This window comes from Flavobacteriales bacterium (assembly GCA_020635795.1).
Classification (GTDB): Bacteria; Bacteroidota; Bacteroidia; order Flavobacteriales_E; family Vicingaceae; genus Vicingus.
The window spans coordinates 115,344-173,014 of sequence record JACJZD010000001.1; the positions used below are offsets into that span (position 1 = coordinate 115,344).

45 protein-coding genes and 1 pseudogene (2 of these 46 cut by a window edge) are annotated in these 57,671 nt (G+C 33.8%); 31 read left to right on the plus strand and 15 right to left on the minus strand.

The window, feature by feature from the left end; all coding sequences use genetic code 11:
* Both H6589_00500 and H6589_00505 read left to right on the plus strand, forming a co-directional pair.
* Positions 1 to 786, plus strand: partial view of a gliding motility-associated C-terminal domain-containing protein gene (locus tag H6589_00500; GenBank protein ID MCB9173071.1) — the 3' end only. Its footprint begins 9,564 nt before the window's first position; 786 of the gene's 10,350 nt are visible here — the last part of the coding sequence; its start codon lies off the left edge, out of view; it ends in the stop codon at positions 784 to 786.
* 19 nt (positions 787 to 805) lie between these two features.
* Positions 806 to 1,726, plus strand: coding sequence for a type IX secretion system membrane protein PorP/SprF (locus H6589_00505; GenBank protein ID MCB9173072.1), 921 nt, complete (start codon positions 806 to 808; stop codon positions 1,724 to 1,726).
* Here H6589_00505 and H6589_00510 read toward each other — a convergent pair.
* Positions 1,723 to 5,133: a hypothetical protein gene (locus tag H6589_00510; GenBank protein ID MCB9173073.1), complete on the minus strand. Its 3,411-nt coding sequence runs from the start codon at positions 5,131 to 5,133 to the stop codon at positions 1,723 to 1,725. The two genes, H6589_00505 and H6589_00510, sit on opposite strands and share 4 nt — an antisense overlap.
* A 262-nt stretch (positions 5,134 to 5,395) precedes the next feature.
* On the opposite strand from H6589_00510, the gene H6589_00515 reads away from it, so the two are divergent.
* Positions 5,396 to 7,126, plus strand: coding sequence for an ABC transporter substrate-binding protein (locus H6589_00515; GenBank protein ID MCB9173074.1), 1,731 nt, complete (start codon positions 5,396 to 5,398; stop codon positions 7,124 to 7,126).
* Positions 7,127 to 7,215: 89 nt separating this feature from the next.
* On the plus strand, positions 7,216 to 8,154 hold the full coding sequence (locus H6589_00520; GenBank protein ID MCB9173075.1) for a hypothetical protein: 939 nt from the start codon (positions 7,216 to 7,218) through the stop codon (positions 8,152 to 8,154).
* Here H6589_00520 and H6589_00525 read toward each other — a convergent pair.
* Together H6589_00525 and cyoE are read right to left on the minus strand one after the other, a co-directional pair.
* The gene (locus tag H6589_00525) at positions 8,151 to 8,666 is read right to left on the minus strand and encodes a DUF420 domain-containing protein (GenBank protein ID MCB9173076.1); all 516 of its coding nucleotides are present in this window, start codon (positions 8,664 to 8,666) and stop codon (positions 8,151 to 8,153) included. The genes H6589_00520 and H6589_00525 overlap by 4 nt on opposite strands.
* On the minus strand, positions 8,666 to 9,556 hold the full coding sequence (gene cyoE, locus H6589_00530; protein MCB9173077.1) for a protoheme IX farnesyltransferase: 891 nt from the start codon (positions 9,554 to 9,556) through the stop codon (positions 8,666 to 8,668). The genes H6589_00525 and cyoE overlap by 1 nt, the downstream gene beginning before the upstream one ends.
* A gap of 203 nt (positions 9,557 to 9,759) precedes the next feature.
* On the opposite strand from cyoE, the gene secA reads away from it, so the two are divergent.
* Both secA and H6589_00540 read left to right on the plus strand, forming a co-directional pair.
* Positions 9,760 to 13,098, plus strand: coding sequence for a preprotein translocase subunit SecA (gene secA / locus H6589_00535; protein ID MCB9173078.1), 3,339 nt, complete (start codon positions 9,760 to 9,762; stop codon positions 13,096 to 13,098).
* A 260-nt stretch (positions 13,099 to 13,358) separates the two neighbouring features.
* Positions 13,359 to 16,682, plus strand: a complete 3,324-nt coding sequence (locus H6589_00540; protein MCB9173079.1) for a S8 family serine peptidase — start codon at positions 13,359 to 13,361, stop codon at positions 16,680 to 16,682.
* 58 nt (positions 16,683 to 16,740) lie between these two features.
* Here the strand turns inward: H6589_00540 and gcvP are convergent, their stop codons facing one another.
* The 3 genes from gcvP to H6589_00555 all read right to left on the minus strand — a co-directional run bounded on the left by gcvP (position 16,741) and on the right by H6589_00555 (position 21,308).
* Positions 16,741 to 19,605, minus strand: a complete 2,865-nt coding sequence (gene gcvP / locus H6589_00545; GenBank protein MCB9173080.1) for an aminomethyl-transferring glycine dehydrogenase — start codon at positions 19,603 to 19,605, stop codon at positions 16,741 to 16,743.
* A gap of 110 nt (positions 19,606 to 19,715) precedes the next feature.
* The gene (gene nadE / locus H6589_00550; protein MCB9173081.1) at positions 19,716 to 20,510 is read right to left on the minus strand and encodes an NAD(+) synthase; all 795 of its coding nucleotides are present in this window, start codon (positions 20,508 to 20,510) and stop codon (positions 19,716 to 19,718) included.
* A 12-nt stretch (positions 20,511 to 20,522) separates the two neighbouring features.
* Positions 20,523 to 21,308, minus strand: coding sequence for a PorT family protein (locus tag H6589_00555; GenBank protein MCB9173082.1), 786 nt, complete (start codon positions 21,306 to 21,308; stop codon positions 20,523 to 20,525).
* A gap of 48 nt (positions 21,309 to 21,356) precedes the next feature.
* Here H6589_00555 and H6589_00560 point away from each other — a divergent pair, with 48 nt between their 5' ends.
* The 3 genes and pseudogenes from H6589_00560 to hemN all read left to right on the plus strand — a co-directional run bounded on the left by H6589_00560 (position 21,357) and on the right by hemN (position 24,210).
* Complete coding sequence (locus H6589_00560; GenBank protein MCB9173083.1) at positions 21,357 to 22,373, plus strand: hypothetical protein; 1,017 nt, start codon at positions 21,357 to 21,359, stop codon at positions 22,371 to 22,373.
* 61 nt (positions 22,374 to 22,434) lie between these two features.
* Positions 22,435 to 22,770, plus strand: coding sequence for a gliding motility protein GldC (gene gldC, locus H6589_00565; protein ID MCB9173084.1), 336 nt, complete (start codon positions 22,435 to 22,437; stop codon positions 22,768 to 22,770).
* A 78-nt stretch (positions 22,771 to 22,848) separates the two neighbouring features.
* A pseudogene (gene hemN / locus H6589_00570) lies at positions 22,849 to 24,210 on the plus strand (oxygen-independent coproporphyrinogen III oxidase).
* Between the two features lie 88 nt (positions 24,211 to 24,298).
* On the opposite strand, the gene H6589_00575 reads toward hemN, so the two are convergent.
* The 6 genes from H6589_00575 to H6589_00600 all read right to left on the minus strand — a co-directional run bounded on the left by H6589_00575 (position 24,299) and on the right by H6589_00600 (position 28,389).
* The gene (locus H6589_00575; GenBank protein ID MCB9173085.1) at positions 24,299 to 24,847 is read right to left on the minus strand and encodes a transposase; all 549 of its coding nucleotides are present in this window, start codon (positions 24,845 to 24,847) and stop codon (positions 24,299 to 24,301) included.
* A 101-nt stretch (positions 24,848 to 24,948) separates the two neighbouring features.
* Complete coding sequence (locus tag H6589_00580) at positions 24,949 to 25,515, minus strand: T9SS type A sorting domain-containing protein (GenBank protein ID MCB9173086.1); 567 nt, start codon at positions 25,513 to 25,515, stop codon at positions 24,949 to 24,951.
* A gap of 132 nt (positions 25,516 to 25,647) precedes the next feature.
* Entirely contained in the window at positions 25,648 to 26,601 is a 954-nt protein-coding gene (locus H6589_00585) for a hypothetical protein (protein MCB9173087.1), read from the minus strand.
* Positions 26,602 to 26,662: 61 nt separating this feature from the next.
* Positions 26,663 to 26,980 carry a Bro-N domain-containing protein gene (locus H6589_00590; protein ID MCB9173088.1) on the minus strand — a complete coding sequence of 106 codons (318 nt, stop codon included), beginning with the start codon at positions 26,978 to 26,980 and terminating at the stop codon, positions 26,663 to 26,665.
* A 29-nt stretch (positions 26,981 to 27,009) separates the two neighbouring features.
* Positions 27,010 to 27,615, minus strand: coding sequence for a YihA family ribosome biogenesis GTP-binding protein (locus H6589_00595; protein ID MCB9173089.1), 606 nt, complete (start codon positions 27,613 to 27,615; stop codon positions 27,010 to 27,012).
* A gap of 3 nt (positions 27,616 to 27,618) precedes the next feature.
* Positions 27,619 to 28,389, minus strand: a complete 771-nt coding sequence (locus H6589_00600) for an alpha/beta hydrolase (protein MCB9173090.1) — start codon at positions 28,387 to 28,389, stop codon at positions 27,619 to 27,621.
* A gap of 286 nt (positions 28,390 to 28,675) precedes the next feature.
* Here H6589_00600 and mraZ point away from each other — a divergent pair, with 286 nt between their 5' ends.
* From mraZ to H6589_00675, 15 genes are all read left to right on the plus strand, one after another.
* Positions 28,676 to 29,149, plus strand: coding sequence for a division/cell wall cluster transcriptional repressor MraZ (gene mraZ, locus H6589_00605; protein ID MCB9173091.1), 474 nt, complete (start codon positions 28,676 to 28,678; stop codon positions 29,147 to 29,149).
* Positions 29,136 to 30,035 (plus strand): 16S rRNA (cytosine(1402)-N(4))-methyltransferase RsmH, encoded by a 900-nt coding sequence (gene rsmH, locus H6589_00610; GenBank protein MCB9173092.1) that lies wholly within the window; start codon positions 29,136 to 29,138, stop codon positions 30,033 to 30,035. Before mraZ ends, rsmH begins: the two co-directional genes overlap by 14 nt.
* Before the next feature lie 83 nt (positions 30,036 to 30,118).
* Positions 30,119 to 30,520, plus strand: a complete 402-nt coding sequence (locus tag H6589_00615) for a hypothetical protein (GenBank protein MCB9173093.1) — start codon at positions 30,119 to 30,121, stop codon at positions 30,518 to 30,520.
* On the plus strand, positions 30,520 to 32,634 hold the full coding sequence (locus tag H6589_00620; protein ID MCB9173094.1) for a transpeptidase family protein: 2,115 nt from the start codon (positions 30,520 to 30,522) through the stop codon (positions 32,632 to 32,634). Before H6589_00615 ends, H6589_00620 begins: the two co-directional genes overlap by 1 nt.
* Positions 32,634 to 34,100 carry a UDP-N-acetylmuramoyl-L-alanyl-D-glutamate--2,6-diaminopimelate ligase gene (locus tag H6589_00625; protein ID MCB9173095.1) on the plus strand — a complete coding sequence of 489 codons (1,467 nt, stop codon included), beginning with the start codon at positions 32,634 to 32,636 and terminating at the stop codon, positions 34,098 to 34,100. The genes H6589_00620 and H6589_00625 overlap by 1 nt, the downstream gene beginning before the upstream one ends.
* A gap of 14 nt (positions 34,101 to 34,114) precedes the next feature.
* Positions 34,115 to 35,368, plus strand: a complete 1,254-nt coding sequence (locus H6589_00630) for a phospho-N-acetylmuramoyl-pentapeptide-transferase (GenBank protein ID MCB9173096.1) — start codon at positions 34,115 to 34,117, stop codon at positions 35,366 to 35,368.
* Between the two features lie 78 nt (positions 35,369 to 35,446).
* A complete protein-coding gene (murD, locus tag H6589_00635) occupies positions 35,447 to 36,817 on the plus strand; it encodes a UDP-N-acetylmuramoyl-L-alanine--D-glutamate ligase (GenBank protein ID MCB9173097.1) in 1,371 nt (456 codons plus the stop codon).
* A 9-nt stretch (positions 36,818 to 36,826) separates the two neighbouring features.
* Positions 36,827 to 37,198, plus strand: coding sequence for a hypothetical protein (locus H6589_00640; protein ID MCB9173098.1), 372 nt, complete (start codon positions 36,827 to 36,829; stop codon positions 37,196 to 37,198).
* Between the two features lie 8 nt (positions 37,199 to 37,206).
* Positions 37,207 to 38,379 (plus strand): FtsW/RodA/SpoVE family cell cycle protein, encoded by a 1,173-nt coding sequence (locus H6589_00645; GenBank protein MCB9173099.1) that lies wholly within the window; start codon positions 37,207 to 37,209, stop codon positions 38,377 to 38,379.
* On the plus strand, positions 38,366 to 39,475 hold the full coding sequence (gene murG, locus H6589_00650; GenBank protein ID MCB9173100.1) for an undecaprenyldiphospho-muramoylpentapeptide beta-N-acetylglucosaminyltransferase: 1,110 nt from the start codon (positions 38,366 to 38,368) through the stop codon (positions 39,473 to 39,475). The genes H6589_00645 and murG overlap by 14 nt, the downstream gene beginning before the upstream one ends.
* Before the next feature lies 1 nt (position 39,476).
* Entirely contained in the window at positions 39,477 to 40,841 is a 1,365-nt protein-coding gene (locus H6589_00655) for a UDP-N-acetylmuramate--L-alanine ligase (GenBank protein MCB9173101.1), read from the plus strand.
* Positions 40,834 to 41,628, plus strand: coding sequence for a hypothetical protein (locus tag H6589_00660; GenBank protein ID MCB9173102.1), 795 nt, complete (start codon positions 40,834 to 40,836; stop codon positions 41,626 to 41,628). Before H6589_00655 ends, H6589_00660 begins: the two co-directional genes overlap by 8 nt.
* A gap of 1 nt (position 41,629) precedes the next feature.
* Complete coding sequence (gene ftsA, locus H6589_00665; protein MCB9173103.1) at positions 41,630 to 42,913, plus strand: cell division protein FtsA; 1,284 nt, start codon at positions 41,630 to 41,632, stop codon at positions 42,911 to 42,913.
* A gap of 44 nt (positions 42,914 to 42,957) precedes the next feature.
* The gene (ftsZ, locus tag H6589_00670) at positions 42,958 to 44,760 is read left to right on the plus strand and encodes a cell division protein FtsZ (protein ID MCB9173104.1); all 1,803 of its coding nucleotides are present in this window, start codon (positions 42,958 to 42,960) and stop codon (positions 44,758 to 44,760) included.
* 75 nt (positions 44,761 to 44,835) lie between these two features.
* Positions 44,836 to 45,285 (plus strand): GatB/YqeY domain-containing protein, encoded by a 450-nt coding sequence (locus H6589_00675; GenBank protein MCB9173105.1) that lies wholly within the window; start codon positions 44,836 to 44,838, stop codon positions 45,283 to 45,285.
* Positions 45,286 to 45,350: 65 nt separating this feature from the next.
* Here H6589_00675 and H6589_00680 read toward each other — a convergent pair whose 3' ends face one another.
* Positions 45,351 to 45,542, minus strand: a complete 192-nt coding sequence (locus H6589_00680) for a cold shock domain-containing protein (GenBank protein MCB9173106.1) — start codon at positions 45,540 to 45,542, stop codon at positions 45,351 to 45,353.
* An 87-nt stretch (positions 45,543 to 45,629) separates the two neighbouring features.
* Positions 45,630 to 46,040 carry a BrxA/BrxB family bacilliredoxin gene (locus tag H6589_00685; GenBank protein MCB9173107.1) on the minus strand — a complete coding sequence of 137 codons (411 nt, stop codon included), beginning with the start codon at positions 46,038 to 46,040 and terminating at the stop codon, positions 45,630 to 45,632.
* A gap of 153 nt (positions 46,041 to 46,193) precedes the next feature.
* On the opposite strand from H6589_00685, the gene H6589_00690 reads away from it, so the two are divergent.
* Positions 46,194 to 51,113, plus strand: a complete 4,920-nt coding sequence (locus H6589_00690) for a gliding motility-associated C-terminal domain-containing protein (GenBank protein ID MCB9173108.1) — start codon at positions 46,194 to 46,196, stop codon at positions 51,111 to 51,113.
* 25 nt (positions 51,114 to 51,138) lie between these two features.
* On the opposite strand, the gene aroQ is transcribed toward H6589_00690, so the two are convergent.
* Complete coding sequence (aroQ, locus tag H6589_00695) at positions 51,139 to 51,573, minus strand: type II 3-dehydroquinate dehydratase (protein ID MCB9173109.1); 435 nt, start codon at positions 51,571 to 51,573, stop codon at positions 51,139 to 51,141.
* Positions 51,574 to 51,613: 40 nt separating this feature from the next.
* On the opposite strand from aroQ, the gene xerD reads away from it, so the two are divergent.
* The 6 genes in view from xerD to H6589_00725 are tightly spaced (at most 38 nt apart) and all read left to right on the plus strand, a layout consistent with a single transcriptional unit that may run on beyond the window.
* Positions 51,614 to 52,519 carry a site-specific tyrosine recombinase XerD gene (xerD, locus tag H6589_00700; GenBank protein MCB9173110.1) on the plus strand — a complete coding sequence of 302 codons (906 nt, stop codon included), beginning with the start codon at positions 51,614 to 51,616 and terminating at the stop codon, positions 52,517 to 52,519.
* Positions 52,520 to 52,557: 38 nt separating this feature from the next.
* Complete coding sequence (locus H6589_00705) at positions 52,558 to 53,964, plus strand: SpoIIE family protein phosphatase (GenBank protein ID MCB9173111.1); 1,407 nt, start codon at positions 52,558 to 52,560, stop codon at positions 53,962 to 53,964.
* Between the two features lie 34 nt (positions 53,965 to 53,998).
* On the plus strand, positions 53,999 to 55,576 hold the full coding sequence (locus H6589_00710) for a hypothetical protein (GenBank protein ID MCB9173112.1): 1,578 nt from the start codon (positions 53,999 to 54,001) through the stop codon (positions 55,574 to 55,576).
* A 12-nt stretch (positions 55,577 to 55,588) separates the two neighbouring features.
* A complete protein-coding gene (locus H6589_00715; protein MCB9173113.1) occupies positions 55,589 to 56,842 on the plus strand; it encodes a hypothetical protein in 1,254 nt (417 codons plus the stop codon).
* Positions 56,843 to 56,857: 15 nt separating this feature from the next.
* Positions 56,858 to 57,667, plus strand: a complete 810-nt coding sequence (gene kdsA, locus H6589_00720; GenBank protein ID MCB9173114.1) for a 3-deoxy-8-phosphooctulonate synthase — start codon at positions 56,858 to 56,860, stop codon at positions 57,665 to 57,667.
* Positions 57,660 to 57,671 carry the start of a T9SS type A sorting domain-containing protein gene (locus H6589_00725; protein ID MCB9173115.1) on the plus strand. The gene runs 1,458 nt beyond the window's last position, so only the first 12 of its 1,470 coding nucleotides appear in the window; it begins with the start codon at positions 57,660 to 57,662; its stop codon lies off the right edge, out of view. The genes kdsA and H6589_00725 overlap by 8 nt, the downstream gene beginning before the upstream one ends.

Below are 57,671 nucleotides of genomic sequence, written 5' to 3' on the forward strand. Positions count from 1 at the left end.
GATCAAAATAATTGTAGTGTTCCAGTAACAGTTAATGTTGGTTCTTTAGATACAGTAGTTGCTATTGCTGGTAATGATACAAGTGTTTGTATGGGTAACTCATTAAACTTATCAGGTATTTCTCAAGGAGGGGTGGTGAGTGTTCAGTGGTTAGAATTACCAAGTATGAATGTTATTTCTAATACCAATAATGTAACGGTAAATTCTGCTTCGAGTGGAACTGTTTGTTATGTGTTTGCTGCTTATGGAGTATGTAATGATTTTGATACGATTTGTGTTACGTACAATCCACAACCAATTGCTAATGCAGGAATTGATGTGACAATTGTTGAAGGAAATAGTACACAATTAAATGCCACTGGAGGAGGAACTTATGTATGGACTCCATCAACGGGATTAAGTGATACAACAATATCTAATCCAATTGCTAACCCAATGGTTACAACAACATACACGGTAACAGTAACTTCACCAGATGGTTGTACTTCTCAAGATAGTGTAAAAGTTACAGTAATTCCAACAATACGTTTCCCTGATGGTATTACACCAAATGGAGATGGTAAAAATGATACATGGGTTATTGATTATATTGACCAATATCCTGATGCAATTGTTGAAATTTATAACCGTTGGGGAGAAATGTTGTTTAGATCTGATAATTACCAAAACGATTGGAATGGAACGTATAATGGACAAAATTTACCTGTAGGAACATATTACTTTGTGATAGAATTAAATGATGGAAAAACCAAACCTTTTACTGGACCATTAACTGTTCTTAGATAAGATTAATAGAGAAAACTATATGAAAAAAATAGTAATAATATCATTTATGCTCATGGCTGTTGGAGTTGCTGTAGCTCAGCAATTACCTCATTTTAGTCAGTATTATTTAAATGATTATTTAATAAATCCAGCAGTTGGTGGTTCACGACCTTACTTTGAAGGTAAATCGGCTCATCGTTACCAATGGGAAGGAATAACTGACGCACCTAGAACTTATACGCTGAGTGTAAACGGGCCAACAAAAAACCAAAAAATGGGTTTTGGGGGATATATATTTACTGATAATGTTGGACCAACAAGAAGAACAGGATTTAATGCTTCTTATGCCTATCACATTAAAGTAAATGATAAAGTGAAATTATCTATGGGGCTTTCTGCTGGTGTAATTCAATTTATGATAGATGGCTCTAAAATAACACTACGTGAGAGTGATGATGATATTATTACAAATGGAGTGCAATCTGTTCTTTTACCTGATGCTGGGTTTGGTTTGTATTTATACCATGAAAAATATTATGTTGGATTCTCTGCACCTCAATTATTAAACAGTAGAGTGAACTTTTTTAAAGATGGACGAAACCCTGAAGGAACTTTGCCAAGTCACTTTTTCTTTAACGCAGGTTATAAATTTAAAGTTGCAGAAGATTTTGTTATCGAACCTTCTGTTTTTGTAAAATATGTTAAACCTGTTCCAGTTCAATTTGAAGGAACCGCTCGAATAATATATCAAGACAAAATATGGATAGCAGGTACTTATCGTGATAAAGATGCTATCACCGCTTCTATGGGTTATTTAATTAACAACTATTTTACTATTGCGTATGGGTTTGATTTTACTACAACAAACCTTAGAAACTATAGCAATGGAACTCATGAGTTAATGGTTGGAGTTCGTTTTTATCAATTTGCAAACAAAAAATCAACACCTTCAATTAATTAAAAGAACGCTCTAACTTGAACTCCACCAACATGAATAATTGGTGTGTCGTTTGATTTTCTTCCGTTGTAGTTCAAGTTTAGCTGCATGTGTTTCGATAAGTTTTGTTGGTAGATAACCTCCCAAGTCGTATTTTTTCCAGCCAACAAGCCCTCTAGGATTTCATAAGAAACAACTGTATTGTTAGTTGTGTTGTTGTATATGTTTTCAATATAGTTGATATTGAACATTACACTTCCTTTAGAGGCAATGTTATACCGTAATTCTGTTCCAATTTTATGCGCTTTTAAAAGTTCTCCTCCATGTATTGGATTGTTCTGTTTTTGCTTAAAGTTGTAGAACAAACTGATTCGTAATTTAACATCAGGTTGGTAGGTTAACTTAGGCTCTGCTTCATAATTAGTCAAGTAATAATTTTGATTGGTAAAAAATTGCGATTTATTTGATTTTATTCCGTTTGAAAGTATGTTTTGAATGGTAAAAACTCTTGAAATGTTCCATCTTATTTTACCTGTTCGGATAATTGTTTTTCGGGACTCAACACCGTTGGTAAGTAATGATTTTTCTTGATTTTCTTGATAAGTAAAATCCATGCTCCATTTGGTATTGGTCTTGTTAAAGAATATAGTATTTAAAAAACCTTGATTAGTGGTTACTAAATTACTGTCTGCAACATTGTAAACAAAAGGGTTGAAATATTCTTTTTTGTTCAAGGTTTTTCGGTTTACTCTGTAATTTGTTCTGTTAGCAAATCGTGATATAAATTTTTTAAAACCATCTTTTGCTCCCCATTGTGTTTCTGGGTTTAAGAACACTCCTTGATTAAATTCATTGGTATAAGTTCTAACAAACTCATTGGTAGGGGTAAATATTTTAATAAAGTTAGCTTGGTCTTTAAAAACGGCAACTTCAAATTCATTTAAATCGCTTGCTCCATTGTTATTTAAATCACCCAAATAAGTATGTGTTCCTTGTCCAGGTTGAACTTCTACAAACGAAAACTCTTTTTTTACTTCTAAACCAGAACCAATTTGATAAAACGTATTTGAGGTAATAGCACTTTTTAGAAATCGAGCAGAATATTCAACTCTAGATAATATATTTTCATCAGGTTTATTGGTCGTTAAAGTTGGTTCAGTGATATAGAGTTTTCTGTAAATAACACTACTTCTTAAAATGTGATTTTGATTTTTTAATAAAGCGTAAGATGCTTCGATATCTTCAGCTTTTGTAGTTTGTTTAAATAATGTAATGTTTGCAGCATCATCAGTTCGTTGTTTGTAGCTAATTAAAAATTTATTAATGGTGGTGTCAGTGTTGTGAACAAAACCCTTCCAAATATTAAACCTGAAACTGTTACCTAATAAAGTATCTGAATTTTGCGCAAAAAATTTATTCTGTTCTATTTCTTGTTCCACACCAAGAACAAACCAACTAATATCTTTTGTTAAGGTAGCTTTGTTTCTAATAAACTCGGTATTGTTTATTCCTTCTGTTTTTAAATAGCTCGAATTGCTTAAAAGTTTAAATCCTTTATGACTTACTGATGTAGAAATCCCATTTTTAATACCACGATATTCATTGATGTTATCTAAGTAATTTACAAAATACTTCACATCTAATAATTTAGATTTCTCAATTCCTACATATGAACTAATGGCATGTTGGTCGGAACTAAATTTAATTGCCGAAATATTCCAATCTCTTTGAAATTCAATATTTCTAAACGGGCCAATTCCTTTAAAATATTGGTCAATAAATTCATATCCAGCACCAACATTAAGTCTCCAGCTCTCTTTTTCTGATGATAAGGGAATAATGTTGTCACTTTTCATTTTCATGGCATAGCCAATATTGTCTTTGCTGTCTTTCGATGAAAAAGTATTAATATCATTATTAGATACAGCGCCCTCCCAACTAATTTTAGAAAACTCAGAAAAAATGTATTCACCACCAAAAACAGTCATTTCTATTTTTTTAGGAGTAATTAACAAAACAACAGGCTCATAATTTCCTTGAGGAATACCACCAATTGGTTCTACCCATTGATACACTCTGCCGTTTGCCGAGCTTTGAATTAATACATAATTACCATTGTTTTGACCAACCAACGAAAAACCTAATTGGTAAATAGCACTATCGGGGTCAGTTGAATAAACAAATACAGAGTCATAACCTAAAGTATCTATCATTTTATAAAGCACTAAGTTTTCTTTAAATCCAGTTAAGGTGATGTTTGGCACAACAGCTAAATCTAAACTATCGCCAATATCTGATAATAATTTTTTTTGAGGGTCACTTAAATCCTGGAGAAGTGGTTGATCTTTTAAGTCTTGTTCAGAAAAATAGTTAAAGGTTAACTTCAGCTTTTTACTATCATATTCTGTTCCAAAATTCAACATGGTACGGGAATAATTTCGTTCTGAATAATCAAATTCGGCAATAATTCTAGAGTCTTTTGTAATCAAAAAATTAGAGGTAAAAGTTAATTCGGCAGTGTTGTAATCAATTACATAGTCGTTTTCAGTACCTCGTTTCAACAGTTTACCATCTACATAAATTTTCTCAGTACCAGAAAGTACTATAATATAGGTTTCATTTTCGTTTCCTTTTAATCTGTATGGACCCTGATTACCCTCGACTCCATTAATAGATTGTCGAGCATATTTACCTTTTGATACCGCTGCACTAACAAATGGTGTAATGGTTCTGAATTCATTTTTTTTACTTGGATTCAATGTTATTTCGAAACTACCCCCTTGAGCTTTTTTATTTACATTTAAGAAATAACTTTTTGGTTGACGAACAAAAAAATCACCAGCAGTTAACTTCCAATTATCATCATAAAGTTGAATAAAAACTTTGTCAAAATCTTGAAGTTGCTGGGTATTTCCTTCCGCTTGGATGGGAATGTTGTCGTCAGAAATGGAAGCTAGTATATTTACATTTTCACTTATTTTACCAGAAAGTTGCAAGTTTAAACTTGAATTTACAGCCAAATCTTGATTATTTCCAAAAGTTGCTCCTCTCGATATACTCCCTGATTTATTTAATCCATTCAAATAAAAAATATCATCTTTAACTGGTGTGTATTCAAATAGGAAAGGATTCATAATAATAGAATCCTTATTTTCAATTACGTTGATTTTTTTGTGTTCAAATGATTCACTAAACGAAATAGGTAAAACCTTATAAATTATTTTAAGTTGATTGCCGAGTAAGCTTTTATCCTTTATTATAAATAATGAAGAGGTGTAGTCTATTTCGTAAAGTTTAGCGTCTAACAATATATTGTTTTTGTAAACAATTTCTGAAAATGGAACGATGGATTGTTGGTCGATTTTTAAAGTATCATTTGTTACTAAAAACAGTTGTACTCGGTGGTTGCTTATTTTTTGGGTAAATCCCAATTGATAAGAGAAAAGTAAAACAAATATTATGAGTAAAAAGCGCAATATTTTTAAGTTCAAAAACGCAAAAAAGGTAAAGATATTAAAATACTTGTTGAAATATTTTTGACAATACACGAATACTCATCTGTTAATTATTAAAAATTATCAAATAAGATAACGAAATTCATCTAAAAAAATGAATACTTTAGCTAATTATTTAGGATATTATAATGTAATATTTATATTTGTAATATCGTTTTTTAAAGTTTAAACAATTACTATGAAAAAATTAATCTATTTAATGATTGCTACATCGCTAATCTTTGTTGGTTGTGGTGGTAATGACAATAAAGATAAAAATAGCACTAAGGTTGCTCAAGGTGGTGTTAAATATGGTGGTGTTTTTAAAATTAACGAAACAGAAGATTTTAGAAGTTTATATCCTTTAAACGTTACTGAAGTTGTAGCTCATAGAATTACTAATCAAGTTTATCAGGGTTTAGTAAAATTGAATCAGGAAGATTTGAGTGTTATGCCTTCATTAGCTGAAAAATGGGAAATTAATGAAGACGCTACTTCATTTACCTTTTACTTAAGAAAAGGAGTGATGTTTCATGATAATCAGTGTTTTAAAGATGGAAAAGGTAGAGAGTTAAAAGCTAGCGATGTAAAGTATTGTTTAGATAAAGTTTGTGAAAGTACTCCTGAAAATCAAATGTATTGGTTGTTTAAGGATAAAGTTAAAGGCGCTCCAGAATATTTTCAATCAACTATTGATAAAAAACCTCTAGCAGGTGGAGTTGAGGGTGTTAAAGTAATTGATGATTACACAATTCAAATAAACTTGAGCTATCCTTTTGCAGGATTTTTAAAAATAGTTAGTCACTCAGCTTGTTGGGTTTATCCTAAAGAAGCCTATGATATGTATGGTATTGATATGAGAATTAATTGTGTTGGTACAGGTCCATTCAAGGTAAAAACTATTAAAGAATCTGAAACTGTTATTCTTGAAAACAATCCAAACTATTGGGGTGTAGATCAATATGGTAATAAATTGCCTTATTTAGATGGTATTAAATTTTCATTTGTAAAAGAGAAAAAAGCTGAGCTTTTAGAGTTTAAAAAAGGAAACCTTGATATGGTTTATCGTTTGCCTTTAGAAATGATAAAAGATGTAGTGGGAGAATTAGAAGATGCTAAAAAAGGTGGAAACAAACCATACATTATGCAAGTTGTTCCAGCTATGAGTGTTGTGTATTTAGGTATGCAAACTAAACTACCTCCTTTTGACAATATTGATGTTCGTAAAGCATTTAACTATGCTGTGAACAAAAATGATATCGTTACTTATACGTTGCAAGGTGAAGGTAGAGCAGGGGTAAACGGTATTGTTCCTCCGTTTAAAGGATATGATTATGAAAACGTAAAAGGATACGTTTGTGATCCAGAAAAAGCAAGAGAACATTTGAAGAAAGCAGGTTACCCAGGAGGTAAAGGTTTCCCAGAAATAACACTTCAAATAAATTCAGGTGGAGGTGATAGAAATGTTCAAATTGCTGAAGTTGTACAAAAAATGCTTGCTGAAAATTTAGGTGTTAAAATCAAAATTGAACAATTACAATTTCCTCAGCATTTAGAAAATTTAGAAACAGGAAAGGCATTGTTTTGGCGTTCTGCTTGGATTGCAGATTATCCAGATCCTGAGAATTTCTTAAATTTATTGTATGGCGGACATGTTCCTGCTGATATTTCTACAAAATCTTTTATTAACTCTGTTAGATACCAAAGTGCTGCTTTTGACACTAAATTTAATGAGGCTCTAAGAGAGATTGATGAAGCAAAAAGATATGAATTGTTTAGACAAGCAGATCAGATTGCTGTTGATGATGCAGCTACTTTACCAATTTTTTACGATGAGAATACTCGTTTAATTCAAGTTTATGTTAAAAACTTCCCGTCTAATGCTATGGAATATAGAGATATGACAGAAGTTTATTTTGATAAGGATTAATATAAACGTTTGTACGTTAATAAAAAAGCATCAGTCAATTGATTGATGCTTTTTTATTTGTATTTCTTTGTAAAACATAATATAAGTTAGTGATTCGATTTGTAAATATAGTTTTCCTCCTGTGTTTAACAGCAAATATTGCTGATGCTCAAATATTAGAAATCAATAGACCATTATTTACTGACGAGCCATTTTTTAATGCTAAGTTTATAAGTAATAACAAGGTTAAATCCATTACAGGTTCTCGGTCAAGTAAAAAGGTGCGAGACATTATTAGAACTAAGGGACTCGATTTTTATTACGAGTTTAATAAAGAGGGGTTATTAATAAAGCAAATTGCTACGTTTCTAGCTCAAGGAAACAAAAAAGACACCAATATTATAACCTATCATTATAGCAACAATAATAGGTTAGATTATGTTAGGAAAAGTGATAGTTATGGTTATTTCTCTTATCATTATAGGTATGATGAGATTAATAATGTTGTTAATCAAACCTATTGTAGAGATGAAAATATGTGTGATTACAAAGGGGATTTCTACATTCGAAATCAATATGTAATAAATACAGACAGCTTTTCTTACGAAAGATTAAGTGATACTCAACTAAAAAAGATGTATTACAACAGTTATAATAAAGTGTATAAAGAAGAATTTTATTATTACAATGAGTTAGGTAATTTGATTGAAGAATATTCCAAGTACATTATAGGGAATAAAAAATCAAAAATAACTTATGAGTATGATGAAAAAGGAAGGATAAGTAATGTGGTTAGCATACAGAACTTAAACCTAAACGAAAAAATAAAAGAAGTTTATATTTATGATGATTTAGATAATATATTAGAAATAAAAGTCTATCTCAACGATAAATATAAAACCTCTAAACAGTATTTGTATGACAAAAAAACAATGTTGTTAACAGCTCAGCTAATTCAGGAAGTAGAAACTGAATTTGTTCAAATTATTCAGTACCAATATACATTTTATAATGGAGAGACTACTTCCTTAACATTAGAAAACCATTAGTAGTAAGGAGATATTAAGATATAAACCAATACTCCAGTTAAGGTTACATAAAGCCAAATAGGCAAGGTTATTCTAGCAATTTTTTTATGCTTGTCAAATTTCTCTGCCAATGCTCTCGAAAAAGTAATTAAGACTAATGGCACCACAACAGCAGAGAGTGAGATGTGGGTCAGTAGAATAAACAAGTAAATTGTTTTTAAAACTCCTTCTCCACCAAAAGAGGTTGATGGTGTTGTTGCATGATATAACACGTATGACAACAAGAATAAGGTTGACAAAACCAATGCCGACCACATCAATTTTTTGTGTAACACAATATTTTTCTTTTTTATGGCTATTAATGCAAAACACAACACAAAAAAAGTTGTGCCATTAATACAGGCGTTTAATAGCGGAAGGAACGAAAATAGTGTGGTTTCTGTTTTAGGTAAAACATACAATATAGCAACAGCAATGGGTATTACAATTGAAAGAAAGACAATGAGTGATTTGTAAGGATTGCTAGACTTCATTAAGCTTTATCAATCAAAATAAAAAACAATGAGAAAATCAGGTAAAGGTAAGATAGTAGCATTATTCTTAAAGCATATTTGTCATCTAAAGTTTGTGCTAGTTTAATACTAGGTATTACCATTAAAAATGACAAAACAAATAACCCAATTGTAGCAATTCTACCAGCTATTCCAAAAAATTCAGGAAGAAAACTGCTTGTAAATAAGGCAATAGAACTTAGAAGTATAATTACAGCACTTGTTCGGTTTTTAGCATTAAAAGGTAACATTTTAAAGCCTGCCTGATTGTAATCTTTATGTAGTCGCCAAGCAATAGCCCAAAAATGAGGGAATTGCCATACAAATTGGATGAAAAATAAAATTCCAGCCTCTAAACTAAAACTTCCTGTTGCAGCAACCCAGCCCAACATTGGAGGAAAAGCTCCTGGAAAAGCTCCCACAAAAACACCAAAGGTAGAAACTCTTTTTAATGGAGTGTAAACAGCTACATACATAAAAATTGCTAGTAAACCTAAAATTCCACTTAAAGGGTTTAAGAGCAATCCAAGAATTAAAACACCCGAAATACCAAGCAAAAAAGAAACAATTAAGGTTTCGTTTACAGATAGTTTTTGTTGAGGTAATGGTCTGTTTTTGGTTCGTTCCATCAACAAGTCGTGGTTGCGTTCAATAATTTGATTAAAAGCATTGGCTGAAGAAGTGATAAACAATCCACCTACAGTAAGTAATAAAACAGAAACAAAAGAAAATTCGGTAGCTCCTATAAAGTAACCAAAAATGGCTGAAATTACTACGAATACAGTAATCTTTAACTTAAATAAAGCAGCATAGCTTTTTAGTTTTTCTAAAAAACCAATTGTAGTAATATTTTCTGCTTTAGTTATTGACATGATTAATTTATGTTTTTTAACATAGCTACAAAGAAAAGGAATACATTTAAAAATACGAATAATATGAATAGTTTTTTTTCTTAAAATATGTACATCTTTTTTAAATAACTACATTTGTCGGTTATATAGGTCATTATGGCATAAACGATTGTTTTGGTTGCATAATTGACAAGTTAGAATTTTGAAAATATTAAAAATATAAAATGGCAGGAGCTGGATTATTAAATAAAGTACTAAAAGCTTTTTTAGGAAGTAAAACAGATAGAGATTTAAAAGAATTATCTCCTATAGTTGAAAAAACAGCACAAGTATATCAAACGTTACAATCAATATCAAACGATGAGTTGCGTTCTAAAACAAGTGCGTTTAAAGCTAAAATAGCTGATAAAACAAAAGCATCTGAAGAAAAAATAGCAGAATTAAAAAATGCTATTGAAAACGATTTAAAACTCTCTATTCAAGAAAAAGAGGAAATATACAATCAAATTGATGCGATAGAAAAAGAGATATTAGCTCAAATTGAGGAAGTTCTTTTAGAAATTCAGCATGAAGCATTTGCCGTTATTAAAGAAACTTCAAGGCGATTTGCTGAAAATAAAACCATAGAAGTAACTGCTTCAGACATGGATAGAGATATTGCTGCAAAGCATGACCATGTTGAAATTAACGGGGATAAGGCAACTTATCATAATTCGTGGTTGGCTGCTGGAGCTGAGGTTACTTGGGCAATGGTTCATTATGATGTTCAGTTAATTGGGGGTAGTGTTTTACATCAAGGTAAGGTTGCTGAGATGCAAACGGGTGAAGGTAAAACATTGGTAGCAACTCTGCCTGTTTATTTGAATGCACTTGCAGGTAAAGGAGTTCATTTGGTTACAGTTAATGATTATCTTGCAAAAAGAGACTCGGAGTGGATGGCTCCAATTTTTGAATTTCATGGGTTAACTGTTGATTGTATTGATAAACATCAACCAAACTCACCAGAAAGACGAAAAGCATATTTAGCAGACATTACCTACGGAACAAATAACGAGTTTGGTTTCGATTATTTAAGAGACAATATGGCACGTACGCCAGAAGATTTGGTTCAACGTAAACATCATTATGCAATTGTCGATGAGGTTGATTCTGTATTGATTGATGATGCTAGAACACCGTTGATTATTTCTGGACCAACTCCAAAAGGTGATAAACATGAATTTCATGAATTAAAACCAAGAGTTGAAAAATTAGTAGCCGCTCAACGAAAATTTGTAACCGAAGCATTGAGTGAGGCAAAAAAATTGCTTACACCATTAATTAATGGTGAAAAAATAAGTAAGGAGGATCAAGAAAAAGGAGGGTTAGCATTGTTGAGAGCGCACAGAGGGTTGCCTAAAAATAGTGCATTAATTAAGTTTTTGAGTGAGCAAGGTATTAAAGCTGTTTTACAAAAAACAGAAAATTATCACATGCAAGACCAAAATAAAGAAATGCCAAAAGCAGATGCTGCTTTGTTTTTTGTGGTTGATGAAAAATCAAATTCGGTTGAGTTAACTGAGCAAGGTGTTGATTTAATTACTGGTTCTGGAGATGATGCAAAGTTTTTTGTGATGCCAGATATCGGTTCTGAAGTTGCTGAAATTGAAAAATCAACTGCTTCTGAACAAGATAAGCTTATCATGAAAGAAAGAATGATTCAAGATTATTCTGTAAAAGCTGAGCGTATTCATACCATTAATCAATTACTGAAGGCTTATGCTATGTTTGAAAAAGATGTGGAATATGTAGTAATGGATAACAAAGTAAAAATTGTTGATGAGCAGACTGGGCGTATCATGGAGGGTAGAAGATATTCTGACGGATTACATCAAGCCATTGAAGCAAAAGAAAATGTAAAAGTAGAAGCTGCAACTCAAACTTATGCAACAGTTACGTTGCAAAATTACTTTAGAATGTACCACAAGTTAGCGGGTATGACGGGTACAGCTGAGACCGAATCGCAAGAGCTTTGGGATATTTATAAATTGGATGTGGTTATTATTCCTACCAACAAACCTATTTTAAGAGATGATAGAGAAGACTTGGTTTATAAAACAAAACGTGAAAAATATACGGCAGTTATTGATGAAATCGTTTCGTTAGTAAATCAAAAAAGACCAGTTTTAGTTGGTACAACATCGGTAGAAATTTCTGAACTTTTAGGGAGAATGCTTAAAATGAAAGGAATAAGTCATAATGTATTAAATGCAAAATTGCATCAACGAGAAGCTGAAATAGTTGCTGGAGCTGGTAAAGCTGGAGCGGTTACCATTGCAACCAACATGGCGGGTCGTGGTACAGATATTAAATTAGGAGAAGGAGTTAAAGAAGCTGGAGGTTTAGCTATTATTGGTACCGAACGTCATGATTCTCGTCGTGTTGACCGTCAGTTGAGAGGTCGTGCTGGTCGTCAGGGTGACCCAGGCTCTTCTCAGTTTTTCGTGTCATTAGAAGATGATTTAATGCGTTTATTTAATTCGGAACGTATTATCAAGTTAATGGATAGAATGGGGTTAGAGGATGGTGAAGTTATTCAACATTCAATGGTTACCAAATCTATTGAAAGAGCTCAGAAAAAGGTTGAAGAAAATAATTTTGGAATTCGAAAAAGATTGTTGGAGTACGATGATATTATGAATTCGCAACGTGAAGTTGTTTACACAAAACGTAGAAATGCGTTGTATGGTGAGCGTATGGGTGTTGAAATTTCTAACATGATTTACGATGTGTGTGAGGATTTGATAAATGAAAGTCAAGAGGTTGAGGATTTTGAAACATTTAAGTTAGAATTGATAAGGTTGCTGGCTCTTCAAACACCTTTCTCAGAAGAAGATTTTATTAATAGCAAGTCTGGAGAGTTAATCGAAGATTTACATGAATTAGCGATTAATCATTATTACAAAAAATCGGAATTGATTGCTCAAATGGCATATCCTGTAATTAAGGATGTTTATGAAAATCAAGGAGCACAATATGAAAATATTTTAGTTCCGATTACTGATGGAATGAAGGTGTTAAATGTTTCTACCCCATTAGAAAAAACATATAATACCGAATGTAGAGAGTTGATTAAAGCAATAGAGAAAAATGTTATTCTTGCCATGATTGATGAGGATTGGAAGGAGCATTTAAGGGAAATGGACGAGTTGAAACAATCGGTACAAGGAGCTGTTTACGAACAAAAAGATCCGTTATTGATTTACAAATTTGAAGCATTTAAGCTGTTTAACAGTATGTTGCTTAAAATAAACAAAGAAGTTGTTCGGTTTTTAATGAAGAGCGGTTTGCCTCAACCAAAAGAAGGACAAGCAGAAGTTGAAGCAAAAGAAGCTCCTGCATCTGTAAAAAATGATTTGGCTAATTTAAAAATGAGCAGACCAGATTATACTTCTTCAAATACTGGTAATCCAGAACAAGAGCAACCAAAAGCTCAGCCAGTAAGGGTTGAGAAAAAAGTGGGTAGAAATGATGCTTGTCCGTGTGGAAGTGGAAAAAAATACAAGCAATGTCATGGAAAATAATTGATTAGGATTCCACGATTTTTTATAACTAAAGAATTAAAAGTATGAGGTAAAACTTTAAAGTTTTACCTCATACTTTTATAAACGCCCTCTAATTATAGCTGTTTCAAACCAAGTAATATTGATTTTTATAGGTTAAAAATTCGTTTAATAGAGATAATTAACAATTTTAACAATCCTATTAAAAAAATAACATTGAGTGGTTTCTATACATAAAAATCGTAAATTGCGTTGATTTCTAACTAAACTAATAATCAATTATGAAAAATAAATTATCATTAATCGTCGGACTGCTTTTTAGTAGTTTGGCATTTTCACAAACCTATAGCCCCGATTTTTTGGATGGTTCAGTTCTTGTGAAGCTTAAGAAAAATGTAAAAACAATTGAAGTTCTTAAAGAAAACGCTGAATCAATTGTAAAGCGCGAAAGTTTCAAGGATTTTCCGGAAATACAAAAGGCATTAGCTTCTTATAACCTAACAGAAATAAATAGACCAGTATATTACACTGGAAAAGAAGAATTACAAAAAATTTGTAGAATTAAATTTAGTGATTTCTCAAAAATTGATGAAGTTGTAGAGAAGTTAAGCGCACTAGATGTTTTAGAATATGCAGAGAAGGAACCTATTTATAAAATTGATTTAGTTCCTAATGATCCACAGTATTCAAGTTCAACTAGTATCTGGTATCATAATTTAGTTGGTTCAACAACTGCTTGGGATATTAGTTTAGGAAGTAATCAAATAAAAGTTGCTGTTGTTGATAATGCTGTTTATTCTAACCATTCAGATTTAACAACATTTAAGCAATATGATGTTGCAGATAATGATAATGATGCAACACCACCGTTACAATACGGTTCAGATCAAGGTTGGTCGCATGGTACACATTGTGCTGGTTTAGCTACTGCTGATGTTAATAATGGTATCGGTATGGCTTCATTAGGTGCACAAGTTGAATTGATTGGAGTTAAATGTACTCCAAATTCTGCTGCATCATCAAATAGTGTTTATTATAGTTTTGATGGTGTTTCTTGGGCATGTGCGAATGGTGCTAATGTTGTTAGTATGTCTTTTGGCGGACCAACTTCAAGTGCTTCTTTCCAAAATTTAATTAATGCATATCCTGAAATTGTTTTCGTTGCTGCAGCTGGTAATGATGGGGTTTCTACTCTTTCATATCCAGGAGCTTATAATAATGTAATTTGTGTTGGTTCAGTTAACGGAAATAATTCTCCTTCTAGTTTTACAAACTATAATGGAGGTACTCAATGGGTAGATATTGCATCACCAGGTGGGGGTGCTGGTTCAAGTAGTTTTGGAGGGTTGTTAAGTACAGTATACACTACTGGGGGTAATAGCTATGGAAATATGTCAGGAACTTCAATGGCATGTCCTTTTGCTGCTGGTTTAGTTGGATCAATGTTAAGTTTGAATCCAACATTAACACCTGCTCAAATTGAAAATTGTTTAAAAACTACTGGTGTTACTACTGGTGGAACTAGAGATATAGGAAAAAGAATAAATGCTACTGCTGCTTTAAATTGTGTAGCTGCTACTGTTACGGGCGACCCTTTGGTTCAGTTTAGTGGTTCTCCAGTTTCTATTTTTGAAGGTCAGTCTGTTACATTTTTTGACCAATCTGTGGATGGCGGAAATACAATAACTAACTGGACATGGTCTTTCCCTGGAGGTTCACCAAACTCATTTGTTGGACAAACCCCACCTCCTATTACTTATGCTTCTGCTGGACAGTATAGTGTAACGTTAACAGTTACTAACTCTCAAAGTACTCAAGCTAAAACTAGAACGAATTATGTTAATGTGAGTCTAGAACCATATGGTGAGTGGATTATTCAAAATACTGGGTTCACAGCTACATCAACAGGTGTTGGACATATCGATATCGTTGATATTAATACTGCTTGGGCTGTCGCTTATGATGGTACAGGTGGTGGTGCTAATATTCAAGCGTTTACTAAAACTACTAATGGAGGTACTACATGGACTCCTCAAACTATAAATGTAGGAAATACTGGATTAGGTATTTCAATGATTTCTGCTATTGATGCAACTACAGCTTGGTTAGCAGCGTATCCAAATGCTGCAGGTCAAATAGGAGGTATATGGAAAACTACTAACGGTGGAACATCTTGGACAAGACAAGCAACTGCTACGTACAATAATTCAGCTTCATTTACAAATGTTGTTCATTTCTGGGATGCTAATAACGGTTTTTGTCAAGGTGACCCAATAGGAGCTGGTAATGGTGAATTTGAGTTGTATACTACAACAAACGGAGGAACTACTTGGACACTTGTTCCTGGAGCTAATATTCCCAATCCATTAGCTGGAGAATATGGTTATGTAAGAGATATAGAAGTAATAGGTGATACGGTATGGTTTGGAACGAATATGGGTAGATTATATCATTCTGTAAATAGAGGTTTAAACTGGAATGTTTACCAAACCCCTGAAACAGATATGGGAAATGCAAATTACTCATTTAGAGACGGATCTACAGGATTATTAACGACTGGAGGCGTAGTTCATAAGACAACTGATGGTGGCGCTAACTGGACTCAATTGACTACAACAGGTTCAGTATTTACAAATGGATTATGTTTTATTGAAGGCACTGATGTTGCTTTTACAACTGGAACAGGATCTTCTTATTCTGAAGATGGTGGTTTAAATTGGAATATTATTGATACTGATCAACATACTTATGTAGAATTTATTAATCCTTCTGTGGGTTGGTCAGGTGCATTTACTGTAAGTCCAAGTGAACATGGTATATGGAAATGGAATAATTTAAATTCTAATTTAGATTGTGACTTTACTGCTACTCCGCTTAATGTTTGTGTGGGTGATACGGTACAATTTACTGATTTAACTACGGGAGGTAATGTTACTAACTGGGCATGGTCATTTTATGGAGGAACTGCCTCTAGTGTGAATGCTCAAAACCCAACAGTTACTTATTCAACAGCTGGAACATATAGTGTTCAATTAACAGTAACAGATAGCCTTGGTCAAACAACGAAGTCTAAAGGTGCTTATATTACTGTTGTTAGTCCTCCAGTTGCTCCAGTTGGAGTAGGTGGTCCAGCAACAGTTTGTCAAGATTCTATTGTAACCTATACTGCTGTTGGTGGTTCTGCTCAATATTTTTATGTTTGGACATTACCAAGTGATTGGTTTGGATCTAGTATTGCAACAACAATAAATGCTACTGTTGGAACAATGTCTGGTACTGTAACTGTTGCTTCATCAAATGCATGTGGTTTAAGTACAGTTAGAAGTAAAACTGTAACTGTTAATAATTGTGCAGTAGGTATTGATGATATTACATCTTCAGTATTAAATGTTTACCCTAACCCAGCAGCTGAATCATTAATGATTGCTACTGATGGAAAATTGGTAAATAATAACATTAGAGTAGTTGATATGCTTGGTAAAACAGTATTGAATGATAAAATATTAAGCAATACTCATAGAATTGATATCAATTCATTATCAAGAGGAATGTACTTCTTAGTGATTGATGGAGTTGACAATCCATATAAATTTGTTAAAGAGTAAAAGAAATTCTATAACAAAAAGAAAAGCCCCGATATTTATCGGGGCTTTTCTTTTTTAATTAAGCTTCTGTCGCCATGTAGTCTTCAATTGGATTACAGCTACAAACTAAGTTTCTATCACCATAAGCATTGTCAACTCTACCAACTGTTGGCCAGTATTTTGAAGCTTGCAACCAGTTTAATGGGTAAGCAGCTTTACTTCTCGGATAAGCATGTTTCCATTCGTCAGCAGTAATTTCTTTAGCTGTATGAGGTGCGTTTTTCAAAACATTATCGTTCATGTCAGCTTTTCCAGAAATAATTTCATTTACTTCGTTTCTGATTTCAATCATTACTTCAATAAAACGATCTAATTCTTCTTTGCTTTCACTTTCAGTAGGTTCAACCATTAATGTGCCAGCTACAGGAAAAGAAACTGTAGGGGCGTGAAACCCATAATCCATTAATCTTTTTGCAATATCAGTAACCTCAATATGTGATGCTGCTTTAAAATCTCTACATTCTAAAATCATTTCGTGAGCTACTCTACCATTTTCATTGGTATAAAGTATGCCGTAATGTTTTTCTAATTTCGATTTAATATAGTTTGCATTTAAAATGGCGGTTTGTGTTGATTTTTTTAAACCTTCAGTACCTAACATTTTAATATATGCGTAAGAAATTAAACAAACATAGGCACTACCCCAAGGAGCAGCTGAAACAGCTGTAATAGCTTTATCTCCACCAGTTTTAACTACTGGATTTGAGGGTAAAAATGGAGTCAAATGTTTGGCAACACCTATTGGTCCAACTCCTGGTCCACCACCACCGTGAGGGATAGCAAATGTCTTGTGTAGATTTAAGTGACAAACATCAGCACCAATATTAGCTGGATTTGTCAATCCAACCTGTGCATTCATATTAGCACCATCCATATAAACTTGACCACCAAAACTGTGAATGATTTGAGTAATTTCCATAATGCTTTCTTCAAATACACCATGTGTAGATGGGTAAGTAACCATTAAACAAGATAGCGTGTCTTTATATTGTTCGGCTTTTGCTCTTAAATCTTTAACGTCAATATTACCTTTTTCATCACATTTAGTAACAACTACTTCCATTCCTGCCATTACTGCACTTGCAGGGTTTGTTCCGTGAGCAGATGATGGTATTAATGAAATGTTTCTATGAAAATCACCTCTGCTTTCATGATATGCTCTGATAACCATTAAGCCAGCATATTCTCCTTGTGCTCCCGAATTTGGTTGTAATGATACTGCATCAAATCCAGTAATCTCGCTCAAATCTCTTTCTAAACCTTTTAACATAGATTGGTATCCTTCTGCTTGATTAAAAGGAACAAATGGATGAATGTTTGCCCATTCCGCCCAACCCAATGGAATCAATTCAGAAGCTGCATTTAATTTCATAGTACAAGAACCCAACGAAATCATAGAATGCGTTAACGATAAATCTTTATTCTCAAGTCGTTTAATGTATCGCATCATATCAGACTCAGAATGATATTTATTAAATACTTCGTGAGTTAAAAATTCAGTCTTTCTTGATAGACTTGAAGGCAAACCATTTATTTCATTAGTCGAAGAACTATTTTTACCTAAAGCATCAGCAAATATTTTAGTAATTTGCAAAATCGAAGCTTCATTTTCAGTTTCACCAATACTAATTGAGATTGTGTTATTGGTATAATAGAAATTTGTTTCTCTTTCCAGCGCAATTTTACGAATGTCTTCTTTTTGCTTTTCAGTAACTTGATAAGTTAAAGTGTCAAAAAACGAATTGTTTACTCTTGTCAAACCTAAAGCATCAATGCTTGAGGCAAGTTTTCCTGTTAATCGTTGAATGGTTGAAGAAATATTTTTTAATCCTTCAGGACCATGATAAACGGCATACATTCCCGCAATTACAGCTAATAATACTTGTGCTGTACAAATGTTTGATGTTGCTTTGTCACGTTTAATGTGTTGCTCTCTCGTTTGCAGGGCCATTCTCAAAGCTCTATTGCCTTGTTCGTCAATCGAAACACCAATAATTCTGCCTGGCATCGAACGTTTGTATTCATCTTTAGTAGCAAAATATGCTGCATGTGGCCCACCGTAACCCATAGGTACACCAAATCGTTGAGTAGTTCCAACAACTACATCAGCACCCCATTCGGCAGGAGCAGTTAGTAATGTTAAGCTTAACAAATCAGCTGCAGCAACAACAATACTGCCATTGGCATGGGCTTTAGCAGTAAAATCAGCATATGAGTTAATTTGACCAGTAACATCTGGGTATTGTACAATTGCGCCGAACACTTTTTCTGTAAATTTAAAAGTATTGTAGTCGCCAATAATTAATTCAATGCTTAAAGGTGTTGCTCTTGTTTTTAAAACATCAATGGTTTGAGGCAAACATTTGTCAGAAACAAAAAACACATTGGCATCTACTTTTTTAGCTTCTTTAGTTCTACTGTTGTAAGCTAAAATCATTGCTTCTCCAGCGGCAGTTCCTTCATCTAATAAAGAAGCATTAGCTATTTCCATGCCTGTTAAATCCAACACCATAGTTTGAAAATTTAACAAAGCTTCTAATCTACCTTGAGATATTTCTGCTTGGTAAGGCGTGTATGCGGTGTACCATCCTGGATTTTCAAAAATATTTCGTTTGATTACCGATGGTAAAATGGTATTGTAATATCCTAACCCAATATACGATTTGAATAATTTGTTTTTGTGTGATAATTCCTTAATATGATTCAGGTACTCATATTCGGTCATTGGCTCATCCAATTTCAACTCATTTTTAAGTCTAATTTTAGAAGGAATGGTTTGATTAATTAACTCGTCAATTGAACTTGCTCCAATTGCAGATAACATGCTGTTTACATCGGTATCTCTTGGACCAATGTGACGTTCAGAAAATTGTTTTGTAGCCATAGTGTTTTAAAGAAATAATTATACCCAAAATAAGGAAGTACAAAAGTAATAAAAAGTACATTTTAAATGGTACGATTTTACCTTGTGTTTACAATAATTTTAAGGATGAATTATTGTGTTAAATTTTTAGGAATTAAACAGACCGGAATAGGGTTCATTTTGTGTTGATTGATAAAATTTAATCGAGTATAAATTTCAAATACTTTTGCTTGTCTTTCTGTAAAATGATTTTTGTCAAAATTGTTCTCTTCAATCAATTTCATTGCCCATTCTAATTCGGGATAAGAAGCTCCAATTTGTTCTTCATCCGTTCTTCCGTCACCAAACAAACCATCAGTAGGTGGAGCTATCAATATTTCATAAATAATGTTGAGGTGTTTGCCAAGTTCGTAAACTTCGGTTTTGTATAAATCAGCAATAGGGCTTAAATCTACGGCACCATCGCCGTATTTAGTATAAAAACCAACTCCAAAATCTTCTACTTTGTTTCCTGTTCCAACAACCAACGAATTGTTAATTTGTGCAATATAGTAAAGTGATGTCATTCGTAAACGTGAACGTGTGTTGGCTAATGCTAAGTTTTGCAAATCGGTATTAGCTGAGTTTGGTGTGGCTGATTGAAAATTATCGAAAACCGAAGTTAAATCAACTCTAATTGAAGATACGTTTGAATAATTTTTCTCTAAAAATTTGATGTGATTTAACCCTCGTTGTTCTTGTGTTTTATCCTGATGAATGGGCATCTCAACACAAATAACAGGCAATCCTGTAAGAGCAGCCAAAGTTGAGGTGACAGCCGAATCAATACCTCCCGAAATTCCAACCACAAATCCTTTGGAATTTGCTTGTTTGGCATAATCGCTAAGCCATTTTACAATATGTAGAGTAACTTTTTCGGTATTCAAAATGGTGATAAATTAAAAATAGATACCCAAATCTAAAGAAAAATAGTTTAACGTAGCATTCACTTCTTTATCAGTGTAAACGGCTTTTCCATTGCTATCAATGGTTGCTTTTCCTAATGGATTTAATTGGTGCGTTTTATCTTTCATCACATTTACAAAGCCATTGTGGTAAGAAACTCCAAACATTATATTAGTATTTCCACTTAAGTTGTATTCGGCGCCACCACCAACAACCAAATTCATGTTAAAAAAAGAAATGTTACTGGTATTGTTTACATCAGTTTTTTTAATGCTGTTTAAGTCAACATATTCATAATCAGTTTTAGAGCTGTATTTAATTCCTGCAACAAAACCAAAATTTCCATAGTAGGTCATGTAACCAATTTCGTTGGTACGTAATTTTAATGTTAATGGAATATCAATGTAATTAATTTTTATGTTTTGTTTAACTGCACTTGCTGAAACTGCACCTGCATTATCATAAACGCCTTCGTATTTTAAATTTCCGCCAATGTTGTTAATGTTAAAACCTGTTGAAAAAAGGTAGTTTTTGGCAAGAAAAAACTCGGTAGAAATCCCATAAGCAAAACCAAGTCTAACTCCATTTTTTTCGTAGCCTGTAGTATTTAGTCCGAGCCACGAAATGTTTGGAGAAAAATGTAATCCTAAACGAAACGATGGAACATCTTTTTGAAATTTTACTTCAGGGTCGTTGTTAAAATTACCATCTTGTGCAGAAAGGTGGGAAATTAATAAGACAAATAATATTAAAGTGAGTATTTTTGCGTTTAGTTTCATGATAATTTTTATACAAACTTACGCTTAATAAAGAGCTAAATGCGATTAATGAATTCTAATTTTTCAACAGTACATTTTTCAATATTCTTTGTGTTGGTATCGCTTTTTTTTGGATGTGGAACAGATAAACCGTCGGTAGATACCTTAAACATAAAAATAGAGTTAAAGTTGAACCGATTTGAACAAGATTTGTTCGCCTATCCAACTATTACCGATACGGAAGTTTTGGAATTAAGAAAAAAGTACGACCCATTTTTTACTCATTTTATTGAAAGCATTGTAAATATTTCTGCTGTCGACGATCCTTCAGTTTATTATTATTTGAACGGGTTTAAATCTGATTCTTACGTTAAGGAAGTATATAAAAAAGTGGATTCAACGTTTAGCGATTTTTCTCATTATCAACAAGAATTAACCGAATCGTTTAAATTGTATAATCACTATTTTCCAGAAAAAAATATTCCAACTATTATTACGTATGTTTCGGGGTTTAACTATGCTATTGTAACCGATTCGAGCTATTTAGGAATTGGATTAGATATGTTTTTAGGGAACGATTATCAAGCATATGTACAATTAGGTCTTCCGCAATATAAAATTGCTAACATGACCAAAAATCACATGGTTTCGAGTTCAATTTTAGGGTGGGTTTCTACCGAATTTGAGTTGAACGAATCGAATGCTGATTTGTTAACCGAAATGGTGCATCAAGGAAAATTATTGTACATTTTGGATTTGTTAACTCCCTACGAAGAAGATTATGTTAAAATGGGTTACACCAAAGAACAATTAGAATGGTGCGAAGACAATGAAAAACAAGTATGGTTTTATTTTGTTGACAATGAATTGTTTTACACCAAAGAAACCAAAGAAATAATTAAATACATGGGTGAAGCACCTTTTGTTCAAGGCTTTCCTGAGGGCTCACCAGGTAAAGTTGGGCAATGGGTTGGATTGCAAATTGTAAAAGCGTTTATGGAAAATAATCCTAAAGCAAAAGTGCAAGATTTAGTTAACGAAAAAGATGCTCAAAAAATATTAAACTTATCGAAATACAAACCTTAATATTCCCCTCTTGAGAGGGGTTAGGGGTGTGTTTTGATTCGATTACAAAAAATTATAGAAAATGAAAAAATCGGAAATCAACTTTAAAATTACCTTAGACGAAAACCATGTGCCCGAAAAAATTGAATGGCAAGCCGACGATGCTGGAGAGGATGGATTAAAAGAGTGTAAGTCTATTATGTTAAGTTTATGGGACAAAAAAGAACGCAATACTTTGCGAATTGATTTGTGGACGAAAGAAATGATGATTGACGAAATGAAGCATTTTTATTACCAATCGGTAATTACGATGGGCGATGCTTACGAACGAGCTACCAACGATAAGGAGTTGGCTAACGAGATACGTGATTTAGGAAAAAGAATGGGAGAGAAAATTAGAAACGAAAAGTTTAACTAGTTTTTAGTTTACAGTAATCAGTTCACTGTCTTTAAATAAAAACTCATCACCCACCACTCAAAACTTACAACCCATATAATGACAAACTTAGTTCAAAAATACAACATTGCTGGCCCGCGATATACCAGTTACCCTACCGTTCCGTTTTGGGATAACGATGGTATTGCTTACAACGATTGGGTAAAAACTGCAGTAAAATCGTTTAACGAAAGCAATAAAATTGAAGGTATTAGCATTTACATTCATTTACCGTTTTGCGAAAACTTGTGTACGTTTTGTGGCTGCCACAAACGTATTACCAAACAACATGGTGTTGAAGAACCTTATGTAGATACGGTGTTGAAAGAATGGGCGTTGTATTGTGCTATTTTTCCTGATAAACCACGAATTAAAGAAATACATTTAGGAGGCGGAACACCAACGTTTTTTAGTGCCGAAAACCTTCAAAAACTGATTAACGGTATTTTGGTTACAGCCGAAAAATGCGAAGAATTTGAATTTAGTTTTGAAGCTCACCCGAATAACACGACTGAAAAGCATTTAAAAACCTTATTTGATTTAGGTTTTACTCGTAACAGTTTTGGGGTGCAAGATTACAATTTGAAAGTACAACAAACCATTAACAGAATTCAGCCATTTGAAAAAGTAAAAGAGGTTACTGAGCTTTCTCGAAAAATAGGGTATAATTCGATTAGCCATGATTTGGTGTTTGGGTTGCCGCACCAAACCAAAGAAAGTATGGTGGATACCATTACCAAAACCAAAAGCTTAAAGCCTGATAGAATTGCTTTTTACAGCTATGCACATGTGCCGTGGATAAAAGGTGTGGGGCAACGTGGTTACGATGAAAAAGATTTGCCTTCGGCTGAGTTAAAAAGAGAATTGTACGAAACCGGAAAGCAAATGCTGTTTGATTTAGGTTATGTTGAAATAGGCATGGACCATTTTGCTTTACCAACCGACTCAATGCACAAGGCAATGGAACAAAAAAACTTACATCGAAATTTTATGGGTTACACCGCCAGTAAAACACAGTTAATGGTTGGTTTGGGCATGAGTTCGATAAGTGACTCGTGGTACAGTTTTGCTCAAAATGCCAAAACGGTGGAGGAATATACCGAATTGGTCAACCAAGGGGTAATACCCATTTTTAGAGGACATTTATTAACCGCAGAAGATTTGGTAATACGCCAACACATTTTAAACATCATGTGCCATTTTGAAGCTTCATGGAAAGATGACTAAGTTAAATTTCCAGAACTCTCGGCTTGTTTAGAGCGATTAAAAGAAATGGAAGCAGATGGATTGGTAAACATTACCCCAAATGGATTGACTTTGCCCGAATCAGCACGACCGTTTGTACGTAATGTTTGTATGGCGTTTGATTTACGTTTGTTACGTAATGCACCAACCACACGTATTTTTTCAATGACGATTTAATTTTTTCAGGTTAGCCATTAACTGTTTCTCGTCCTCGTTTATAACGAGGATGATGGAGAAAAGCATTTTTAATGCTGTTTTAAAAAAGCTATAATTTTGAGATGTTAACCAATCCTTTACCATCTGCATAATCTATTGCACTACTAAATAAATATTCGTGTGGTAATTCAACAATATATTGTTTTACTGGGTTTTGATGGATATACTCCAAGCGTTGCAAAATCCATTCGGTATTGTCTAATTGAATAGCATGATTATCGTCTTTCCAAAATTTATAATTCTCAGCTCTACGGGTTTTTCGAGCTTCAAAATTAAATTTATCCAATAACCATTCTTTTCTACTTTCGCCAATTTCTTGTATTTTTTGAACAATTTGTTTGGAGGTGAATTTCTTAAAATCTCGAATAATGTGCGATAACATATAACCTTCTTTTGCTTTAATAATTAAATGGAGATGGTTAGACATTAAAACCCATGCGTAAACTTCTAAGCCTTTGTTGGCGATGCAATAATTCAACGAATCAGTAATAATAAATTTGTAATCTTTTCGAGTAAAAACATCAATCCAGTTTACAACGGTAAATGTTACAAAGTACAAGCCTTGTTGGTCTGCTATTTTATAACGATCTCCGCTCATGGAGCAAATTTAATTTTTTTTATGACGTTAAAAACGTCCTTCTCTTTCATCCTCGTTATAAACGAGGATGAGGAGGGGACGAGGAGGGAGGTAGTTTTTATTTAGTTCTTTATTAGTTTTATGGTTTGTATGCTTTCGGAATATTTTAGAATCAACAAATATATTCCTGATTCAAAATTATCGGTATTAATTATCATATTAAGTGAAGTAGATGTGTATTTGTCGTAACTAAACATCAGTTTGCCAGTTATTGAAATTATATTTATGGTGTCAATTGTTTTCTTGTGGTTTAAGTTTGTTTTAAGAGTCAAGAATGAGTCAAAAGGGTTTGGAAAATAACTAATCATAATATTATTATTTATTAAATCACCAAGACCAGTATTTAGATTTAAATCACTTATAAAAATCTTTGCACCATTTGAGGAAATTACATCCATACCTGCGAGAATCATTTTACTGCCACTGATTGTTAAGCTATGGACATTTCCAAGATCAGTTAATCCAGTAGTGCTAACTTCTACCCAAGAAGTTCCTTGGTTTGTAGATTTATAAAGTTTGTTAATAAAGCCACTTGTGCCAGTATCGTATTTGACACCATTTAAATAAATATCTCCATTGCTGGCTGTAACAAAGTCGCATGGTGAATAAGTTTGGTCAAACCCTGACATTGTCAGTGACCATGTATTTTGACACTTTAAATCAAGTGAAATAGTGGTAATCATAATTGAAAATATTATGATTTGTAATTTAATAAAATTCATGGCTTTGTTTTTTAGAGATAATAATTTATTCTTAATTAGTTAATTCTTAAATGCTTTAATTAGTTGATTTGCTTTATATCCAATAGTTTTGTTTTCAAAATAATCAATCATTATTTTCTTTTCTTTGGTAATGGCTGTCTTTTTTATAAAGTTGCTAATTTGCTCCCAAGTTATTCTTAAATATTTTCTTTCTTTTGTTTCAACAAGATGTTTTCCAAAATCTGTTTGAATTTGCATATCCTCTTTCTCCATAACAAGGCTGTAAAATTCGAAGTCAAGATTCAATTGCTTAGCCATCCAACAACCTAATAACCAAAAACGCATCAATTCATATCGTTCTTCTAATATTGAGATGGTTTCAAAATCACTCCTAAATATTTTATGAAATAATTTATTTCCTCCTATTTCGTATTTTTTTCTATTTTTAGGGTTGCTTGGTTTTGTTTTATTTTTTGCTGTAAGTTTTGCTTCTATAAAGTAAAGTGTTTTGTCAGTCAAAATGATTATGTCAGGTTCGGAACCTCTCGCAATTGTTTCTCCAAATTCAATTCTAGCTTTATTAAGCAATGACCAGTCAGATTGTTCTTTAGAATAATATGACCAAAGGATTAATTCAGCGGTTTTAATTTTCTTATTTGATATTTGACTCAAAAAGCTAGATAAAAGATCTTGTTTATCAAGAAATCTCATAACATTCCATGTTAAAGCATCTTCACTATTATCTCTTGCGATTCTACTTTCTCGTTTAACTTTTAATATCTCAATGTATAATTTCGTGTCATAATGGTCTGTCCATAATAGGTTGTCCTCTGTTGTTTCATATTCAAAAGTTCTTGGTGAAATATAGATTTTATGTATAGGACATTTATATTTCGAATCTTTTTTAAAAAACTTTTTTTGACGTTCAACTACCATCGAACAATTCTTTACTGGACATTCAACAGAATTATTTTCAATTTTTATTGTTTGTTTTAATTCTTTTAGTCCGTACATGTGATTGTTTGAGTTTTTTTACATAAGTTTATCTTCTATCAAATATATAAATTTTTTAACATTAAAATTTAAAAGGCTCTGCTTTTGGTGATGGAATGGATTGGATAAGCCTAAGTAACTGTTTTGTATCAGCAACATCAGTTAATCGCATTTTTCCATCTGCTGCTAGCATTTTCAAACCGTGACAATTCGTCACGGTTTCATTTCCTTCTTCTTTAAGGCGTTGTTTTAATTTTCTCCAATAAGCATTGGGGTCAATGCTTTCAGTAAGTATTGCAATAACATCTATAATAGAGATAAACCATTTTTCTTGGTTCTCATCCCAAATTGTTCTTACTTTTTTATCTTCAAAAAGTTGTATGGAGTCCTTTTGTTTCATTTAGTGGTAGTTAAAATGATTCAATAAAATTACTTTTTCTCGTAAGCAGTAATGATACCCTCAATGTAGTTTAAAATGCCATCTTTTCCAAACTTACTACTTGCTGAGCTCGTAAACGAAATGGGCATTTCTTCCCAGTATTTTAGCATCTCTTTTTTGTAAGCCAATAGGTTTTTATTCAATTGAGAACTGGTCAGTTTATCAATTTTGGTAAATACAATTGAAAATGGTATGCCTTTAATTCCCAACCATTCCATAAAATCTAAATCTATTTGTTGTGCAGGTAATCGGCTATCAATTAGTACAAACAAGTTAAGTAGATTTTCTCTTTTTAGAATGTAATCGGAGATAAACGCTTCCCATTTAATTTTTGTTTTAACGGGTACTTTAGCAAAACCATATCCAGGTAAATCAACCATGTACCAATGGTCGTTAATAATAAAATGGTTAATCAATTGCGTTTTTCCAGGTGTACCCGATGTTTTAGCCAGTTTTTTATTGTTGGTAATGTAATTGATTAACGAAGATTTACCTACATTAGAACGTCCAATAAAGGCAAACTCTGGTTTGTTGGCTGGGGGGCAAAGCGAAAGTTTCGAGTTGCTTACTACAAACTCGGCGGTGTTAATGTTCATTTTTTAAAAGTTGAAACGCTTATCCATCCAAGCAGAAAGAAGGTTGTTAAATTCTTGAGGATGTTCCATCATTGGCGCGTGGCCGCATTTATCTATCCAAAACAAGTCTGAATCTGGTAGCTTTGCATGAAATTCTTCAGCAACATGAGGCGGCGTTACATTGTCGTTTTTTCCCCAAATTAAACAAACCGGCATGGTAAATTTTTGTAAATCATTAGCCATGTTATGTCGTATTGCCGATTTAGCAATTGATAACACACGAATCAATTTACCTCTATCCATTACGATGTCGTACAATTGGTCAACCAATTCGTCAGTAACAATAGCAGGATCGTAAAAAGTCAATGCAATTTTTTGTCTTAAATATTCTTTGTCTTCTCGTCTTGGAAATGAGCCTCCAAAAGCGTTTTCGTATAAACCAGAGCTTCCAGTTAGCACCATGGAATGTACTTTTTCGGGGTTTCTTTTCGTGTAAACTAATGAAATGTGTCCACCTAAAGAATTACCTAAAATGGTAAAATTTTCAAGTTTCTTAAATGCGACAAATTTCTCGATATGCTTGTTAAAGTTTTTAATGTTTGTCAATAAAATAGGCATATCGTACATAGGCATAATGGGTACAATTACGCGGTATTTTTTAGAAAATTCTTCAACCAATGCTTCAAAATTACTTAACGCACCAAATAAGCCGTGTAAAACCAATATGGTGTGACCTTCTCCTTTCTCGAAGTACTCAAATTTTCCTTCCTTTTTTAATTCGCTTTCAAAACTCATGTGGTAGATTCTAGTTTATCCAAAAATAAACATTTTGGAACACAAACATCTAAAAGAATGGGCGTTGTTTCAACAAAATTTTGTTGAAAATCTCAATAATCATTTTGGTGGTTTTCTCCCACCATGCAACACCTTTTAAAATCAAGGCTTAAAAAAGATTGATGCAACAAATAATTTTTAATTCCGTTAAAAGTTTTCAACAAAGTGGTAGAAAGTGGTAGAAAGTGGTAAAAAATGAGCTATATTTACATCTTGAAAAATAAACCACTGATTTTAAGCTAATTGAATGGCAAATTTTATTGGAGAATTCGATTGTAAACTGGATGCTAAGGGAAGATTAATGCTTCCTTCAGGTCTTCGTAAGCAATTGGATCCAGCTGCTCAAGAGCGTTTTGTGTTGAATCGTGGTTTTGAAAAATGTTTGGTGTTGTATCCAAAAAATGAGTGGGAAGGCATTAGTGCGGAGGTAAACAAATTGAATCAATACGTGAAGAAAAACCGTGAGTTTATCAGGTATTTCTATCGTGGAGCTTCAGAGTTGGAGTTGGATGCAACTGGGAGAATATTGCTTCCGAAAAGAATGTTGGAATATGCAAGTGCCGAAAAAGAAGTGGTGCTTTTCGCTTACTCGAACAGAATTGAAGTGTGGGATAAGAAGACTTATGAGAACTTGCTGACTGATGAGCCAGATGATTTTGCTGATTTAGCTGAAGAGGTGATGGGTGGTAATCAAAACAATGCTGGAAATGAGTTATCATAATCCAGTAATGTTACACGAGTCGGTTGATGGGCTTGATATAAAAAAAGATGGAATTTACGTGGATGTTACTTATGGTGGTGGCGGACATTCAAAAGAGATTTTAAAAAGATTAGGTGAGCAGGGAAGGTTGATTGCGTTTGATCAGGATGCTGATGTAGAACGAAATATTGTAAAGGATGAAAGATTGGTAATGGTTCCTCAAAATTTTAAGTATTTAAAAAATTACTTAAAAATGTACGGAATCAATCAGATTGATGGGTTACTGGCAGACTTAGGTGTTTCATCGCATCAGTTTGATGTTGGGGAAAGAGGTTTTTCCATTCGGTTTGAAGGTCCATTGGACATGCGAATGAGCAAAACAAACTTGATTACTGCTGCAAAAATAGTGAACGAATACAGTGAGGATGAATTGGTGAGGGTGTTTAGAGAGTATGGTGAAGTAAACAATGCTAAAAAGTTAGTGTTTGAATTGGTAAGTAAACGATTGGGAACAAAGTTTAAAACTACCACCGATTTAATTGAGGTTGCTGAAAAATGTGTGCCAGGAAAATTGAGAAACAAGTATTTAGCTCAAGTTTTTCAAGCATTACGAATAGAGGTGAACAATGAGATGGGAGTGTTGAAGGATTTACTTGCACAATCAAAAGAGGTGTTAAAGCCTTCTGGAAGATTGGTTGTAATTACTTATCACTCTTTAGAAGATAGGTTGGTGAAGAACTTTTTAAAGAAAGGAAGTTTTTCGGGTGAGTTGGAGAAAGACTTTTTTGGAAATCAGTTGGTAGATTTCAAATTGATAACAAGAAAACCGGTAGTAGCTACCGATGAGGAATTAAAGATAAACAACAGAGCACGTAGTGCTAAACTAAGAATAGCTGAAAAATTGTAAAAAGTTAAAGGTTGTTAGTTAATGGTTTTCTGATTAACACAACAAAAACGGATAACAATTAACAAAAAACGATGAACGAATAAATGAACAAATTTAAAACGACCGAAACACCAGAGGAAACTATCCCACAAAAAGATACTCCCAAAGTAGTTAAGTCGTTGTCTTCAATATTTTCAGGAAGTTTTTTAAGTAAGAACAACGTAATCAGCTACTTACCTTATATGTTGTTTGTAACCGTTATTGGAATTCTGTATATCGCAAATGGGTATTATGCTGAAAAAACGGTGCGTAGTTTATACAAAACAACTTCTGATTTAAAAGAGCTGCGTTCGGAATACATTACCATCAAGTCAGATTTAAATTATTTAAGTAAACAATCGCAAGTGGCTTTGGCTACCGAAAGTTTGGGTATAAAGGAATCGGTTGTATCGCCAAGTAAAATAGTGGTAACCAAAAAAGAATACAAGCAAATTATAACAAAATAGTGAAAACCTTAAAAAAAGACATATTAAAGCGAGTGTACTTGGTTTATGCCTTTGTGGGTGTTTTTGCTATTGTTATTTTGGCTCAAACCTTTAATGTGCAATATGTTGAGGGTGCAGAATGGAAACAAAAAGCCGAAAATTTAACTACTGCTTACCGTAAAATTGATGCTGTAAGAGGTAATATTTATGCGGTAGATGGAAGTCTATTGGCGACATCTGTTCCAATTTATGAGGTACGTTTTGATTCAAAAACAGAAGCTTTAACTGACGATATTTTTTACAACGAAGTTGATGAGTTGTCAGGTCAGTTAAGCAAATTGTTTCGCGATAAATCTCAAAGTCAGTACAAAAAAGAATTGGTTTCAGCTCGAAAAAAAGGTGTTCGTTACCAATTAATCAAGAGAAATGTTAAGTATACCGAATTACAGCAGTTAAAAACTTTTGCCATTTTTAATAGAGGTCAGTACAAAGGAGGTTTGATTTATACACAGCAAAACAAAAGGGTTCGTCCGTTTAATAAATTGGCAGCACGAACCATTGGTTATGAGCGTGAAGGAATAAAGCCTGTTGGTTTGGAAGGCGCATACACTCATTATTTACAAGGGGTAAACGGTAAGCGATTAATGAAAAAAATTGCTGGTGGCGTTTGGATGCCCATTACAGATGAAAATGAAATTGAACCATTAGATGGTAGTGATATCTATACTACTATTGATGTGAACTTACAGGATGTTGCCGAAAATGCATTGGAAAATCAATTAACACTACATGAGGCGGATCACGGTTCGGTTATCTTAATGGAAGTTTCTACAGGAAGTATAAAAGCTATTGCAAACTTGCAGCGACGTAAAGATGGAAGTTATGACGAGAGCTACAATTTTGCCATTGGAGAAAGTACAGAGCCCGGTTCTGTGTTTAAGCTGGCTTCTTTAATGGCGGCTTTCGAAGATGGTTATTTAACCCTTGAGGATATGGTAAACACCGAAGATGGTACAACTAAATTTTATGGTGCTACCATGAAAGATTCGCACGAGGGAGGTTACGGAGTAATTAGTGTTCAAAAATCATTTGAGGTTTCTTCAAATGTGGCTATTTCAAAATTGATTGTAAAAAATTATGGCAGTAAACCACAAGCATTTGTGGATAGAATCTACAAAATGAATTTGGGTAAAAAATTAGGGTTAGAAATTGCAGGAGAAGGTCAGCCATTGATTAAAAATACTAGCGATGCTTCTTGGTCGGGACTTTCGTTGCCATGGATGTCGATTGGTTATGAAATTCATTTAACACCATTGCAAACACTTACTTTTTACAATGCAGTTGCTAACGACGGTAAAATGGTTAAGCCAAGGTTTGTTTCACACATTAACCAACGTGGGCAAGTAGTTAAAGAAATAAAACCAGAGGTAATTAACAATTCCATTTGTTCTAAAAAAACCATAGCAATGGCAAAAAAAATGTTGGAAGGCGTGGTTGAAAATGGAACTGCAAAAAACCTGAAAAATGCCAATTTTAAAATTGCAGGTAAAACGGGTACGGCACAAATTGCAAATAAATCTGGTGGTTATAAAAATGCTGCAAAAATTAGCCACCAAGCATCGTTTGTTGGTTATTTCCCTGCTGATGCTCCAAAATATTCTTGCATAGTGGTAGTTGCAGCACCATCACGAAATGTGTACTACGGAAACTTGGTTGCTGGTCCAATTTTTAAAGAAGTAGCGGATAAAATTTACTCTACAAGTTTTGATATTCATAAGCCTTTAGAAAGTAGAGATGCTATGGCAGTTTCTAAAATTCCTTATTCAAAAGATGGTAGCTTAAAAGATTTGGTAAAAGTTTATGCAGAGTTGGATGTGAAAACAAGAAGAAGAGGAAAGGTTGGTGAATGGGCAAGTGTAAGTACAAGCGAAAAACAAGTTGAAATACAATCGAAAAAAGTGAACAGTACTTTGGTGTCTAATGTGGTTGGTATGGGAATTAAAGATGCATTATTTATTCTTGAAAACCAAGGCTTAGAAGTGAAATTTAAAGGTAACGGGGTAGTGAAAACTCAATCAATATTACCCGGCTCAAAAATTATTAATGGCTCAACAATAATATTAGAACTGTCTTAATGAAATTATTGAAAGACATATTGTATAAAACAGCAATCGAAAAGGTTGTAGGCTCAACCCATATTGAGGTTTCAATGGTTTGTTTCGATTCTCGTTTGGTTGAGTCAGGTAGTTTGTTTGTTGCGGTATCAGGTACGCAAGTTGATGGCCATAACTTTATAGCTACAGCTATCAAAAAAGGATCAACTGCTATTGTTTGTGAAATTATTCCACAAAAACTCGTTGATGGTGTTACTTACGTTGAGGTAAAAGACAGTAGTAAAGCATTAGGGATTATTGCAGCAAATTTTTACGATAATCCTTCAAAAGAATTAAAACTTGTAGGAATTACGGGTACAAATGGTAAAACTACTACTGCTACTTTATTGTACGATTTATTTACTACCCTTGGTTATCAAACAGGATTGCTTTCTACTGTGGTAAACAAAATTGGTAGCCAAAATATTGTAGCAACTCATACTACTCCCGATGCTATTCAATTGAATAAGTTGTTGAGAGAAATGGTTGTTCAAGGTTGTGAATATTGTTTTATGGAAGTGAGTTCTCATGCTATTCATCAAAATAGGGTTCAAGCTATAGAATTTACTGGCGGAGTATTTACAAATATCTCTCACGACCATTTAGACTATCACAAAACTTTTGACGAGTACATCAAAGCTAAAAAAATGTTTTTCGACGATTTAGGTCCGAATGCCTTTGCGTTAGTGAACAAAGATGATAAAAATGGCTTGGTGATGTTGCAAAATACCAAAGCTAAAAAATACAGTTATGCTTTAAAAAGCATGGCAGATTTCAACTGCAAAGTGGTAGAAAACGATTTCAGTGGAATGTTATTAAACATTGCAGGTAATGAAGTATGGACGAAACTTATTGGTGGATTTAATGCTTATAACATGTTGGCTATATATAGTGTTGCCAATTTGTTAGGGATGGAATCCTTAAAAACGTTAACCGCAATCAGCGCTCTTTCTTCGGTAGATGGTAGGTTTCAATACATTAAATCATCAAATAATGTTGCAGGAATTGTTGATTATGCACATACACCGGATGCATTGAAAAATGTTTTAAAAACCATTAATGATATCAGAACAGGAAATGAAAATGTAATCACAGTTGTAGGTTGTGGTGGTGATAGAGATAAATTGAAACGACCAGTAATGGCTTCAATAGCTTGTGAAAATAGCACAAAAGTGATATTGACTTCTGATAACCCACGTAGTGAAAACCCTGAAGAAATATTAGCTGATATGAAAAAAGGGGTAGATGCAGTTCACTTTAAAAAAGTATTGTCGATTACAAATAGAGAGGAAGCGATTAAAACGGCCTGCTCTTTAGCTAACGATGGTGATATCATTTTAGTAGCAGGAAAAGGTCATGAAAAATATCAAGAAATAAAAGGCGTGAAACACCCATTTGATGATTTAAAGGTGTTGTCAGAAACTTTTGAATTATTAAAGAAAAACTAAAAAATAGAGATTAGATGTTATACTATTTGTTTCAATATTTAAACGAACTAGATGTGCCTGGAGCAGGGGTGTTTAGTTACATCTCTTTTAGAGCTGCTTTCGCTGTTATTACCTCGTTAATCATTTCAATGGTTATTGGTAAAAAAATTATTCAACGATTACAATTGCTACAAGTTGGAGAGATTGTTCGTGATTTAGGTTTGGAAGGTCAAATTCAAAAACAGGGCACACCAACCATGGGTGGACTTATTATTCTAGCCTCCATCTTAATCCCAACTTTGTTGTTTGCTCGATTAGATAACATCTACATTATATTGATGTTGGTATCTACGGTAATGCTTGGGGCTATTGGTTTTATTGATGATTACATAAAAGTATTCAAAAAGAACAAGCAAGGTTTAGCTGGAAAGTTCAAAGTAATGGGACAAATAGCTGTTGGAATTGTGGTAGGAACAGTGCTTTATTTTAACAATGATGTGGTAGTTAAACAAAAAGTTTTTCATGCTGATGCTCCTGCTCACGTGAGTTATGAAATCCAAAATGATGTTGAGCAGCAAGTAGTAGAAAACTATAAGTGGGAAGAGGTTAAATCAACGGTTACAACAATTCCTTTTGTGAAAAACAATGAGTTTAATTACGAAAGACTGACTAGTTGGGCAGGAAATAATGCTGATTTATTAGGTGGAATAGTATTTATTATAATTGTGATTGTCATTATTACGGCAGTTTCAAACGGTGCTAACATGACCGATGGTTTGGATGGTTTAGCAACAGGAACTTCGGCAATAATTGGGGTAACCTTAGCAGTTTTCGCTTATGTTTCTGGTAATACAGTTTTTGCTGATTATTTAAACATCATGTACATCCCAGAATCGGGTGAGCTGGTAATTTATATTGCTGCTTTTGTTGGAGCATGTGTTGGTTTCTTGTGGTACAACTCTTATCCAGCTCAAGTATTTATGGGAGACACAGGTAGCTTAGCTTTAGGAGGAATTATCGCTGTATTCTCTTTAGCTGTTCGAAAAGAATTGATGATTCCATTGTTGTGCGGAATCTTCTTGGTAGAGAATTTATCAGTAATGATACAAGTAGGCTATTTCAAATACACTAAAAAGAGATTTGGAGAAGGAAAGAGAGTGTTTTTAATGGCGCCATTACATCATCATTTTCAGAAAAAAAATATGCACGAGGCAAAGATTGTTTCGAGGTTTTGGATTGTTGGAATTATGCTAGCATTACTAACATTCGTAACGCTAAAAATTAGATAGATGCCTCCCCAACCCCTCCGAAGGAGGGGCTTGTGTGGAGAATTGAAAAAAAGAAAAGTGGCAAAGAATGAAGTTGATATGAGCGATGGAAACACCTCCCCTTCGGGGAGGTCGGGAGGGGCTTTAGTTGCTATTCTAGGAGCTGGAGAAAGTGGTGTTGGTGCGGCAATTTTAGCGCTGAAAAAAGGCTTTGAAGTCTTTGTTTCAGACAAAGGAATAATAAAGGAAAAGTATAAAAACGTTCTTACAAATATTGGTGTTGAGTGGGAAGAAGGTAAGCATACTGAGGCTAAAATTTTAAATGCCACAACAGTAGTAAAAAGCCCTGGTATACCTGATAAGGTACCTTTTATTTTAAAGATAAAAGAACAGGGTATTGAAGTTATTTCTGAAATAGAATTTGCAGGTAGATATACCGCCGCAAAATTTATTGGAATAACAGGTAGTAACGGGAAAACGACTACAACCATGCTGACTTATCACATGCTTAAAAAAGCAGGGTTAAATGTGGGGTTAGCGGGTAATGTTGGCGAAAGTTTAGCAAAGCAAGTGGCAAATGATGACAAAGATGTTTACGTGTTGGAGTTGAGCAGTTTTCAGTTAGATGGTATGTACAAATTTAAAGTTGATATAGCCATTTTACTAAACATTACTCCCGACCACTTGGATAGATACGATTACAAGTTCGAAAATTATGCAGCTTCGAAATTTAGAATACTGCAAAATCAAGATGAAGCTTGTCATTTTATTTATTGTGAAGACGATGAGGTAATTACACAATACTTGAGAGAACACAAAATTAAAGCAGAACAACACCCATTTAGCATAAAGAAAAAAACCAGCAATGGAGCATATATAGAAAACGAAAAATTAATAATAAACACAAATAAATCAATCGAAATGACATTACAAAGTTTAGCACTACAAGGAAAGCACAACTTGTACAACTCTATGGCTTCAGGCATTGCAGGAAGAGTTTTAGAGCTTAAAAAAGAGATTATCAGAGAAAGTCTGTCTGATTTTCAAAACGTAGAACACCGTTTGGAGTTTGTAGCAAAAATTCATGGTATTGACTTTATTAACGATTCTAAAGCTACCAATGTAAACTCTACGTGGTATGCGTTAGAATCTTTCCAACATCCTGTTATTTGGATAGTTGGAGGGGTTGATAAAGGAAACGACTATGAGATGCTTAAAGAATTGGTTTCTGAAAAAGTGAAAGCTATTGTTTGTTTAGGAAAAGACAATACAAAAATTCACGAAGCTTTTGGCGATATTATTGAAGATATTGTAGACGCTGAATCAGCAGAAGAAGCAGTAAGAGCATCTTACAGATTAGGTAGAAGCGGTGATACTGTTTTGCTTTCACCAGCTTGTGCTAGTTTCGATTTGTTTGAGAATTACGAAGATAGAGGTCAACAGTTTAAGTCTGCAGTAAAAAGATTATAATTTATAATTATGGAAAAATTGATTGATACTCCAGGACAATCGTTTTATACAACAGCAATAGAAACGGTTGCGAATACCATTAAAGAAAAGAGTAATTGTGCAGTTATTCTTACTAGCGAGGATTTACCTACTTTTTTTGAGTACGGACTTCAATTGGTAGGAGGTATTATCAATCAAATAATTGTTATTGGTCAAAATGCAAATAACCTTTACGAAAAGGTTAAAGACAAATCAAATGTGTTTATTATTTCTGCCTCGTGCATAAAAGATGCTACAAAAATTGCGTTGAATAGTGCGAGTATTTCTAAAAATGTAATTTACGTTACAAGTAATTCATCAAAACAAAGTATTTCAGATTTATTGAATTTAATAGAAGAGTAATATAAGTGATTAGTTATACCGAAAAATACCTTAAAGGCGATAAAGGAATATGGGTAGTAGTTTTGTTACTATCCATTTTGTCGTTATTGGCTGTGTATAGCTCTATAGTAACCCTTGCTTACAAATACAAAGATGGTGATACGTTCTATTACTTATTTAAACATGCCATCATACTTGTAATAGGAATAGGGTTGATGATATTGGCTCACAATCTAAAATTCAAGTATTATTCGCGATTATCACAATTGGCACTTTTTTTATCCGTTCCCTTGCTTTTATTAACCCTTTTTACAGGAGCTAATATTAACGATGCTAGCAGGTGGTTGGTTATTCCAGTTATTAATCAAACCTTTCAAACTTCCGATTTAGCTAAGCTTGCGTTGATTATGTATTTAGCACGTTTGTTGTCTAAACGTCAAGATCAAATTAAAGATTTTAAAGAAGCCTTTGTTCCTATTATGATTCCTGTAATGATAGTTTGTGGTTTGATATTACCTGCTAACTTTTCGACTGCGGCAATGTTGTTTGTTACTTCATTAATCATCATGTTTATAGGGCGAATAAACATCAAGTATATATTGTCTCTGATAGGAATTGGTGTTGGTACTATGATGATTTTATTGTTGATAGGTAAATCTAACCCCGATTTATTACCAAGGATGGGAACTTGGGCAAAACGTATAGAAACGTTCCAAGGAGGAGGAAACAAAGATGCCAATTATCAGGCTGAACAAGCAAAAATTGCTATTGCAACAGGTGGTCCATTTGGTAAAGGGCCTGGAGGGAGTACTCAACGAAATTTTTTACCTCACCCATATTCCGATTTTATTTATGCCATTATTTTAGAGGAATACGGTTTAATTGGTGGTATAGTGGTGATTTTTTTATACCTCATATTATTTTTTAGGGGAATTCGAATTGCCTCTAAAACCGAAAACACCTTTGGGTCACTGCTTGCTCTCGGACTCTCGTTTAGCTTGGTATTCCAAGCATTAATAAACATGGCAGTAGCGGTAAATTTATTTCCAGTTACTGGGCAGCCGTTACCTTTAGTAAGTATGGGAGGAACATCTATTTGGTTCACTTGTTTAGCTATTGGTATTATATTAAGTGTGAGTAGAGAATCGGAAAGAGAAAAAACTGAAAAAGAAACAAATACGAAAGTAAATGTCGCAGTATAAAGTTATCATAAGTGGAGGAGGAACAGGAGGGCACATCTTTCCCGCAATAGCTATTGCTAATGCAATAAAGTTAAAACACCCAACTGCCGAAATTTTATTTGTTGGTGCTGAAGGTAAAATGGAAATGGAAAAGGTGCCTGTTGCGGGGTATAAAATTGTTGGGTTACCCATAATGGGAATTCAACGTAAGTTAACTTTACAAAACCTTAAAGTACCTTTTAAATTGTTGTTTAGTCTGCTCAAGGCTAAAAAAGTAATTAAGGAATTTAAGCCTAATGTAGTAGTGGGAGTTGGTGGCTATGCAAGTGGACCTTTGTTGAAAATAGCAACAAGTATGGGCGTGCCTGCTTTGTTACAAGAACAAAATTCTTATCCAGGAATTACTAATAAAATACTAGCTAAAAAGGTTCAAAAAATTTGCGTGGCTTATCAGGGAATGGAGCAATTTTTCCCAAAGGAAAAAATCATATTTACCGGTAATCCTGTCCGACAAGATATTGTAGATTTAAGTGGAAAAAGAGAAAAAGGCTTGCAACAGTTTGGTCTTTCGGCTGATAAAAAAATAGTTTTAGTTATAGGTGGAAGTTTAGGTGCAAGAGTGATTAATGAAAGTATAGATGCTGGATTAGAAGTTCTTGCAAAAAACAACATTCAATTGTTATGGCAAACGGGTAAAGCTTACGCTGATAAGGCTGCTGATTCAGTAAAAATGTATTCAGATAAAGGAATTGTTACCATGCCATTTATTTCTACTATGGATTTGGCTTATGCTGTTGCTGATGTAGTTGTTTCAAGAGCTGGAGCATTATCGGTTTCAGAGCTTTGTTTAACCAAAAAACCTTCAATATTAGTTCCTTCGCCAAATGTTTCTGAAGACCATCAAACTAAAAATGCAATGGCTTTAGTTAATAACAAAGCAGCAGTTTTGGTAAAGGATCTTGATGCTAAAAACGATTTAATTACGGCATTATTGAATCTGGTAAATGATACTTCGCTTCAGCAAGAATTAAAACTAAACATTACAAAACTATCAAAACCAGATGCAGCTAATCAAATTGCTGATGAGGTTATAAAATTGGCTAAAGAGTTTAAATAAAATGGATTTAACGAGAGTGAAACAGGTGTATTTTTTAGGTGTTGGAGGCATCGGAATGAGTGCTTTGGCTCGTTATTTTAAATCTTTTGGGTGTGTAGTTTCGGGTTATGATAAAACAAAAACCACGTTAACTGAGCAGTTAGAACGAGAAGGAATAAATATACATTACGATGAGAATTTAGATAAAATTCCTTCAGAAATTAAATCAAACCAACAAGATTCCATCGTTATTTATACTCCAGCTATTCCAAAAAACAATGCCGAGTATTTATTTTTTATAGAGCAAAATATTCGATTGTATAAAAGAGCCGAAGTTTTAGGCTTGATAACAAAAAATTATCTCACCATTGCTGTAGCTGGTACGCATGGGAAAACCACTACATCATCAATTATTGCTCATGTATTAAATGAGTGTGGAGTTGATACCATTGCATTTTTAGGAGGAATAAGCCTGAATTTTAATTCGAACTTATTACTAAATATAAAAGCTAAAACGGTTGTTGTTGAAGCTGATGAATTTGATCGTTCCTTTTTAACGCTTTCGCCAAATATTGCTGTAGTTACATCTATAGATGCTGACCATTTAGATATTTATGGAGATAAAAACGAAATGCACAAATCGTATCAAGATTTTGTAAACAAGATTGATAAGACAGGAGTGTTAATTACAAAGCCAGAAAATACAGCTGCTCTAAAATTTGAAAATACAATTACCTATCACGTAAAAAACGAAGCAAATTATTTTCCTATTAAAATTAAAATTGAAGAAGGAACTTATGTGTTAAGTATTGATGATGTAATTATTCGATTAGGTTTTCCTGGAATACATAATGTTGAAAATGCCATTGCTGCTTATGTTGTTGCAAAACAATTAAAACTAGATAAAACTAAAGTGGTAAAAGCTTTAGAAGGTTATCGAGGCGTTAAACGACGATTTGAATATCATGTAAAGTCACCAAAGTTGGTTTACATTGACGATTATGCTCATCACCCTGAGGAATTAAATGTATGTATTTCTTCTGTCAAAGAATTGTATCCAAACAAAAAAATTACAGGTGTTTTTCAGCCGCATTTATTTTCTAGAACTAGAGATTTTTTAGATGAATTTGCTACTTCATTATCGCTTTTAGATAATTTGATTTTGTTAGATATTTACCCCGCACGAGAATTGCCAATACCTGGAGTAACTTCTCAAATATTGTTGGAAAAAGTAAGGTGCGAAAATAAAAAGTTAGTTCAGAAAGAAGAGCTGTTAAGTTATGTCGCAGAAAACGATTTTGAAGTGTTTTTAACCTTGGGTGCTGGAGATATTGATGTTTTTGTTGAACCTATTGCTAACTGTTTTAAAGAAAAATTGAATGGTTAGAATACTGAAAATAGTATTTAATGTTTTAGCAATTATATCCATAATTGTAGTGTTGGGTTTTGCAAAAAATGCGCAAGAAAAACAGGTTTTTAATAAAAATAATCTGGCGATACAAATTGATTACGTTACCGAAAACAGGTTTGTGGATTACGACGATGTAAAGAACGAAGTCACCTATTTAAAAGGTAATGGAGTAAAATATTTTTATGGATTTAATCCATTAGAAATAGAAAAGAAAATAATCAACAATTCAGCTATTAAGGACGCACAAGTTTATAAATCTATTGATGGAAAATTAAATATTCAGGTAAAACAACGCCGACCTATTGCTAGAATTTTCACTCGAAACGAAGGTTATTATATGGATGAATTTGGTGGCTTAATGCCCTTGTCGGATAAATATACTTCAAGAATTGTGGTGGTTAGTGGTTATCTTTTTGAGCCTTTTTCTACACGTTATCAATTAAATTATCAAAATATCGAAGACACTATTGCTAAAAAAACATTGCTTGATGATATCTATAAACTAGCCCACTATATTGATGAGTCTGAGTTTTGGACTTCACAAATTGAACAAGTGTATGTTAATAAAGAATTGGAATTCGAACTCATACCAAAGGTAGGAAATCATAAAATTGTACTAGGTGGAGTAGATAATTTGCCCATTAAGTTTAATAAACTGATGGTTTTTTACAAAAAGGGATTGCCGAAAACAGGCTGGAATGAGTATTCCGAAATCAATTTAAAGTACAAAAACCAAATAGTTTGCACAAAAAATTATAATTAGTATGGAAACCACATCATCAGAAATAGTAGTAGGTTTAGATATTGGAACAACCAAAATTGTTGCCATTGTTGGTCGTAAAAACGAACATGGTAAGTTAGAAATTCTTGGAATGGGAAAATCAGAATCTATTGGCGTTTCAAGAGGAATGGTTTCAAATATCGATAAAACCGTTCAGTCCATAAAACTGGCGGTAGAAGATGCTGAAGCAAAATCGGGTGTTGAAATAAAAGTAGTAAATGTTGGTATTGCTGGTCAGCACATTAAAAGTTTACAACATAGAGGGATAAGAGTAAGAAGTTCAGTAGAGGATGAAATTAGTCAAAATGACATTAATTTGTTGATTGACGATATGTATAAATTGGTAATGTTACCAGGTGACGAAATTATCCATGTATTGCCTCAAGAATATATTATCGACAACGAACAAGGAATAAAAGACCCAATTGGTATGGCTGGAGTTCGTTTAGAAGCAAACTTCCATATTATTACAGGTCAAGTAGCTGCCGCAAAAAACATCTATAAATGTGTAAATAAAGCTGGTTTAGATGTAAATGAATTGATTCTTGAACCACTAGCGTCATCAGAAGCAGTATTAAGTATTGAAGAAAAAGAAGCAGGCGTTGCTTTGGTAGATATAGGTGGTGGAACTACTGATATTGCAATTTTTCAAGATGGCATAATCAGACATACAGCAGTAATTCCTTTTGGTGGAAATGTTATTACTGAAGATATTAAAGAAGGTTGTGGAATAATAAAAAACCAAGCAGAATTGTTAAAAGTGAAGTTTGGTTCTGCATTAGCTAGCGAAAGTCAAGACAATGAAATAGTGTCTATTCCAGGTTTAAGAGGTAGAGCTGCTAAAGAAATTTCATTAAAAAACCTTGCAAATATTATTCAGGCAAGAATGGAGGAAATAATAGAACACATCTATTATGAGATAAAAAATTCGGGTTACGAAAACAAATTGATTTGTGGAATTGTTGTAACTGGTGGAGGTTCGCAATTAAAGCACATTACTCAACTTATTGAGTATGTAACCGGGATGGACACAAGAATTGGTTATCCAAACGAACACCTTGCAAAAGGAAATACAGAAAACATGACGAGCCCAATTTTTGCCACAGGAGTTGGATTAGTATTAAAAGGATTTGCTACGTTAGAACAAAACAAACCTGTTTCAACAAATAGTGGAGAAGTTGTTAGTCATTCAAAGAAAAACAAAGGAGGATTTTTTGATAAAATCTTTAACGCAGGACACAAGTTTTTTGAAGACGGAGAAAATTAAAAATTTAATAAGAATAAAAGTATAAATATATAAATACCCAGACTATGAAATTCGATTTGCCAAAAGATCAATCATCAATTATTAAAGTTATTGGAGTTGGTGGCGGTGGAAGCAATGCAGTAAACCACATGTATAACCAAGGTATTACAGGTGTTGATTTTGTTATTTGTAACACCGATGCTCAAGCTTTAACCTTAAGTCCAATTCCTAATAAAATTCAGTTGGGAACCACGCTAACAGAGGGTCTTGGTGCTGGAGCTAATCCTGAAGTTGGTAAAAATGCAGCTATCGAAGACATCGAAAATATTAAATCTATCCTTCAAAACAATACCAAAATGGTATTTATTACTGCGGGTATGGGAGGAGGTACTGGTACTGGTGCTGCTCCTGTAATTGCGGAAGTAGCTAGAGAATTAGGTATTTTAACTGTGGGTATAGTTACCATTCCTTTTTCATTTGAAGGTAGAAGAAGAAAACAACAAGCTGATGAAGGTTTAGAGGCTTTAAGAAATCATGTAGATACCTTGCTTATTATTAATAACGATAAATTGAGAATGATTCATGGTAACCTTAAAATGGGCGAATGTTTCTCAAAAGCAGACGATATTTTAACAACTGCTGCTAAAGGTATTGCTGAGATTATTACTGTAGCTGGATATATTAACGTGGATTTTGAAGATGTTAAAACGGTAATGAAAGATGGTGGAACAGCTATTATGGGGTCTGCTTCTGCCGAAGGTGAAAATAGAGCAATTCAGGCAGTTACAAAAGCATTAGAATCTCCATTGTTAAACGATAACGAAATTAAAGGAGCAAACTTCATCTTATTAAATGTTACTTCTGGTGAAGATGAAATTACTATGGATGAAATTGACGAGATAACTGATTACATCCAAAAACAAGCAGGATATACTGCCGAATTAATTTGGGGGAATGGTACTGACGAGTCTTTGGGAAATAAAGTTTCTGTAACGGTAATAGCAACTGGTTTTGGTTCAAACGAAAATTCATCAATGGAATTTGGTGTTAAACCAGAAAAAATTGTTCACGATTTAGAAAATACTGCAGCAGTGGTTCAGTCGATTATCGAAAATAATGTTGAAGAGAACGAAGAAGTTGAAGAACCATTTTTGAAAACTACTACAACCCAACCAAGCTTTGAATTTGATAATAACGATGAAGTGGAAGCTGAAGTTGAGCAAGAAGAATTTTCAGAACCTGAAAAAATTGTTTTTAACTTAGAAGATGAAACTGAAGAAGAAATTGATGAAATAGTTGCAGAAGAAGAGTTGGACGTTGAAAATGAAGAAGTAGCTGATTTTACTTTTGAATTAAACGAATCTATCGAAATTGAAGAAGAGGAAGAAGAATTTTCAATGGAAATGGATGATTTAGACGATAACGATAATGAAAGCCCTTTTTTAATGTCATCGGATGAAGAAAAAGAAGATAAAAAAGAAACGATTATCTGGAATTTGAACGATGTAATTAACGAAGAAGCTTCAAATATTGATGAAGAAGTAAATCACGATGTTGCAGCTGAATCAGCTGAAGAAATAACTAGTTCTACGGAGCCAGTTTATACTAAAAGAATTCCTGAAGAAGAGCAAAAAAGATTGTCAGCTGAAAGAATTCGAAGAATTAAAGAATTGGGTGGTAGAATGAAAACGCCATCTGGAATTAGCGAGTTGGAAAAAGAACCAGCATATAAAAGACGTCAAATTTCTTTAGATTCAATTCCTCATTCATCAGAAAACACCATGTCTAGATTTACTTTAGGTGAAGATGAAGATGGTAGTCCAAAGTTAAAAGACGACAATTCGTTTTTACACGATAATGTAGATTGAAAAATAAGTTTATAGCTTATGAGTTTAGAAGTTTAAGTGATAAACTCATAAACTTTAAACACCTAAACTAAAAAAATGAACTTAACAGAACAAATTAATAACGACATAAAAACAGCTATGCTAGCAAAAGATGCTGCAAAGTTAGCCGCATTAAGAGCAGTTAAATCTGAATTGTTATTGGAAGCGTCAAAAGGTGGTAATTCCGAAATATCTGAGGAAACAGGTCAGAAATTAGTGCAAAAACTTGTAAAACAACGTAAAGACGCTTTAGAAATTTATTTAGAGCAAAAACGACAAGATTTAGCAGATGTAGAGCAATTTCAAATAGATGTTTTATCAAACTATTTACCTAAACAAATGGATGAGGCAGAGGTTAGAAAAGTTATACAAGAGGTAATTGCTCAAACAGGAGCATCTTCTGCAGCTGACATGGGTAAGGTTATGGGCGCATCTATGGGGAAATTAAGCGGAAAGGCTGATGGAAAATTGATTTCTGCCATAGTAAAAGAAGAGTTGTCGAAATAATTTCGAATTAGATACAAATAAAAAAAGCCAGCTATAAGCTGGCTTTTTTTTTAATCTTAAAAAGATTAAGCTTTCTTTACATCAACTGCATTTAAGCCTTTTCTTCCTTCTTTAACATCGTAAGTCACTTCGTCGTTATCCTGAACTTGATCAATTAATCCACTTACGTGAACAAAATATTCTTCTCCAGTTTCGTTATCTTTAATAAATCCAAAACCCTTTGTTGTGTTAAAAAATTTTACTGTACCAGTTTTCATAATTATGTTTAAAAAATTTTAACGAAAGTACAGAAAAAAATTATTAAAAAGCAATTTGGGGTAAAAAAGTCTTATTTAAAGAGTATTTTAACAATATTCGTTAAATGCAGAAGCTAAGTTTTCTGCTATCATTTCTGCAGGTCTACCCTCAATATGGTGTCTTTCGATAAAATGAACCAATTTTCCATTTTTAAACAAGGCCATACTTGGAGATGAAGGTGGATAAGGTAGTGTATATTTTCTTGCTTGAGCAACGGCCTCAGGGTCAACCCCTGCAAAAACAGTTACAATTTTGTTTGGTTTTTTATCATTGGTAATTGCTATTCTAGCAGCTGGACGAGCATTAGCCGCTGCACAACCACAAACTGAATTTATTACCACGAAAGTTGTGCCTTCGCTATTAATTGCATTGTCAACTTGCGTCGCTGTGGTTAACTCTTCAAAACCTGCTGAAGTTAACTCTGTTTTCATTGGTGCTACTAATTCTGGTGGATACATATCTTTTGTTTTTTATAACTACTTATTTAGATTGACTCAAAATTACATAATCTAACCCATTATTTAAGTAATTGTATGTTTAAAATTATATTAATAAGGCAACCTTTTGTTTATATTTACGACTATTAAATAGGTTATAAACATCATCTTTCTATGAATAAGCTTTTAAGTTTCGTAATAGTGTTTTTTACAATTCATTTGAGTGGGTTTGGACAAGGTGCAACTTGTGGTGCTGCAGATCCTTTCTGTACAGGTAACACATATACTTTTCCTAATAATACTGGAGTTGGTAGTGCTGGAGGTGGAAATAATTATGATTGTCTTTCTACAACACCCAATCCTGCTTGGTACTATATGGAGGTGGCTACATCTGGAAATATTAATATTGGAATATCTCAAACAACAAATACAGGTGCACCAATAGATGTGGATTTTATTTTATATGGACCTTATGATGACTTAACACAAGCTTTGAGTTATTGTGGTAATCACGGAAATGCTTCAACTGCGGCAGATCCAAATCAAGTTGTTGATTGTAGTTATGATCCTTCTCCAACAGAAACAGCTGTTATTCCAAATGCTCAAGCTGGTGATGTTTATATAATGTTATTGACGAATTATGCGAATCAAGCTGGTACAATCCAGTTTTCTCAAACAGGAGGTACTGGTGCTACAGATTGTTCTATCGTTAATCCTTGTTCTATCTCTGCTTTAACCGCCACTCCAGGAGCTTGTGTTCCAGCATCCAACACTTATACTGTTTCTGGTTCTATAACTTTTAATGATGCACCCACTACAGGGACATTAACTGTTACAGATTGTCATGGAAATAGCCAAGTGTTTAATGCACCTTTTACTAGCCCAAGAGCATACAGTATATCGGGAATAACTTCTAATGGTATTGCTTGTAATGTTACAGCGGTATTTTCTGCTGATCCTGGTTGTACTCGAACTACTAACTATACATCTCCTTCCTCGTGTGTGCCTGTTTGTAATCTATCCGCACTAACAGCAGTTCCTGGAGCCTGTGTGCCAGCTACGAATACATATACACTAACGGGAAATATCACTTTTGCAAATGCTCCATCGAGTGGTACATTAACGGTTACGAGTAGTTGTGGAGGTTCACAAACATTTAATGCCCCGTTTACAAGTCCACAGGCCTATAGCTTAGCAGGATTAACATCAAATGGTTCAGCATGTAGCGTTACAGCAGTATTTTCAGCCGATGCAATATGTACCCGAACAACGAACTATACGGCTCCTGCATCATGTACACCATCATGTTCAATATCCTCACTAACAGCAGTACCAGGAGCATGTGTACCAGCCACAGATACGTATACATTAACGGGAGTTATTACCTTTTCAAATGCACCAGCATCAGGAACGTTAACGGTAACAGACTGTCATGGAGGCACACAAGTGTTTAATGCACCGTTTACAAGTCCACAAGCCTATAGTATAGCGGGTATTGCTTCAGACGGAGCAGCCTGTAATGTAGTCGCAGTATTTTCAGCAAATGCAGCATGTACCCGAACAACAAACTATACCTCACCATCATCATGTGTTGTGCCATGTACCTTTACAGGTATAGTAGATACAGTAGGGTTATGCGATGGAGTAACGAATGATTTTCCTCGATATGGAACAGTAACCTTTAACAATGCACCGTCTACAGGATTATTATTATTTACCGATTGCAAAGGAAACACAGATACGCTTTTTCCACCATTTACCTCACCAGCCAGTTATTATTTAGAAGCGAACTCAGATGGAACAGTAGGATGTGATATTACGGCGGTATTTACAGCAGATCCAACATGTACAATAAATATAGCGAATGACTACCCAGTAGCTTGTGGATGCCCTGCTGATGCAGGAACAACGATTGCGGGAGTATTTGGAGATGGATTAATGAATTATGTGTTGTGTTATAATGACACCATTATTATAGCCTCCAATGGAGATGAAATAGACCCCTTAGATGTAGGGCCGCTAGGACCAGGAATCACCTATAACCCAGGAATTACCTTTGGGATATATACTTGCCCACCAACACCAAACACATCACCAGACTTAGACCCTTGTTATACAGGATTTGTAACAGGAACGATATCAAACTTTGGAGATTTAAATGATGGAGGATTAATAGCCTTTATGAATGGTCAAGGATTTACCTTTACAAATAATACAGTATACTTTGCTCCAATTACCTTGTACAACCAAGATAGTTTGATTTACAATACAGGTTGTGTAGATGTTGGTCCAGCGACAGCTGTAGTATACTTACCAGAAATTATTACCAGTAATCCAACAGAAGACTGCCCAACAGGAACCTTTACGATAACAATAAACGGAGGCTACCCAGCATTATTAGGAGGGAACTTTACCGCCACAAACTTACTACCAGCAACAGCAAGTTTTGTGAATACTACTACAACCAATGGAGGAACAATACAGATAGATGGATTACAAGATGGCGACATGTATAGTTTTGATGTAGCCGATACCAATGGATGTCCAATAACAGTATCAGGAGGGCCATTTGTAGGCTTACCAACTGCCAATGCTGGAGCAAACGATACGAGCTGTACCCTAACATACACCTTAAATGCTGTGCCAAGTATAGGAACAGGAGCATGGACAGGGCCAGCGAATGTAAGTTTTGTGCCGGCTAATTCAGCAACAGCAACAGCAACAAGTACAACGGCAGGAACCTTTGATTTGTATTGGACAGAGACCAATGGAGTAGGATGCTCAACAACAGATACCGTAAAAATTACTTTTTTAAACCCAATTACGACAGTTGTGGTAGCCGATTGTCAAGACAGTTCAATAACAGTGACAATATCAAATGGATTGCCAGAACAAGATGGAACAAATTATACGGTATCAAACTTATTACCTGCTACAGCTAATTTTACAACATCAACAGTAACACACGCTGGCGATGTTGTAGTACAAGGATTACAAGATGGCGATATGTATAGTTTTGATATTGCTGATAACTTTGGATGTGCAACATCAATTGCGGGAGGGCCATTTGTAGGCTTACCAAATGCCAATGCGGGACAAAACGATACAAGCTGTACGTTAACATACACCATGAATGCTGTACCAAGTATAGGAACAGGAGCATGGACAGGACCTGCGAATGTAAGTTTTACACCAAATGCCAACGACCCTAATGCTGTAGCAACAAGTACAACAGCAGGAACATACACACTTACATGGACAGAAGATAATACTTTAGGATGTACAGATGCAGCAACCGTAAACATCACGTTTACCCAAATGAGCATCCCCAATGTATTAACCCATGTAAATTGCAATGGAGGAACAAATGGACAAGTAGTGGTTGCACCACAAGGAGGAATTGCACCTTACACATACAGTTGGACAACATCAACAAACGCTACACCAGTAGAGAATAACCTGCCAGCAGGAAGTACAACAGTAACCGTTACAGATGCAAAGGGATGTACACTAGACTCAACCTTTACCTTAACTGAGCCAGCAGCATTTGGTGTAAGCATATCAAATGTAACACCAGTGTTATGTCAAGGAGGTTCAAACGGGTCAGCAACAGCAACAGTAAATGATGTAACGAACACCTATACTTATAGTTGGAATACAGTACCCGTTCAAAATACAGCAACAGTAAGCAATTTTACAGCAGGCACATATATAGTTACAGCAACACAATCACCAAGCGGATGTACAGATACAGCGTCAGTCATAATAACCGAGCCAACACGAGTAACCATAAGCAGTGTAAGTCCAAATGTTACGATATGTGCAGGACAAACAACCAACATCACATCCACAGCCACAGGTGGTTCTGGAGCAGGATATGTATACACATGGAACAATGGATTGGGAGTAGGACAAAATCATACAGTGAGTCTATTACCAAACACGACCACGAATTATGAAGTAACAGCAGTAGATGCCAATGGCTGTCCATCAGATACAGGACGAGTAACGGTGATAGTACACCCATCATTAAGTGTAATAGCATCCACTACGAAGGATACTGTTTGTCCAGGAGTAAGCACAACCCTAAATGCACTAGCAAGCTTTGGTAATGGAGGACCATACACCTATAGTTGGTCACCAACAACCAACATGACAGGGTCAAACACATCAAACCCAACAGTAACCCCAACAGGAGCTACTACCTATACAGTAACATTAAATGATGGCTGTTCACCATCAGTAACAGACACAATAAGAATCTACCTGTATAACTTACCAAACCCACAAGCAAGTGCAGATACCTTGAGTTTATGTATAGAACCAAGAGAAGCGATAACATTTTATAACTTAACCGATACCACAAATGGGATGTTAGATACCAATAGAGTGACATGGAATTTTGGAGATGGTACAACAGCAACACAGCCATGGGATACGATACAACACACCTACAATCAAGTAGGAACATATACAGTAAGCATGACCGTATACAGTCAAGCGCCACGAGGAGGATGCTCAAAAACAAATGTGGTGGTGAATCAGATAGACATCAACGCATTGCCAGTAGCAGACTTTAGTTCAACACCCAACCCAACAAGCATGTTTGAAACAGAGGTTCAGTTTGCCGACCAAAGTGGAAGTGCTATAGATAATTATCATTGGGATTTTGGAGGACTAGATACAAGCAACTACCCCAATCCAATATATATATTTCCAGACGACACCAATGGCGTGTACCCAGTAACCTTAACAGTAATAGACATGAATGGCTGTACAGATGACATTACAAAATTAGTAACGATAACAGCAGAATATGGAATTTATATACCCAATGCCTTTACCCCAGATTTTGACTTTAAAAACGATATGTTTGGGCCCACAGGATTTGGTATCTCACCAGAGGATTATCACTTTATGATATTTGATAGATGGGGAGAAAAGCTGTTTGATACAGATGTATTGTTTAAGCCATGGGATGGATTTTACAAAGGCACCAGAGTACAAGAGGGAGTGTATGTATGGAAACTCTTCTTTAAAGATTACAACAATAAAAAACACGAAAAAATAGGACATGTTACTATTATTCAGTAGTTAAACATCAATAAAAAAGAGGCGGTTATTTTACCGCCTCTTTTTTTATAGTAAAATAATAAGTGGCTAATTTATAGGAGCTCAATCCCAAGCCTGTAATTACTCCAACACAATTTTTTGCCATTAACGATTGGTGGCGATATTCTTCACGGGCATAAACATTTGAAATATGAACTTCAATTACAGGAGAAGTAATGCTAGCAATAGCATCGGCAATACCAATAGAAGTATGTGTATAAGCCCCCGCATTCATAATAATGCCATCAATAGAAAAACCAACTTCGTGTAATTTATTAATTAGTTCACCCTCAACATTGCTTTGGTAGTAAGAGAAATTAATTTGAGGAAAACCTTTTTTTAACTCAACCAGATACTCATCGAAAGTTTGGTTTCCATAAACCTCTGGTTCACGTTTTCCTAATAGATTTAAGTTTGGACCGTTAATAATTAATATATTCATAATCAAAATACTGAATAGCAAAGATATATATTTGTATGGAATGAATTGGAATTCTATCATAAAAGGCTTTAAAGCATATTTGCAGTTAGAACGCTCTTTGTCAGAAAACTCTGTAGATGCCTATATCAGAGACATTAAAAAGCTAGAGGAGTTTTGTGTTTTGAAAGAAATTTCTGTGCAGCCAGAAAAGCTCACTCAACATCAGCTAGAAGAGTTCTTAGTGTTTGTTAGCGAATTAGGGTTAAGTGCTAGAACTCAAGCTAGAATATTATCGGGGCTTAAAGCATTTTATAAATATTTAATTATCGACGATATTATTGATGATGATCCGACGGAGTTATTAGAAGCTCCAAAAATTGGAAGAAAACTCCCTGATGTATTAAGCATAGAAGAAATTAACTCGTTAATAAATGCTATTGATTTAAGTAAGCCAGAAGGAGAACGTAACAAAGCAATACTCGAAACCATGTACAGTTGTGGGTTGCGAGTGTCGGAGCTTACCAATTTAAAACTGTCCAACCTAATGTTGAATGAGGGGTTTATTCATGTAATTGGTAAAGGCAGTAAAGAACGAATCGTTCCTATTGGTAGTGTAGCTATTAAACACATCAACATTTATATTCAATCGGTAAGAAATCATATGTCAATTATAAAAAAAGGTAGTGAAGATATTTTGTTTTTGAACAGAAGAGGAGCTGGATTAACAAGGGTTATGGTGTTTACCATAATTAAAAATTTGTGCGAAAAAGCAGGAATACATAAGATGGTTAGCCCACATACCTTGAGGCATTCGTTTGCAACACATTTGGTAGAAGGAGGAGCTGATTTACGTGCCGTTCAAGAAATGCTGGGGCATGAATCGATAACAACTACTGAGATTTACACACATCTGGATAGAGATTATTTACGTCAAGCAATTTTAGATTTTCACCCTCGTTCAAAATAATTTTATTAATTTGGGTCATATTTTAATAGATATAACGATTGAATAATCTTCCACCAACAATTGACTGGAAACAGGAGCTAGAAAAATCTACTCAAAAGTATCACCTGATAACTTGTTGGGTAGGTGTAATTTTTAATTTATTATTTTTTGCGGCAGATTACCTAACACTCCCCGAATATTGGATGCCTTTTTTGGTGTTTAGAGTTAGCGTCTCTTTTTTAATTTTTTTAGCAATAGTTGGGTATAAAAAAGGTAAAATTCCGATTGAACTTTTGGGTTTTATACCAGTTGTGCTAATATCTATCGAAAATGCCTACATGTGGAGTTTTATGGATGTAGCTCAGTTTCAAAAACACACCTTTGCTTATATGGCACTATTTATAGGGTCGGGTATGTTTGTGCTTTATAGAAATATCTATTCAATAATAATTGTTGTAGTCTCGCTTTTAGTAAATGTGGTGCTATTAAATGCTAATAGTTCACTGTCGTTAGATGAAATATTGGTTAATGGAGGTTTATTAACCTTTGCAGTAGCTCTATTTTCTATGTTTTTAATTCGAACTCGATTTAATTTAACCAAAAAAGAAGTTATTGCTAGACTGGCATTAAAAGCCTCTAACGAAGAATTATCGCTTAAAAAGGAGATTATTGAAGAAAAAAACAAAGAGATAACAGATAGTATACAATATGCAAAAAGAATTCAACAAGCCTTAATAACTCCTGAGGAAGTATTGAAGAAAAATATACCAAACTCTTTTGTTTTTTTTCAACCCAAAGATATTGTTAGCGGTGATTTTTATTGGGTAGCAGAACTTTCCACTACAAAAGAGAATGAACAAAACGAAAAGCTGTGTGTTTTTTCAGTTGCCGATTGTACAGGTCATGGTGTGCCTGGTGCTTTTATGAGTTTGATTGGTATTAAAATTTTAAATCAATCAATAAAAGAAAAAGACATTAACTCGCCAGCAGAGGCACTTGATTTTGTTAATAATCAGGTTTTTGACACTGTAAATAAACACACTGATGAAAACAATATTGTGAGAGATGGAATGGATGCTGTACTTTTTGCAATAAATTTCAATACACTTAGTCTGTCATTTGCGGGGGCAAATAACGCTTTATATATTGTAAGAGATAATGATATTATTGAATTAAAAGGAGACAAACAACCTATTGGGTCGTACTCAAATCAAAATAAATTTACAAACGTTCAATTTCAACTTCAAAAAAACGATGTAGTTTATGCTTCTACTGATGGATTTCCTGATCAATTTGGAGGGGAAGATGGTAAAAAATTGAAATCAAAGCGGTTTAAAGAGAAATTAATAGAATGTTCTAGTTTACCAATTGAAGAACAAAAAAACGAGTTGCAAAAATATTTCAATGCTTGGAAAGGTAATTTGGAACAGCTCGACGACATCTGTGTTTTGGGTATAAAAATCTAAAGATTGCTTATATTTACACCTTATAGGTTGATAAATGAAATTTTTCGTTACTTTATTATGTTTCCTTACCATTGGTTTCTCATGCAGGAAGGCATTAGAAAAACCTACATGGGATGTTAATTTATTGTCACCATTAGTAAACACAACATTAACGTTAAATGACTTGCTGCCTGATTCTGTTTTGCAAGTTAATGCTGACACTTCTTTAAAACTCGTTTATATCACCGAAATATTTTCAGTTGACGTGGATTCTTTATTTAGAATTCCGGATACCACAATTACTGAAATATATTCTGTACCGTTGTTTTTAATTGCAGCACCTGGCGATTCGTTTTATAGTAATGATGAAGATAGGGATTTAAATGTTACCAATGGAGTTGAATTAAATCTTGCCAAGATTGAATCTGGATTTATCGATTTGGAGATTTATAGCGATATCAAAGAAAAAATTTGGGTAACTTATAAAATATTAAGTGCAACAAAAAATGGTGATACACTCGTTTTTACTGAGTTAGTTGATGCAGCGACTACACAGCCTGCATATTTTAAAAAGCGGGTAGATATAAGTGGATATAATTTAAATTTAACAGGGACAACAGGAAATAAAACGAACACGTTTGTTACTAAATCTGTTGCTAGAGTTGATACCAATGGCTCTACTGTTAATATTGCTGCAGGTCAAAAAATAAAATTCATTAATACCCTGGTTGATGTAGTTCCGTATTATGTGAAGGGTTATTTTGGCATGCAGAGTTATCGATTTGGTCCTGAAACAACTGATTTTTCTGTGTTTAATAGAATAGTTGATGGTACTTTAGATATTGAAGATGTAGATGTGAACTTAAGTTTTGAAAATGGAATTGGAGTTGATGCACAATTGGTAATTAATCAATTCAAGACAATCAATTCTAATAATGGAGCTAATCATTCTTTAACACATTCAATCATTGGGTCTCCAATAAATATAAATAGAGCTACTCAAACCAATTCCGTTCCTGAGGTTAATTATACCAGCTATTCAAATTTATTAACCACCTCTAACTCTAATATCGATAACCTAATTGAAATTTTCCCAAATAAACTGCAATACGACATTAGTTTACTTATCAATCCATTTGGAAACATATCAGGAAGTAATGATTTTATTTTCAAAAAATACCCACTAAAAACAAAGCTAAATGTTGAATTTCCCCTTTCAATAATCGCTAATAATCTTACCTTGGTTGATACCAGCGATTTTAATTTAGAGCTAAATTCTTCAGGACAAATATTAGAAGGAAAGTTATTTATTTATGCAGATAATGGTTATCCGTTTAGTGCTGATTTAAGTTTGCAGGTATTAGATGAACATTCGAATGTGTTAAAATCATTGTCTGTTGTTAATAATATAGCATCAGCCACTGTTGGTACAGATTTAAGAGTTACTTCAAATACAAAATCAGTTTTAACTGTTCCATTAACTTCATCTGATGTAAGTGCATTATATGCTGCAAAAAAAATAGTGTTTAAAGTAGCATTTAATACTACTGCTCAACCACAGTTTATTAAAATATACGATGGTTACACTATTGGCTTAAAAGTGGTTGCTGATTTTGCTTATCAAATTAATTAAGGAAGTATTTCGATGAAAAAAATAATTTTCTTCCTTTTAGTATTCGGTTTTATTCAGCATGGATTCTCGCAGCAGAACATCTCTTTTTTGAATGATACAGCTCAACGATTGAGTTTTTCAATTCAAGGTAATTTCGATTACGGTTCTAGTTTTGGTAGCAATTCATTTTTAAATAAATTTATTTATGGCGGAAAAATAAGCCGAGATGATAAATCGACGCTTTATCAGAAACTTGATGGTACTAACACCATTGGTGGAGATGTAAATTTTTCGGCTCAAGCTGAAATACCTTTCGATACTCTTTTCAAAAAAAATAATTTATCGTTGGTGGTGGGTCTTGAGCATACAGAGCATTTTGATGCCAAATTGTCGAGCGATTTAGTTAAGCTAATTCTCGATGGAAATAAACAATTTGCGGGAGCGTATGCAAATATTGGAAATACTAACTTTAATTACTTCAACTATCAGCAAATAAATGTTGGAATTGTTAAGTATAAAAAACATAATGATAGACCAGCAAAAGAAGGGGTGCTTTTTTCTTTGATTAAAGCACAAGAACACCAAGCAATTACTATCCCAGATGGTAGTTTGTTTACCGAACAATTGGGAAATGAACTTATTTTTGATTTAAATTATATTTATAATGCTAGTGATACTTCAAATACTGGATTTAAAGCTTTTAATGGAATTGGTATTTCAACCGATTTTTTTACCGAGTACAATTTAAAAAATGGCGGAAAAATCAGGCTGAATATTGATGATTTAGGGTTTATACAATGGAACAAGAAATCAATTCAAATAGAGGCTGATACAGTAATATCATTTGATGGAGTAGAAATAGAAAATATTTTTGATATCAACGATAGTTTAATAGCTTCTTTCTCAAGAGATTCTTTGTTTGAATATGTGTCCACCAAAAAAGGAACAGGAGGATATGCCATTGCATTGCCAACCACCTTTAACATTAATTATTTCCACCCTTTTAGTGATAAAATTGCTATGAATGTTGGTCTTCGTTATAAGATATTGTCTAATTATTTTCCGCTACTTTATACCAATATTCAATTCAATTTTACATCAAATTTTATTACTCAAGGTAATATAGTTTATGGTGGATATGGAAAATTAAATGTTGGAATTACGGTAGCAAAGCAGTTCAAAGAAAAATATCAAATAATTATGGGGTCAAACCATGTTGGAGCATATTTACTCCCTTCCAATACGTTTAGCAACAATGGATTTTTAGTATTAAAAATGTACTTTTGATAAAAACACGATTTAATGAAAAGTTTAGAACAATTAAAGCATACAGATTCTGGTAATTTCTTTCTAATTGCAGGCCCTTGTGTGGTAGAAAGTGAAGAGAACGTATTTGAAATTGCTTGTACAATTAAAGCGATAACAGACAGATTACAAATTCCTTTTATTTTTAAGGCTTCTTATCGAAAAGCAAACCGTTCTAGATTAGACTCATTTACTGGAATTGGTAACGAAAAAGCGTTAGAAATAATAAAAAGTGTTAAGGATAGATTAAATATTCCCGTACTTACTGATGTTCACACTGCTGAAGAATGTGCTCTTGCTGCAAAATATGTTGATGTTTTACAAATACCAGCATTTTTGTGTCGTCAAACTGATTTGCTAGTTGCTGCGGCCAATACAGGTAAAGTAGTTAATATCAAAAAAGGACAATTCCTTTCTGCTGAATCGATGAAATTTGCGGTTAACAAAGTAAAAGAATCGGGGAACAACAATGTATGGTTAACTGAACGAGGAACTACATTCGGCTATCAAGATTTAGTGATTGATTATAGAGGAATTCCAGTAATGAGACAATTTGCTCCCACGGTTTTAGATATAACACATTCTTTACAACAACCAAATCAGACTTCAGGCGTAACTGGCGGAAAACCTGAGCTTATTGAAACAGTAGCTAAGGCAGGTATAGCTGTTGGTGTTGATGGTATTTTTATCGAAACTCATCCAAATCCTGCTCAAGCAAAAAGTGATGGTGCAAACATGCTTCGATTAGATTTGTTGGAAGAACTTCTAACCAAATTAATAAAAATTAGAAAGGCAGTTAATGAATAATTTA

Bases quoted from the DNA above. Each gene is read 5' to 3' on its own strand.
- ftsA (MCB9173103.1), top strand. From the start codon at position 41,630: ATGGAAACCACATCATCAGAAATAGTAGTAGGTTTAGATATTGGAACA.
- gcvP (MCB9173080.1), bottom strand. From the start codon at position 19,605: ATGGCTACAAAACAATTTTCTGAACGTCACATTGGTCCAAGAGATACC.
- H6589_00680 (MCB9173106.1), bottom strand. From the start codon at position 45,542: ATGAAAACTGGTACAGTAAAATTTTTTAACACAACAAAGGGTTTTGGA.
- H6589_00590 (MCB9173088.1), bottom strand. From the start codon at position 26,980: ATGAAACAAAAGGACTCCATACAACTTTTTGAAGATAAAAAAGTAAGA.
- H6589_00660 (MCB9173102.1), top strand. From the start codon at position 40,834: ATGGTTAGAATACTGAAAATAGTATTTAATGTTTTAGCAATTATATCC.
- murG (MCB9173100.1), top strand. From the start codon at position 38,366: ATGTCGCAGTATAAAGTTATCATAAGTGGAGGAGGAACAGGAGGGCAC.
- H6589_00685 (MCB9173107.1), bottom strand. From the start codon at position 46,040: ATGTATCCACCAGAATTAGTAGCACCAATGAAAACAGAGTTAACTTCA.
- H6589_00615 (MCB9173093.1), top strand. From the start codon at position 30,119: ATGAACAAATTTAAAACGACCGAAACACCAGAGGAAACTATCCCACAA.
- gldC (MCB9173084.1), top strand. From the start codon at position 22,435: ATGAAAAAATCGGAAATCAACTTTAAAATTACCTTAGACGAAAACCAT.
- H6589_00640 (MCB9173098.1), top strand. From the start codon at position 36,827: ATGGAAAAATTGATTGATACTCCAGGACAATCGTTTTATACAACAGCA.
- H6589_00625 (MCB9173095.1), top strand. From the start codon at position 32,634: ATGAAATTATTGAAAGACATATTGTATAAAACAGCAATCGAAAAGGTT.
- H6589_00595 (MCB9173089.1), bottom strand. From the start codon at position 27,615: ATGAACATTAACACCGCCGAGTTTGTAGTAAGCAACTCGAAACTTTCG.
- H6589_00630 (MCB9173096.1), top strand. From the start codon at position 34,115: ATGTTATACTATTTGTTTCAATATTTAAACGAACTAGATGTGCCTGGA.
- secA (MCB9173078.1), top strand. From the start codon at position 9,760: ATGGCAGGAGCTGGATTATTAAATAAAGTACTAAAAGCTTTTTTAGGA.
- aroQ (MCB9173109.1), bottom strand. From the start codon at position 51,573: ATGAATATATTAATTATTAACGGTCCAAACTTAAATCTATTAGGAAAA.
- H6589_00715 (MCB9173113.1), top strand. From the start codon at position 55,589: ATGAAAAAAATAATTTTCTTCCTTTTAGTATTCGGTTTTATTCAGCAT.
- H6589_00690 (MCB9173108.1), top strand. From the start codon at position 46,194: ATGAATAAGCTTTTAAGTTTCGTAATAGTGTTTTTTACAATTCATTTG.
- kdsA (MCB9173114.1), top strand. From the start codon at position 56,858: ATGAAAAGTTTAGAACAATTAAAGCATACAGATTCTGGTAATTTCTTT.
- cyoE (MCB9173077.1), bottom strand. From the start codon at position 9,556: ATGTCAATAACTAAAGCAGAAAATATTACTACAATTGGTTTTTTAGAA.
- H6589_00710 (MCB9173112.1), top strand. From the start codon at position 53,999: ATGAAATTTTTCGTTACTTTATTATGTTTCCTTACCATTGGTTTCTCA.
- H6589_00525 (MCB9173076.1), bottom strand. From the start codon at position 8,666: ATGAAGTCTAGCAATCCTTACAAATCACTCATTGTCTTTCTTTCAATT.
- H6589_00540 (MCB9173079.1), top strand. From the start codon at position 13,359: ATGAAAAATAAATTATCATTAATCGTCGGACTGCTTTTTAGTAGTTTG.
- mraZ (MCB9173091.1), top strand. From the start codon at position 28,676: ATGGCAAATTTTATTGGAGAATTCGATTGTAAACTGGATGCTAAGGGA.
- xerD (MCB9173110.1), top strand. From the start codon at position 51,614: ATGAATTGGAATTCTATCATAAAAGGCTTTAAAGCATATTTGCAGTTA.
- H6589_00575 (MCB9173085.1), bottom strand. From the start codon at position 24,847: ATGAGCGGAGATCGTTATAAAATAGCAGACCAACAAGGCTTGTACTTT.
- H6589_00560 (MCB9173083.1), top strand. From the start codon at position 21,357: ATGAATTCTAATTTTTCAACAGTACATTTTTCAATATTCTTTGTGTTG.
- H6589_00655 (MCB9173101.1), top strand. From the start codon at position 39,477: ATGGATTTAACGAGAGTGAAACAGGTGTATTTTTTAGGTGTTGGAGGC.
- H6589_00515 (MCB9173074.1), top strand. From the start codon at position 5,396: ATGAAAAAATTAATCTATTTAATGATTGCTACATCGCTAATCTTTGTT.
- rsmH (MCB9173092.1), top strand. From the start codon at position 29,136: ATGAGTTATCATAATCCAGTAATGTTACACGAGTCGGTTGATGGGCTT.
- H6589_00675 (MCB9173105.1), top strand. From the start codon at position 44,836: ATGAACTTAACAGAACAAATTAATAACGACATAAAAACAGCTATGCTA.
- H6589_00585 (MCB9173087.1), bottom strand. From the start codon at position 26,601: ATGTACGGACTAAAAGAATTAAAACAAACAATAAAAATTGAAAATAAT.
- murD (MCB9173097.1), top strand. From the start codon at position 35,447: ATGAGCGATGGAAACACCTCCCCTTCGGGGAGGTCGGGAGGGGCTTTA.
- ftsZ (MCB9173104.1), top strand. From the start codon at position 42,958: ATGAAATTCGATTTGCCAAAAGATCAATCATCAATTATTAAAGTTATT.
- H6589_00555 (MCB9173082.1), bottom strand. From the start codon at position 21,308: ATGAAACTAAACGCAAAAATACTCACTTTAATATTATTTGTCTTATTA.
- H6589_00600 (MCB9173090.1), bottom strand. From the start codon at position 28,389: ATGAGTTTTGAAAGCGAATTAAAAAAGGAAGGAAAATTTGAGTACTTC.
- H6589_00505 (MCB9173072.1), top strand. From the start codon at position 806: ATGAAAAAAATAGTAATAATATCATTTATGCTCATGGCTGTTGGAGTT.
- H6589_00580 (MCB9173086.1), bottom strand. From the start codon at position 25,515: ATGTCAGGGTTTGACCAAACTTATTCACCATGCGACTTTGTTACAGCC.